Annotated in this window: 55 protein-coding genes (2 of these 55 running past the window's edge); 20 read left to right on the top strand and 35 right to left on the bottom strand. The window is 68.6% G+C overall.

The annotated features are described in order from the left end of the window. The 3 genes in view from wzm to glfT1 are tightly spaced (at most 3 nt apart) and all read left to right on the top strand, a layout consistent with a single transcriptional unit that may run on beyond the window. Positions 1-377, top strand: the 3' end of a protein-coding gene (wzm, locus tag H074_RS13635; RefSeq protein WP_007030632.1) for a galactan export ABC transporter permease subunit Wzm/RfbD. It extends 577 nt beyond the left edge of the window; 377 of the gene's 954 nt are visible here — the last part of the coding sequence; its start codon lies beyond the left edge, outside the window; its stop codon occupies positions 375-377. 3 nt (positions 378-380) lie between these two features. Beyond that, entirely contained in the window at positions 381-1205 is an 825-nt protein-coding gene (gene wzt, locus H074_RS13630) for a galactan export ABC transporter ATP-binding subunit Wzt/RfbE (RefSeq protein WP_007030631.1), read from the top strand. Then, entirely contained in the window at positions 1202-2110 is a 909-nt protein-coding gene (gene glfT1 / locus H074_RS13625; RefSeq protein WP_007030630.1) for a galactofuranosyltransferase GlfT1, read from the top strand. Before wzt ends, glfT1 begins: the two co-directional genes overlap by 4 nt. Before the next feature lie 51 nt (positions 2111-2161). On the opposite strand, the gene H074_RS13620 is transcribed toward glfT1, so the two are convergent. The 4 genes from H074_RS13620 to H074_RS13605 all read right to left on the bottom strand — a co-directional run bounded on the left by H074_RS13620 (position 2162) and on the right by H074_RS13605 (position 5580). Continuing rightward, positions 2162-3628 (bottom strand): hypothetical protein, encoded by a 1467-nt coding sequence (locus H074_RS13620; protein WP_007030629.1) that lies wholly within the window; start codon positions 3626-3628, stop codon positions 2162-2164. Between the two features lie 12 nt (positions 3629-3640). Continuing rightward, the gene (locus tag H074_RS13615; protein WP_007030628.1) at positions 3641-4189 is read right to left on the bottom strand and encodes a DUF3558 family protein; all 549 of its coding nucleotides are present in this window, start codon (positions 4187-4189) and stop codon (positions 3641-3643) included. 6 nt (positions 4190-4195) lie between these two features. Then, entirely contained in the window at positions 4196-4672 is a 477-nt protein-coding gene (locus H074_RS13610) for a hypothetical protein (RefSeq protein ID WP_007030627.1), read from the bottom strand. 143 nt (positions 4673-4815) lie between these two features. Then, complete coding sequence (locus tag H074_RS13605; RefSeq protein WP_039922532.1) at positions 4816-5580, bottom strand: ESX secretion-associated protein EspG; 765 nt, start codon at positions 5578-5580, stop codon at positions 4816-4818. A gap of 115 nt (positions 5581-5695) precedes the next feature. On the opposite strand from H074_RS13605, the gene H074_RS13600 reads away from it, so the two are divergent. Beyond that, on the top strand, positions 5696-5938 hold the full coding sequence (locus H074_RS13600) for a hypothetical protein (RefSeq protein WP_007030625.1): 243 nt from the start codon (positions 5696-5698) through the stop codon (positions 5936-5938). Positions 5939-6244: 306 nt separating this feature from the next. On the opposite strand, the gene H074_RS13595 is transcribed toward H074_RS13600, so the two are convergent. Further along, positions 6245-8170: a glycosyltransferase gene (locus tag H074_RS13595; protein ID WP_007030624.1), complete on the bottom strand. Its 1926-nt coding sequence runs from the start codon at positions 8168-8170 to the stop codon at positions 6245-6247. Positions 8171-8176: 6 nt separating this feature from the next. Further along, a complete protein-coding gene (locus tag H074_RS13590; RefSeq protein ID WP_007030623.1) occupies positions 8177-8659 on the bottom strand; it encodes a GtrA family protein in 483 nt (160 codons plus the stop codon). Positions 8660-8760: 101 nt separating this feature from the next. On the opposite strand from H074_RS13590, the gene H074_RS13585 reads away from it, so the two are divergent. From H074_RS13585 to H074_RS13560, 6 genes are all read left to right on the top strand, one after another. Further along, positions 8761-10131, top strand: a complete 1371-nt coding sequence (locus H074_RS13585) for a decaprenylphosphoryl-beta-D-ribose oxidase (protein ID WP_039922531.1) — start codon at positions 8761-8763, stop codon at positions 10129-10131. After that, a complete protein-coding gene (locus H074_RS13580; protein ID WP_007030620.1) occupies positions 10128-10883 on the top strand; it encodes a decaprenylphospho-beta-D-erythro-pentofuranosid-2-ulose 2-reductase in 756 nt (251 codons plus the stop codon). The genes H074_RS13585 and H074_RS13580 overlap by 4 nt, the downstream gene beginning before the upstream one ends. 72 nt (positions 10884-10955) lie before the next feature. Then, a complete protein-coding gene (locus tag H074_RS13575) occupies positions 10956-11438 on the top strand; it encodes a YbaB/EbfC family nucleoid-associated protein (RefSeq protein WP_007030619.1) in 483 nt (160 codons plus the stop codon). Next, the gene (locus H074_RS13570) at positions 11435-12925 is read left to right on the top strand and encodes a WXG100 family type VII secretion target (protein WP_007030618.1); all 1491 of its coding nucleotides are present in this window, start codon (positions 11435-11437) and stop codon (positions 12923-12925) included. Before H074_RS13575 ends, H074_RS13570 begins: the two co-directional genes overlap by 4 nt. Continuing rightward, positions 12922-13638: a hypothetical protein gene (locus tag H074_RS13565; protein WP_007030617.1), complete on the top strand. Its 717-nt coding sequence runs from the start codon at positions 12922-12924 to the stop codon at positions 13636-13638. The genes H074_RS13570 and H074_RS13565 overlap by 4 nt, the downstream gene beginning before the upstream one ends. After that, positions 13638-14231, top strand: a complete 594-nt coding sequence (locus tag H074_RS13560; protein ID WP_007030616.1) for a hypothetical protein — start codon at positions 13638-13640, stop codon at positions 14229-14231. The genes H074_RS13565 and H074_RS13560 overlap by 1 nt, the downstream gene beginning before the upstream one ends. Positions 14232-14315: 84 nt before the next feature. On the opposite strand, the gene H074_RS13555 is transcribed toward H074_RS13560, so the two are convergent. The 5 genes from H074_RS13555 to glf form a co-directional block, all read right to left on the bottom strand. Further along, positions 14316-15821, bottom strand: coding sequence for a hypothetical protein (locus H074_RS13555; RefSeq protein ID WP_039922529.1), 1506 nt, complete (start codon positions 15819-15821; stop codon positions 14316-14318). A gap of 38 nt (positions 15822-15859) precedes the next feature. Then, complete coding sequence (locus H074_RS13550) at positions 15860-16252, bottom strand: hypothetical protein (protein WP_007030614.1); 393 nt, start codon at positions 16250-16252, stop codon at positions 15860-15862. Positions 16253-16349: 97 nt separating this feature from the next. Continuing rightward, on the bottom strand, positions 16350-17309 hold the full coding sequence (locus H074_RS13545; RefSeq protein ID WP_007030613.1) for a decaprenyl-phosphate phosphoribosyltransferase: 960 nt from the start codon (positions 17307-17309) through the stop codon (positions 16350-16352). After that, positions 17306-17821 carry a phosphatase PAP2 family protein gene (locus tag H074_RS13540; protein WP_039922528.1) on the bottom strand — a complete coding sequence of 172 codons (516 nt, stop codon included), beginning with the start codon at positions 17819-17821 and terminating at the stop codon, positions 17306-17308. The genes H074_RS13545 and H074_RS13540 overlap by 4 nt, the downstream gene beginning before the upstream one ends. Next, a complete protein-coding gene (gene glf, locus H074_RS13535; protein WP_007030611.1) occupies positions 17814-19040 on the bottom strand; it encodes a UDP-galactopyranose mutase in 1227 nt (408 codons plus the stop codon). The genes H074_RS13540 and glf overlap by 8 nt, the downstream gene beginning before the upstream one ends. A gap of 81 nt (positions 19041-19121) precedes the next feature. On the opposite strand from glf, the gene H074_RS13530 reads away from it, so the two are divergent. Beyond that, positions 19122-21131, top strand: a complete 2010-nt coding sequence (locus H074_RS13530; protein WP_007030610.1) for a DUF6541 family protein — start codon at positions 19122-19124, stop codon at positions 21129-21131. Positions 21132-21200: 69 nt separating this feature from the next. On the opposite strand, the gene H074_RS13525 is transcribed toward H074_RS13530, so the two are convergent. After that, positions 21201-22094 (bottom strand): LLM class flavin-dependent oxidoreductase, encoded by an 894-nt coding sequence (locus H074_RS13525; protein WP_039922524.1) that lies wholly within the window; start codon positions 22092-22094, stop codon positions 21201-21203. Positions 22095-22176: 82 nt separating this feature from the next. Between H074_RS13525 and H074_RS13520 the strand changes: the two genes are divergently transcribed. Beyond that, the gene (locus tag H074_RS13520; RefSeq protein ID WP_039922523.1) at positions 22177-22977 is read left to right on the top strand and encodes a Cof-type HAD-IIB family hydrolase; all 801 of its coding nucleotides are present in this window, start codon (positions 22177-22179) and stop codon (positions 22975-22977) included. A 37-nt stretch (positions 22978-23014) separates the two neighbouring features. Here H074_RS13520 and H074_RS13515 read toward each other — a convergent pair whose 3' ends face one another. Continuing rightward, positions 23015-23749: a lysophospholipid acyltransferase family protein gene (locus H074_RS13515; protein WP_007030607.1), complete on the bottom strand. Its 735-nt coding sequence runs from the start codon at positions 23747-23749 to the stop codon at positions 23015-23017. Positions 23750-23850: 101 nt separating this feature from the next. Here H074_RS13515 and H074_RS13510 point away from each other — a divergent pair, with 101 nt between their 5' ends. Further along, positions 23851-25092, top strand: coding sequence for a hypothetical protein (locus tag H074_RS13510; RefSeq protein WP_007030606.1), 1242 nt, complete (start codon positions 23851-23853; stop codon positions 25090-25092). Here H074_RS13510 and wsfD read toward each other — a convergent pair. After that, the gene (wsfD, locus tag H074_RS13505) at positions 25062-26444 is read right to left on the bottom strand and encodes a glycan biosynthesis hexose transferase WsfD (protein ID WP_051071936.1); all 1383 of its coding nucleotides are present in this window, start codon (positions 26442-26444) and stop codon (positions 25062-25064) included. The genes H074_RS13510 and wsfD overlap by 31 nt on opposite strands. 86 nt (positions 26445-26530) lie before the next feature. Beyond that, a complete protein-coding gene (locus tag H074_RS13500; RefSeq protein WP_007030604.1) occupies positions 26531-28141 on the bottom strand; it encodes a hypothetical protein in 1611 nt (536 codons plus the stop codon). Positions 28142-28403: 262 nt separating this feature from the next. On the opposite strand from H074_RS13500, the gene H074_RS13495 reads away from it, so the two are divergent. After that, a complete protein-coding gene (locus H074_RS13495) occupies positions 28404-30344 on the top strand; it encodes a DUF6541 family protein (RefSeq protein ID WP_007030603.1) in 1941 nt (646 codons plus the stop codon). Between the two features lie 61 nt (positions 30345-30405). Here the strand turns inward: H074_RS13495 and H074_RS13490 are convergent, their stop codons facing one another. From H074_RS13490 to H074_RS13460, 7 genes are all read right to left on the bottom strand, one after another. After that, on the bottom strand, positions 30406-31389 hold the full coding sequence (locus tag H074_RS13490; protein WP_007030602.1) for a lysylphosphatidylglycerol synthase transmembrane domain-containing protein: 984 nt from the start codon (positions 31387-31389) through the stop codon (positions 30406-30408). 34 nt (positions 31390-31423) lie between these two features. Continuing rightward, positions 31424-32668 carry an acyl-CoA reductase gene (locus tag H074_RS13485; protein ID WP_007030601.1) on the bottom strand — a complete coding sequence of 415 codons (1245 nt, stop codon included), beginning with the start codon at positions 32666-32668 and terminating at the stop codon, positions 31424-31426. Beyond that, positions 32665-33717 (bottom strand): LuxE/PaaK family acyltransferase, encoded by a 1053-nt coding sequence (locus tag H074_RS13480; RefSeq protein ID WP_039922348.1) that lies wholly within the window; start codon positions 33715-33717, stop codon positions 32665-32667. Before H074_RS13480 ends, H074_RS13485 begins: the two co-directional genes overlap by 4 nt. Continuing rightward, positions 33714-35123 (bottom strand): AMP-binding protein, encoded by a 1410-nt coding sequence (locus H074_RS13475; RefSeq protein WP_007030599.1) that lies wholly within the window; start codon positions 35121-35123, stop codon positions 33714-33716. Before H074_RS13475 ends, H074_RS13480 begins: the two co-directional genes overlap by 4 nt. A gap of 145 nt (positions 35124-35268) precedes the next feature. Further along, positions 35269-36024 (bottom strand): SDR family NAD(P)-dependent oxidoreductase, encoded by a 756-nt coding sequence (locus H074_RS13470; protein WP_007030598.1) that lies wholly within the window; start codon positions 36022-36024, stop codon positions 35269-35271. After that, positions 36024-36263: an acyl carrier protein gene (locus H074_RS13465; RefSeq protein ID WP_007030597.1), complete on the bottom strand. Its 240-nt coding sequence runs from the start codon at positions 36261-36263 to the stop codon at positions 36024-36026. Before H074_RS13465 ends, H074_RS13470 begins: the two co-directional genes overlap by 1 nt. 161 nt (positions 36264-36424) lie before the next feature. Next, complete coding sequence (locus tag H074_RS13460) at positions 36425-37150, bottom strand: acyl-ACP--UDP-N-acetylglucosamine O-acyltransferase family protein (RefSeq protein WP_007030596.1); 726 nt, start codon at positions 37148-37150, stop codon at positions 36425-36427. 158 nt (positions 37151-37308) lie between these two features. Between H074_RS13460 and H074_RS13455 the strand changes: the two genes are divergently transcribed. Then, positions 37309-38415 (top strand): DegT/DnrJ/EryC1/StrS family aminotransferase, encoded by a 1107-nt coding sequence (locus tag H074_RS13455; RefSeq protein ID WP_039922345.1) that lies wholly within the window; start codon positions 37309-37311, stop codon positions 38413-38415. Continuing rightward, positions 38412-39371: a Gfo/Idh/MocA family protein gene (locus H074_RS13450; RefSeq protein WP_007030594.1), complete on the top strand. Its 960-nt coding sequence runs from the start codon at positions 38412-38414 to the stop codon at positions 39369-39371. Before H074_RS13455 ends, H074_RS13450 begins: the two co-directional genes overlap by 4 nt. A gap of 70 nt (positions 39372-39441) precedes the next feature. Here H074_RS13450 and H074_RS13445 read toward each other — a convergent pair whose 3' ends face one another. From H074_RS13445 to H074_RS13410, 8 genes are all read right to left on the bottom strand, one after another. Then, positions 39442-40188 carry a hypothetical protein gene (locus H074_RS13445; RefSeq protein WP_007030593.1) on the bottom strand — a complete coding sequence of 249 codons (747 nt, stop codon included), beginning with the start codon at positions 40186-40188 and terminating at the stop codon, positions 39442-39444. Next, a complete protein-coding gene (locus tag H074_RS13440; protein ID WP_007030592.1) occupies positions 40185-40694 on the bottom strand; it encodes a SigE family RNA polymerase sigma factor in 510 nt (169 codons plus the stop codon). The genes H074_RS13445 and H074_RS13440 overlap by 4 nt, the downstream gene beginning before the upstream one ends. 71 nt (positions 40695-40765) lie before the next feature. Then, positions 40766-41332 (bottom strand): copper resistance CopC family protein, encoded by a 567-nt coding sequence (locus H074_RS13435; RefSeq protein WP_007030591.1) that lies wholly within the window; start codon positions 41330-41332, stop codon positions 40766-40768. A gap of 120 nt (positions 41333-41452) precedes the next feature. Continuing rightward, positions 41453-41935 carry a Uma2 family endonuclease gene (locus H074_RS13430; protein ID WP_007030590.1) on the bottom strand — a complete coding sequence of 161 codons (483 nt, stop codon included), beginning with the start codon at positions 41933-41935 and terminating at the stop codon, positions 41453-41455. A gap of 165 nt (positions 41936-42100) precedes the next feature. Continuing rightward, positions 42101-42727: an acyltransferase gene (locus H074_RS13425; RefSeq protein ID WP_007030589.1), complete on the bottom strand. Its 627-nt coding sequence runs from the start codon at positions 42725-42727 to the stop codon at positions 42101-42103. Continuing rightward, a complete protein-coding gene (locus H074_RS13420; RefSeq protein WP_039922343.1) occupies positions 42714-43910 on the bottom strand; it encodes a glycosyltransferase family 4 protein in 1197 nt (398 codons plus the stop codon). The genes H074_RS13425 and H074_RS13420 overlap by 14 nt, the downstream gene beginning before the upstream one ends. A 26-nt stretch (positions 43911-43936) precedes the next feature. Continuing rightward, positions 43937-44866, bottom strand: a complete 930-nt coding sequence (locus H074_RS13415) for an NAD-dependent epimerase/dehydratase family protein (protein ID WP_007030587.1) — start codon at positions 44864-44866, stop codon at positions 43937-43939. Positions 44867-44873: 7 nt separating this feature from the next. Beyond that, positions 44874-46004: a DegT/DnrJ/EryC1/StrS family aminotransferase gene (locus H074_RS13410; RefSeq protein ID WP_007030586.1), complete on the bottom strand. Its 1131-nt coding sequence runs from the start codon at positions 46002-46004 to the stop codon at positions 44874-44876. 125 nt (positions 46005-46129) lie between these two features. Between H074_RS13410 and H074_RS13405 the strand changes: the two genes are divergently transcribed. Then, positions 46130-49270, top strand: a complete 3141-nt coding sequence (locus tag H074_RS13405; protein WP_007030585.1) for an AfsR/SARP family transcriptional regulator — start codon at positions 46130-46132, stop codon at positions 49268-49270. Here the strand turns inward: H074_RS13405 and H074_RS13400 are convergent. Continuing rightward, positions 49240-49935, bottom strand: coding sequence for a hypothetical protein (locus H074_RS13400; RefSeq protein WP_007030584.1), 696 nt, complete (start codon positions 49933-49935; stop codon positions 49240-49242). The two genes, H074_RS13405 and H074_RS13400, sit on opposite strands and share 31 nt — an antisense overlap. Before the next feature lie 206 nt (positions 49936-50141). Here H074_RS13400 and H074_RS13395 point away from each other — a divergent pair, with 206 nt between their 5' ends. Together H074_RS13395 and H074_RS13390 are read left to right on the top strand one after the other, a co-directional pair. Next, positions 50142-51239: a C45 family peptidase gene (locus tag H074_RS13395; RefSeq protein ID WP_007030583.1), complete on the top strand. Its 1098-nt coding sequence runs from the start codon at positions 50142-50144 to the stop codon at positions 51237-51239. After that, positions 51236-52777, top strand: coding sequence for an MFS transporter (locus H074_RS13390; RefSeq protein ID WP_007030582.1), 1542 nt, complete (start codon positions 51236-51238; stop codon positions 52775-52777). Before H074_RS13395 ends, H074_RS13390 begins: the two co-directional genes overlap by 4 nt. A 4-nt stretch (positions 52778-52781) precedes the next feature. On the opposite strand, the gene H074_RS13385 is transcribed toward H074_RS13390, so the two are convergent. Continuing rightward, positions 52782-53270 (bottom strand): nuclear transport factor 2 family protein, encoded by a 489-nt coding sequence (locus H074_RS13385; protein ID WP_007030581.1) that lies wholly within the window; start codon positions 53268-53270, stop codon positions 52782-52784. Further along, complete coding sequence (locus H074_RS13380) at positions 53267-53863, bottom strand: TetR/AcrR family transcriptional regulator (protein WP_007030580.1); 597 nt, start codon at positions 53861-53863, stop codon at positions 53267-53269. The genes H074_RS13385 and H074_RS13380 overlap by 4 nt, the downstream gene beginning before the upstream one ends. Before the next feature lie 8 nt (positions 53864-53871). Here H074_RS13380 and lhgO point away from each other — a divergent pair, with 8 nt between their 5' ends. After that, positions 53872-55128 (top strand): L-2-hydroxyglutarate oxidase, encoded by a 1257-nt coding sequence (gene lhgO, locus H074_RS13375; protein ID WP_338022474.1) that lies wholly within the window; start codon positions 53872-53874, stop codon positions 55126-55128. Positions 55129-55150: 22 nt separating this feature from the next. On the opposite strand, the gene H074_RS13370 is transcribed toward lhgO, so the two are convergent. Both H074_RS13370 and serS read right to left on the bottom strand, forming a co-directional pair. Next, positions 55151-56143 carry a DUF3558 family protein gene (locus tag H074_RS13370; RefSeq protein WP_007030578.1) on the bottom strand — a complete coding sequence of 331 codons (993 nt, stop codon included), beginning with the start codon at positions 56141-56143 and terminating at the stop codon, positions 55151-55153. A gap of 70 nt (positions 56144-56213) precedes the next feature. Then, positions 56214-56753, bottom strand: the end of a protein-coding gene (gene serS / locus H074_RS13365) for a serine--tRNA ligase (RefSeq protein ID WP_007030577.1). 729 nt of this gene lie beyond the right edge of the window; 540 of the gene's 1269 nt are visible here — the last part of the coding sequence; its start codon lies off the right edge, out of view; the stop codon is at positions 56214-56216.

Here is a 56753-nt window from a genome sequence, read left to right as displayed (position 1 = left end):
GCGCGATCCCCGGCTTCTTCATGCTCGCCTTGAACGCCGGCTGGGTCACCCTGCTACTGGGCATCATCTCGACCCGCTACCGCGACATCCCGCAGGTGATCAGTTCGGTCATCCAGCTGCTGTTCTACCTGACGCCGATCGTGTGGCCGATCGACCAGCTCATGGCGGGTGGCGCGCGGGTCGACTCCTCGTGGGCGCTGCCGTTCGTCCACGGGAACCCGTTGTTCCACTTCATCCAGATCGTGCGCGCACCGCTGATCGGACAGGCTGTCAGCATCAACAGCTGGTACGTGGTGCTCGGCTTCACCGTCATCGGATGGATCCTCGCGCTGGTCGCGATGCGCAATTACCGTTCCCGCGTCTCTTATTGGGTGTGACAGATGGTCAGCATTGATGTGCACAACGCCTACGTCGACTTCCCCATCTTCGACGCGAAGACCCGCTCCATGAAGAAGAAGGTGCTGGGCAAGGTCGGCGGAAAGATCGGCACCGAGACCAAGGTGCCGATCATCGAGGCCCTCCACGACGTGACGCTCCAGCTGAAGGAAGGCGACCGCGTCGGCCTCGTCGGCCACAACGGCGCCGGGAAGTCGACACTGCTGCGGCTGCTGTCCGGCATCTACGAGCCCACCCGCGGCTCGGCGAAGATCTCCGGCAAGATCGCGCCGGTCTTCGACCTCGGCATCGGGATGGACCCGGAGATCTCCGGGCTGGAGAACATCATCATCCGCGGCCTGTTCCTCGGGATGACCGCGAAGCAGATGGAAGCCCGCGTCGACGACATCGCGGAGTTCACCGAACTCGGCGACTACCTGCAGATGCCGCTGCGGACGTACTCGACCGGTATGCGGGTGCGCCTGGCCTTGGGCGTGGTCACCTCGATCGACCCTGAGATCCTGATCCTCGACGAGGGCATCGGCGCGGTCGACGCGGCGTTCCTCAACAAGGCGAAGGACCGGCTGAAAGCGCTGGTGAAGCGGTCGGGCATCCTGGTGTTCGCCAGCCACTCGGACGAGTTCCTCTTCGAGCTCTGCGACTCCGCCATCTGGATGGACGAGGGGCACGTCAAGCAGCGCGGTTCGCTGCGCGACGTGCTCACCGGCTACAAGGGGCGCGACCCGTTCGAGAACATGAGCAAGGAGACGCTGGAGCGGTTCGGTATCGAGCCCGAGCCGGTGGCGACGACGAACGGCGGTCAAGGATGACCAGCGAGACCCGGCAGTTGCCCGAAGGCGCCGTCGTCGGCGTCGTCGTCACACGCCATCGGCGGGAACTGCTCGCGGACTCGCTCAAGGTGATCGCCGCGCAGACGCGCCCGGTCGACCACCTCGTCGTGGTCGACAACGGGCCGGACAAGTCGGCGCGCGACATCGTCGAGAACTACCCGCTTCCGTTCACGTACCTGCCTTCGCACCGCAACCTCGGCGGCGCGGGCGGGTTCGCGCTCGGCATGCTGCACGCGCTCTCGCTGGGCGCGGACTGGATCTGGCTGGCCGACGACGACGGCCGTCCCGCCGACGAGAACGTCCTCGCGATCCTGCTGGACGAGGCCGAGAAGCGGGATCTGGCCGAGATCTCCCCCGTGGTTTCCAACATGGACGCGCCGGACAAGCTCGCGTTCCCGTTGCGGCGCGGTCTGACCTGGAAGCGTTCGTCGTCGGAACTGGGCGTCGACTTCCTGCCCGGCATCGCCTCGCTGATGAACGGCGCGTTGTTCCGCGCGTCCACTTTGGACGTCGTCGGCGTGCCGGACCTGCGGCTGTTCTTCCGCGGCGACGAGGTCGAACTGCACCGGCGCCTGGTGCGTTCCGGGCTGCCGTTCGGCACCTCGCTCAAGACCGCGTACCTGCACCCGGACGGCTCGGACGAGTTCAAGCCGATGCTGGGCGGCCGGTTCCACGCGCAGGACCCGGAGAACGAGGTCAAGCGCTACTACACCTATCGCAACCGCGGCTACCTGCTGTCCCAGCCGGGCATGCGCAAGATCGGCGCGCTCGAAGTGGTGCGGTTCGGGCTGTACTTCGTCGGTGTGAAGCGGGATCCGAAGGCGTTCCTGCAGTGGCTCAAGCTGGTTCGCCAGGGCCGCAAGGAGAAGTTCTACCGCTACTGAGATCCACGAAAAGGGGCCCCTCGCTCGCGCGAGGGGCCCCTTTTCGTTCGTCTATTCGCCGATGACCGGCGGCGCGGTGCGCATGTCGGTCCCGAAGACCTCGTCCGGGTCGCCCTCGACGAGGTACGTCGGACGCTGGTGCTCGGTGTCCTCGTCCCCGTCCGCGTGCTGACCGCGGCCACCCATGCCGCCGCCCATACCCGGCCCGCCGCGACCGGCGGCGCCACCGCCGAGACCGCCCATACCGCGACCTGCCGCCGCTTCGGCGGCGCCGATACCACCGGGACGGGCCGCGCCGGACGCGGACCCCGAACCCGGTGTGGAGCCCGAGCCGCCACCGGGGCCGAACCCGCTTCCGCCGCCGCCACGGCCGCTTCGGCTGTTGTACTCCGAGTCGCCCATGCCGCCGCCACCCATCATGGGCGCCATCGGCATGGGGCTCATCGGCATCGCCGTATTGTTGTTGGGGCCCGGCGTGCTGATCGGGGCCGGCCCGTTCTGGAAGCCGGACGGCGTCGTGCCCGACGGGATGCTGCCGGATCCCGTGCTACTGCCGGGGCCGGGCAGGTTGGGCGTGACGTAGCCGCCGCCACCTCCGCCTCCACCACCGCCGCCGTTACCCCCGCCGCCACTGCCGGGCGGGATGTAGGTGTTGCCGGGGTTGCCGGGGCCGGGCGTGTTCGAGTCGGGCGGAACCTGGTAGATACCGGCCCTACCGGTGTCCTCGCTGCCACCGCCCACGCCGAACTTCGGTGGCTCGGCGAACGCCGGCTGCTTCGACGCGGCCTCGTACAGGGCCTTGTCGTAGCTGTGCATGGCGGAGGCGGCCTCGGTGTGCGCCTCCTGGCTGTCCTTCTGCTTCTGGATGGACTTGTCGATGTTCTCGCCCAGGTTGAACGGGTTCGACGTCATCCACCCCCCGACCTCTTCCTTCCAGCTGAAGGGGATCGGTTTGGGCATCGTGTTCTTCACGGTGGACGCCGCGGTGCCCTGGTCGTAGATCGTTTCGGAGGCGAGCTTCGCGTTCTGGGAGTTCGCCTCGGACCACTTGCTGAGGCTCTTGAAGTAGCCCTGCGCGTTGCCCGCCGCGTCGCCTTCCCAGGTGCCCTGTGACGCGGTGACGGCCTTGTCCATGGTCTTCGAGAAGGTGTCGAAGGCCTTGTGCAGATCGTGGTACGCCGTGGAGACCTCGGTGACCTGCTCGACGTTCAGGTTCGTGTTGACGAACTGTTCGAGCTTCTCGTGGTCGTAGCCCTGGTAGTCCGCGTTCGACGGCTCCAGTCCCTCGACGTACTGGACGTCCTTGTTGCTGGTCAGCTGGTCGACGTTCTTGTCGCCGACCTCCTGGGACTGCTGGTGCGCCTTCCCAGAGGCGATGAACTGGTTGACCGCGCCGAACAGCCAGCCGTCACTGGGGTCGACGCCCTCTTGGGCCTTCTGCTGGAAATACGCGTCCCGTGCCGCGGGCGAAAGGTCGGAGACCTGCTGCTCGCTCAGGTTCGGTGTCTTCGTGGTCATCCTGATTCCCCCTTAGCCCTTCGGAAGCTTCGGTTCGACGATGTCGGCGACCTTCTCGGCGATCCCGCAGGCCTTCTCGGTGTCATCGGCGGCGATCAGGACGTCGACCCGCGCCGACGCGGTGAGTTCGAGCGCCATCAGGCATCCTCCCGGAGGCCTGGGTGCGAGTACCGCCTTCCGCCCGTTGACGTTCCCCGTGGTCTTGCCGTTGCCGGAGTCGCTCACCGAGTCGAGCCCCTGGGAGTCACGGACACCGACACCGACCGAGAGGGCTTCCGAGGACGCCTCCGCTTCCTTGGTCAGCGTGCAAAGACGGGCTCCGCCGGCCTCCTCGGACTTCGGGGGCTTGAACGTGCCATAGGACGCCAAGTCCGTCGCGCTGACGAGTGAACACGGGTCGATCGACGCGGTGTCCCCGCCGGACGTGGGTGCGGAACCGGAAGCGCTCGACTGCGCCGGAGGAGCCGACGGCGCGGGGCTGGCGCTTCCCGGCTTTTCGCTGGAGCACGCGGCCAGTACCAGGGCGGCCGCGGCGAGCGGCACCACGTAAAGCTTCTTCATCGTCCCTCAGGTCCGGATCTTGTTGGTGGCGTCGACCGCCCGGTCTTCGACGTCCTTGTACAGTCCGGCCGCCCTGGCCAGCGCCTCGTCGGCGTCCTTGACCACCTGCTCGAACTGCCCGATGATCGCGCTCGCGGAGTTGGCGGACTGGGCGGCGCCCTTGTGGTCGTGGGCGGCGACCGCCTTCGCATACGGGTGGCCACCCAACTGGGGGGCGTCGTTCAGCGCCATGGTCTTGATCTTCAGCGCGCTGAGCTCTTCGGACATGTTGGCGAGCGCTTCACGCAGCGGCTTGACGCCTTCGGCGCTGATCTTGAACCCACCGCTCTTCGCGGCCGCCACCAGCTTCTGGGTCTCCGCGCTTACTTTGGCGATCGCGGCCTGGTTCAGCCCGCCCGCCTCCACGTACTTGGCCGCCGCACCCATGGCGGAGCCCATCGAGAAGTCCGGTGCCGCCTGTCCGCCGTCCGCTTCGAAAGCCATCGCCCGCCCCACTGCATCGTCTGCTCGCCCGTGCGTACCGCCCGGCAGTCTACTAGCCGGGCACTCGGCGCAGCGGTGATTCTCCGATCACCGAAGATCTCCGGAACTGTGACGAAACGGGCGTCACCCCGGTTCCCGATGGTTCAGAACTGCCCTTCGAGCTGGGCATACAGCTGCTGCGCGATCCTGGCGTTGTCGGCGGGAGCGTAGGTCAGCCAGCTTTGCCCGTCGGCCGCCTGGCGCGAGGTCATCATGAACCGGCCCGCTTCGGTGTCGAACCACGCCAGCGGCGGGAAGACCTGGCCGCCGCGGATGAACACGCTGAACTGGCCCACCCGCGTCTTCGGCTTCTCGAAGATCCGCTCCACCTGCCGCTGCTGCGGGTTCGATCCGTGCGACCGGGGCCCGCTGACCTGGGCGAAGGGGTCGTACGCGTCGTCGTTACGAGGACGCTTCGGCGCGCTCACCGGCTTCGCGATGGTGACCGACTGGCCGGGACCCGCCGGGGTGAGCGGCAGCAGATCGACGATCGACGCGACGATCGCGGTCGGCCTGGTCTCCTCGAACACGAGCAGGTTCTCGTCCTGGCGCACGACGACCGCGAACTGCCCGTTCGTCGCCGCCCTCGCGAACAGCTGCTTGTCCTTGTCCATCTGCGCGACCGCCCAGACGGCGAGCTGCGGGTTGACGAACGTGGCGATCGCGAGCTCGACATCCGCGTCGAGCCTGCCGCCGCGCATCATGCCGCGGCCTTCCAGGTCGCGGAAAACGGCCTCACGCACCATCGCGCGCTGATCGGTCGTCGTGCCGATGTGCGGGACCTCGAACGGGACGGGCGCCGGCCCGAACCGGCCGTGTTCGAGCAGGATGTCCACCGCCGCCAGCGACAGCGAGAACGAATGCGGCATCGCCATTTCCCCCCGCGGGTGTCTTGTTCGTCGGGGTCGAACGTAGTCCACGCACCCGGTACGCCCGCAGCGAACCCGCTTGCCCGGCCGCGATCAAGGCTGGTGCCATGGATTCATGGCAGACCAGAAACCCGCGCTCGTCCTCCATCTCGCCGCCGGCGGCGAGCCGCTGCTCTTCGCGCTCACGGTGGAAGAAACCGAACGGCTGACCAAGGATCTCTCGCATTTCGTCCGCACCGGTTCGGTGCAGACGATCCAGACGAAGGACGGCTCCGAGGTGGCGATCAACTTCTCCCACGTCGCCGCCGCCTACATCGACGACCTCAACCGCAAGACGAGAGTGTTCGGCCTCCACTAGCGCCGGGAGAAGAGTTCCCTCGGCTCAGCCGGCCGGACTTGCTTCCCGGACGAGCCACTGGGGGTGTCGTCCGGAGAGTACCGACGTGCTGCCGTTGGCCGCGATCAGCGCGGCGACGATCCCAGCGGGTATCGGGCCAGTCTATGAAGGAATCAGGACACTCAACGCCCCAATTCCTTCATCGACACGACGTGGCGCCGGTCCCGGACCATGATCAACGGAGGATCCGGGACACTCAACGTCCCCGATCCTCCGTTGATCATGGCTGTGCCATTCACGACACCGGAAGCCGCCCCGAGCTACTGCTTACAGCTCGTAAAGCCGCTTCCAGTTGTCCCGCGAGGTCAGCTCGGGCATGGCGCGCTTGTACTGCTCCTGCACCGCCGCGCCTTCCTTGCGAAGCCGCTGGATCACCTTCGCGCCGCGGCGCGCCAGGTCGAACATCTTCGCGCGGTCGTACGAGCGGACCCGCACACCTTCCTGCGAAGCGTCGGTGACGACGGCGGTGTCGAAGGTCGCGACGTGCCACCAGTGGGCTTCGTCGATCGGGATCGCGCCGAGCGAGTGGCGGCTGCGGCCGAGCACCCGGTCGAGGATCCGCTTGATCAGCACCAGACGCTGCATGCTGGGCCGCGGCGCGCTGTTGATGATGCCGATGTCGTTCGACGCGATGCCCGGGACGTCGGTGGCCTTGTGCCGCTTGGTCTCGGGGTACTCGTCGCGGATCCGGCGGATCTCCTTCATCGCGGCGACGCCGCCGTCACGCAGGACCTCCGGCCCCTCGAGGAAGTCCTCGACGGCCTTGATCAGCGTGGCGGACAGGCCGTACTGCATGCCGAGCAGGTACCGGACCAGCTGCGCGATGAGCACGCGCGAGAGCAGGTTCAGGTTGAACGGCGAGTGCAGCGCGGCGGTGATGATCGAGTTCCGCAGGTTGAAGTAGCGGTGCCACTCGTCCCAGTCCTTCCAGTGGAAGTCGGCGTGCCAGACGCCGGCGCCCGGAAGGGTGACCGTGGGGAAGCCGTGCGCGCGGGCGCGGTAGCTGTACTCCGCGTCGTCCCACTGGAAGAAGAACGGCAGCGGGTAGCCCGTGGCCTTGACGACCTCGTACGGGATCAGGCACGACCACCAGCCGTTGTACCCGGCGTCGAGGCGGCGTTCCTGGCGGTTCGGCTTGAGGGTCTCCTCGTCGACGCCGAGCAGGTCGGCGGTCGAGAGCGAGTGCTGGACCGGCTGGCCGGGCTCCAGCGTGTTCAGCCGGGCGTACTCGGCGCCGACGTGCAGCTGGTTCGGGTGCAGCAGGTTCAGCATCTGCCCGCCGACGATGACCGGGTTGACCGTGCGGTTGGAGAACGCGGTCATCCGGATCACCAGATCCGGCTCCAGCAGCACGTCGTCGTCCATGAACAGGACGTTCGCGTGCTCGGTCTCGGTGTGCCCGGCGACCTCGTAGAGGCCGCGGGTGAACCCGCCGGCGCCGCCGAGGTTCGGCTGCTTGATGTAGTGCAGCTTGTCGCCGAGGTCCTTCGCGACCTGCTCGAAGCCGTCGCGCGACTCGACGAGGTCGGTGCCCTGGTCGGCGACGTAGATCGCGTCGAGCGTCTCCAGCGAGGAGACGTCGGCGGCGAGCGCCTGCAGGTTCGACAGGCAGTCGTCGGCCCGGTTCATCGTGCAGATGGTCACCGCGGTCGGGCGGATCTTCTCCGGCGCCTCGACCGTCCAGCGGACCTTCTCGACACGCAGCGACTGGCCGCCCTCGGTCTCGAGGTCCAGCCAGAGCGCGCCGCCGTCGTAGAACTTGTCGAGCTTCGCGGTGAGCGTCACCTTCTGCTGCTTCGCGCCCGCGACGACCTCGGCGGCGACCACGCGGGGGTCGCCCTCGATGTCGGAGGCGCCGACGGACAGCTGGCCGTCACCGGTGACGACGGCTTCGACCTGGACCTCGGTCACGTCGGTCCAGCGCTGCCAGTAGCTCGCGGGGAAGCGCCCGAAATAGGTGTTGCCGGACACCTTCGACGCCGGCTCGATGGCGATGCCCGCGCGCTCGCGCACGGCACTGCCCCATTCGAGCTCGGCGTAGAGGTCCTTGCTGACGATGGGGGCCGGGCCGGCGTAGAGCCCGCGCTGCGCGGTGAGACGGCCCTGCGGGGTGCGTTCCGCGAAGCGGGTGTCGTCGATAGTGCTCACCATGGCGCTCGGGGCCTCTCCGGTGACGGCGGCTTTACCGGGCATGAATCCTCAGTTCTCCTCTGTGCTGGTGGCGATGTCGCGGGGCTCACGGAAGACGACCCACTTGAGCATGACGAAGTTGATCACGGTCGCGGTTGCCTGCGAAACGACCCAGCCGAAGGTGGCCTTCCAGGCCGACTCCGGCAGGACGTGCAGCATCGTGCGGTTGACGCCGACGGCGACGAGGAACGTCACGGCGTACAGAAGTACGAAGCTACCGATCTGACGTGCGCCCTCCTGGCGTCCACCGGCGAAGGTGAACTTACGGTTCAGGAAGAAGGCGGTCGTGGTGCCCACGATGAAGCTGAGGGCGCGGGCGATGTCCACCCACGGCGTCGCGTCCATTCCGAGTGCGCGAAGCCCCTGGTAGACGCCGAAATCGACCAGGGCGCAAAAACCGCCGATGAGGCCGAAGCGGATGAGCTGCCCGAGCAGCCCAGGGGAGGACGGCGCTGCTGCCGTCACGCCGGCTTTCGGGTCGGTCGCCACCACTGCTCTACCTCATAAACTGCTGGGGCTGATGCGCAAAGTGTAGAAGCGAGCACTTCAGGGTCACGTTCCGGGCAGTGTTCGGCGTGGTTACCCTGGTCGGCGTGACCCAAGCACCCAAGACACAGCGACAGTCGCTCATGGGCTGGGCAAGGACGTCGCCGAGCATCGCGGACGTCCTGAGCACCCCCGACGTGGAAGCCATCGCCCGCGCGGTGACGCGGGCCGGGGAACGCGGGGTCATCGCGCGCGGTCTCGGCCGCTCCTACGGCGACCCGGCGCAGAACGCGGGCGGCCTGGTCGTCGACATGACCGCGCTGGACCGCATCCACTCGATCGACCCGGATTCCGGCATCGTCGACCTCGACGCCGGCGTCAGCCTCGACAAGCTGATGCGCGAGGGCCTGCCCTACGGCCTGTGGGTCCCGGTGCTGCCGGGCACGCGCCAGGTGACCATCGGCGGCGCGATCGCCAACGACATCCACGGCAAGAACCACCACTCGGCCGGCAGCTTCGGCAACCACGTGGTGTCGATGGACCTGGTCACCGCCGACGGGCAGGTGCGCACGCTCACGCCGGACGGCCCCGACGCGGAGCTGTTCTGGGCGACCGTGGCCGGCATCGGCCTGACCGGCATCATCGTCCGCGCCAAGATCCGGATGACGAAGACGGAGACGGCCTACTTCAAGGCCGACATCCAGCGCACGGCGAACCTCGACGAGACACTGGCGCTGGTCACCGACGGCTCCGAGGACAACTACACGTACTCGTCCGGCTGGTTCGACTCGATCTCCCGAGGCGCGAAGCTCGGCCGCGCGGCCTTCCAGCGCGGCTCGCTCGCGAAGCTGGACGAACTGCCGCCCAAGCTGCGGGCCGACCCGCTCAAGTTCAACCCGGGCACGCTGGCGACCCTGCCGGACGTGTTCCCGAACGGACTGGCGAACAAGCTGTCGTTCTCCGCGATCGGCGAGCTGTACTACCGCAAGACCGCGAAGAACGCGCGCGAGGTGATCCAGAGCCTGACCGCGTTCTACCACCCGCTCGACCTGTTCGGCGAGTGGAACCGCGCGTACGGCTCCAAGGGTTTCCTGCAGTACCAGTTCAGCACGCCGCTGAACGCGCACGAACCGCTGCGCCGGATCATCCAGAAGGTCGCGGACTCCGGACACGTGTCGTTCCTCAACGTGTTCAAGCAGATGGGCGAGGGCAACGCGGCGCCGCTGTCGTTCCCGCACCCCGGCTGGATGGTCTGCCTCGACTTCCCGATCAAGGACGGGCTGAGCCGGTTCTGCCAGGAACTCGACGAGGACGTGCTCGCGCTCGGCGGCCGCCTGTACACGGCGAAGGACTCGCGCACCTCCGCGGAGAACTTCGCGAAGATGTACCCGCGGCTCGAGGAATGGCGCAAGGTCCGCGCTTCCGTTGACCCCGAAGGCGTTTTCGCCTCTGACATGTCCCGAAGGTTGGAACTGTGATCGACGCTGTGGGCAACCCCCAGTCCCTGCTGCTGCTCGGCGGCACCTCCGACATCGCGCTCGCGATCGCGGAGAAGTACCTGTCCGAGAAGCCCCTCCGGGTCGTGCTGGCCGGACGTCGGTCGCCGCGGCTCGACGCGGCCGCGCAGCGCCTGAAGGACAAGGGCGCCGAAGTGTCCACCGTGGATTTCGACGCCAAGGCCATGGACACCCACCCCGCCGTACTGGACAAGGCGTTCGAGGGCGGCGACATCGACGTCACCGTCGTGGCGTTCGGCCTGCTCGGCGACCAGGAAGAGCTGTGGCAGGACCACGCGAAGGGTGTCGAAGCGGCGACCGTGAACTACACGGCCGCGGTGTCCGTGGGCGTCGCGCTGGCGAACAAGCTCAAGAAGCAGGGGCACGGCAAGGTCATCGCGCTGTCCTCGGTCGCCGGTGAGCGGGTCCGCCGCTCGAACTTCGTCTACGGCTCCTCCAAGGCCGGTTTCGACGGCTTCTACCTGGGTCTCGGCGAAGCGCTGGCGGAGTTCGGCGTGCGGATCACCGTCGTCCGCTCCGGCCAGGTCCGGACCAAGATGACCGAAGGCCTCAAGGACGCCCCGCTGACGGTGGACGCCGAGCAGGTCGCCGAAACCGCCGTCGCCGCCTCGCGCGCCGGCAAGGAACTGGTGTGGTCGCCCGCGCCGTTCCGCCTGGTCATGTCGGCCCTGCGGCACATCCCCCGGCCGATCTTCCGGAAACTGCCGATCTAGGGAACGAGCCCGCTGCTCCATTCGTCTCACCCGGGCACGGACGCCGATCCGTCCCCGGGTTGAGAGGAATAGATGGCTGACCAGGAAGCCAAGCTCGACGCGGCCATCCGGTCGTTTCAGGAGCAGGCCGCCAAAGCCGCGGAACTGAAGGACAAGATCGCCGGGCTGCGCGGATCCGCGCGCAACGCCGACGGCTCGGTGACGGTGACCGTCGCCCCGTCCGGTGCCCTGCTGGGACTCCAGCTGTCCCCCAAGGCGATGAACCGCACGCACACCGCGCTGCAGCAAGAGATCCTCACCGCGATCAGAGAAGCGACGCAGCAGGCGGCGGCCGCGATGCAGCAGACCGTCCAGCCGATCCTCGGCGACCGCGCGGAGCAGTTCAAAGAGGCGTTCAACGCCCACGTCGAACCGCTCGGGCCGAGCGCTCCCCCACCCGCGGAATCCCTCGCCGGACCGGCCGTCCAGCAGCCGGTCCGCACGCCGCGCCCGGCGCGTCCCGCTCCCGCCGACGATGACGACTTCGGCGGCCCGATCCTTCGGAGGGACTCGTGACCGGCTTCGGCGTACAGACGGAAGCGCTCACAGCACACGCGACGGGGTCCAAAGAGGCCTCGGGGAACTTCGGCAGCCTCGCGAGCCTGCTGGAGCAGGCCAGGGTCTCGGACGACTGTTTCGGCCCGCTCGGCGAGCTGATGGCGTTCAAGTACTTCGAGGGGCTGCAAGAGTGCCAGGACCTCGCCGAACAGGCGAGGTCCTTCATGGACCAGATCGCCGACAAGACCACCACCGCGGCGAAGACCTACCTCGACCACAACCAGGGCACCGCCGAGGTCATCACCGGTCTCGGCGCCGGGCTGGACGACGGCGGCAGCGGCCCCGGCAGCCTGAGCGATCTCAACAGCGCCGGCGACTCGGGCCGCAAGGGGTTCTGGGAGCAGAACGGCGGCTACGGCAGCTCGTGGATCAGCACGTCCTCCGACGTCGCCAGGGCGAGCAGCCCGCCGGACGTCGCGATCGCGGCCGTGCACGCGCGGATGGAACAGCTGCAGCTCGTGATGAGCCCCGGCCAGTCCTTTTTGGACAACGGACTCGGCTTCCTGATCGGGATCGTGATCAGCCCGCTGGTCGAGCTGGTGCTGGAGCCCGCGATCGGTGACCCCGAGCAGATGCGCAGCACCGCCAAGGGCTGGGAGCAGACGGCGAAGTGGCTCGACGGCGTCGCCGAGCATGAGCAGAAGCGGGCCGATGGCACCAAGGAGGCTTGGAAGGGCCAGGCCGGCGACGCCTTCCGCGGCCAGATGACCGAGTTCTCGGGTGGTGCCAAGGCGTTCGCGAACGACGTCCGCGGGCTGCAGCAGATCCTGGAGATCGCCGCCGACCTGTTCGACGCGTTCGTCGAGATCGTCATCGACATCATCCAGGAATTGGTGATGGGCCTGATCATCGAGTGGCTGGCCGCGCTGGCCGCCTCGTGGATCACGGCGGGCGCCTCGGTCGGCGCGGCGGGCGCGGCCACGGCCGGTCAGGTCGCGGTGACCGGCGGACGGCTCGGGATGAAGGTCAAGCAGCTGCTCGGCAAGCTCAAGCCGTTGATCGAGAAGCTCGAAGACATCCTGAAGACGCTCCGCAACGGGCCGCTCAAGAAGGTCGTCGAGCGCACCGAAGGCCTGCGCGATGGCAACTGGCTGCAGAAGCGGCTCGCCGACCAGATCGACAAGAACCCCCTCGCCAAGATCGTCACGAAGGCCAACCCGGCGACCGGGGCGTCCAAGACCGCCAACAAGTTCGCGAACCGGTACGGCGTCGGCGGCGAGGGCGCGGACGCGCTCACCACGAACCTCACCGAGGCCGGGCTGCGGGCGATGGGCATGAGCGGCACGACCAGCTTCGGCAAGGCCGCTTTCCGCGGCAGTGCCGGTAACCTGACGGAGCTGGGCGTCGAGCAGGGCGTCAAGTACGGCTACAACGAATCGCAGGATTCGTCGTCGGAAGAAGAGCGCCGCGCGGCGACCGACAGAGGGTTCACGATCGAAGAATGAATCTCGGCTACCCGCTCGGGGCCGCGTCGCAGGCCCTGCCTTCGCTGCACCCCGGCGAACGGTTGCTGTGGGCCGCGTACGGCCGGACGCTGAACTACGACGTGCGCGGCCTCGATCCCTGGGGTGTGCCGAAAAAGAGCGTGCTGGGCAAGATCGGCTCCGGCGCGGCGAACTTCGCCGGTGACATGATCGGCGCGGCATTGGGCGGCGGTGACGACAGCGGCGCGTCGAATCCGCCGTCACCGCAGGTCATCGTGCTCGGCGAGCAGGGCGGCATCGCGCACGCGGCGGTGCGGGAACTGTCCACCAGCGGTTCGCTCTCCCGGCTGTGGGCGCTGACCAGCGCGCGGCTGCTGGTGCTGGAGAAGTTCGTCCCGCCGCCGGAGCCGGAGAAGGCGGGCGAGAAGACGTTCATGTCGAAGGCGATCGGGTTCGGCAAGGGCGTGGTCAAGACCGGCAAGGAGATCGCCGCGATCATGACCACGAAGACGTATGGCGAGAACGCCGAGGGCGTCCCGATCGCGCGGCACGAGATGGTGCCGCGCGCCGAGATCCCGCGCGAGGCGATCGCCGGTTTCGCGGTGGCCGAACACGGCAAGAAGCGGCGCCCGTGTCTTCGCGCGTCCTTTGTGGACGGATCGGGGATGGATTTCCTGTTCGACTGCGACGATCCCCGGCAGTTCGCCTGGCTCCACTCGGTGACGGTGAGCTGATGGAGAACACGCTCCCGATGGCGAAGTCCGTCGACGAGATCGTCGAACGGGAACTGCATCAGTTCTGGCTCGCACCCGGCGAACGCCTGATCATCGGCTGCCCGCCGGCGCACGGCTACGTGGGTCTCCTGCTGGACGGCAAGCTCACGCTGCCCTATGCGCCGTCACGGGAAACCCCTGCGGCGACAGGGAAAACGCGCTGGCCGCTGCCCGCGTCCGACGTGCTCGAAGCCGACTGGACCGACGACCCGACGATCGCCTACTGGGTCGTCGCACGCGCCGCGGACCAGACCGCCGCACGGCTCGCGGACCACCTCGCCGGCGGCAAGGGCGAGGCGCGGCTGACGCTGTCCGATCGGCGGCTTGCCGTCGTGTACCCGGCGCGGATGCTGGAGGGCGAGGATCCCGCGCAGCCGTTCCGGACCTTCGAGGAGATGCCGTCGGGGGTGGTGCGTTCGGTGTCCGCGCTCTACCTGGGGCGGAGTTTCCCGGCACGGCCGGTGCTTCAGTTCGTCTTCGCCGACGGGTCCGTGGTCTACCAGCGGGACATGCTCGCCGTCACGAAAGCCGACCGCGCCCGCTCACGCCGCTGACCCCCGCAATTCGTCACCTACTTGCCGGGACGCATTCCGGCGCCTGAATACGGTCGGCGCAAGTAGGTGACGAATTGCGGGGGTCTAGCGGGCCGGGAGTAAGTAAAGGCTTTGGGTGCCCATCCAAGGCGAGTGGATCGTCCAGGTCGCCAAAGCGTTCGCGGGCGGCGTCTTGCCGGTGGTGGCCAGCACCAGATCCGGGGTCGCGGGCGGGACGCTGTGGTCGAAGAACCGGAAGTTCGCTTCCAGCAGTGCCTTGCCGAGGTCACTGCTGCGGTTCTTCGTCTCGACGATCGCCGGGTCGACCGAGCCGCGGTCGGAGAACTGGTCGACGATGTCGCAATCGCAGGAGTAGGCGAGCGCGCCGACCTCACCCGCGCTCTCCACCTTGCGTCCCTTGGTCAGTTCGCCCAGTTGTGAGCCGATCGCGCGGTACTCGTCCGACGCGGCATGGTTGCTGGTGATGGGCGCGAACCGGCGCGGCAACTCAGGAGCCGCGTAGGCGACAGCGCTCACGAGGACGAACGCACCCGCGAGGATTCCCGCGCCGAGCCGGGCCCGGCCGGGCACCGCGCAGGCTCCGGCGGCGAGGAAGACCGTCGCGCCGATGATGCTGGGCGCGTAGTACCAGTGGTACGGCGGGACATTCAGCCAGCAGTAGGCCAGATAGTGCGCCGCACCGGCGATGGCGAGGGTCGCGAACGGCAGCAGGCGCTTCGCCCGCTCCGCACCACGCCGGAAGTGGAACGTCCACAGTAGACCAGCGAACCCGCCGATCACGAGCGGCAGGAAGGAAAGTGTCGCCGCCACCGGGAAGTTGCGCCAGTACAGCAGCGGACCGTTGGTGAAGCTGAACGGTCCCCACGAACGCTGCATGATCTTGATGACCAGCGTGTCCGGCACCGCCGAACCCAGCACCAGCCAGCTGAACGCGAACCACGGCAGCATCACCGCGAGCGCGGCGAACGTCATCCGCCAGATGCCCACCCAGAATTCGCGGCGCCCGAGGAACAGGACGAACGCGATCAGCAGCAGATCGATGCGGATCAGCGCGATCAGGCCGATCACCGCGCCCGCGGCGACGGGGCGGCGTTCGTGCAGGAACACCATCAGCCAAACGACGGCCGTCGCGCCGAGCGCGACTTCGAGCCCGACCGACGACAGCAGCAGCGGATTCACCAGCAGCATGCCCAGCGCCAGCGGGGCGAACCAGCCGGAGAGGCCGGTCGCGGCGCCGATCCGGCGCAGGCCGAGGACGAGCGCCACCTGACTCGCGACGAAGACGATCCCGGCGGCGAAGACGGCGTCCCGCACGACGAAGGTGACGAGCGCCAGCACGAGGACGTTCAGCGGCGACGTCGCGGTGTTGGCGGTGCCTTCTTCGATCAAGCCCCAGTGGCCGTGGAAGGCGAGGTTCTTCGCATACGAGAGCGTGATGTACGTGTCGTCGATCAAATGCCCGCTGACCAGCACGAACACCAGGGCCGAAGCCACCGCGGCCCCGGCGGGGAGCACCCAGGGGCGGGTCAGGACGGCGGCTCCCGGCAGCGCACCGGGAGCCTGGGGCAGATCGGCGGAGGCGCTTCGCATCACGAACACCGTACACGGTGTCGTGATGCTTCCGTTATTTATCCGCCGTGGGACTGGTCACGCCAGCCGCGGTCGCCGGGGCCGTCACGGAAGTCCCGGTGCACGCCGGGACCGCCCGGACCACGGTGTTCGCGGGAGATACCGGGCCGCCGGTCGCCGTCGCGGGAGGCCAGGCCGACGGCGGTGCCGATGATCCCGCCACCGAGGATGAACCCGAGGGCGCCGACCGCGACCAGTTGCGTCGCGCGGTGCCCGGCGAACCGGCGGAAACCGCCCTTCTTGGGCGGAGCCTGCACCCAGCCGGGCGGCGGCCCGGCGGGGGCGGCGGCCGGAGTCTCGGGCTCGACGGGCTTCTTCGGGGTCTCGTTCCCTGCGGCGGGCTGTTCGACCGTCTTGTCCTCGTCTTCGGACGGCCGCTGCGGGTCGCTCATCTTTCGCTCCTCAGTCGATGGGGGCGGGCTCCGTGCCCGCCCCCATCACCGAGGATGCGTGCGCATCCTGTGGATGCGCTGTGTACCGGCTGTCGAATCAGAGATAGAACGACAGGAACAGCGTGACCACCCAGCTCGCGCCGAGCACCTGGAGCACGCGGTCCTTGAGCGCGATCTCCTCCGGCTCGCCCGCGTTGCCGCCGTCGACGTCGACGGCGTAGCGCAGGACGGCGACCACGAACGGGACCATCGAGACGACCGCCCAGACCGAGTCGTGCTCGACCTGGCGGATCTCGAACGCCCACAGGCAGTACGACATGATCAGGATCGCCGCGGACGTCGCCCAGACGAACCGCAGGTAGCTCGCCGAATACTTCTTGAGCGAAGACCGGATCTTCGCCCCCGTGCGCTCGAAGAGCATGATCTCGGCATAGCGCTTGCCCGCCACCATGAACAGCGAGCCGAACGCGGTGACCAGCAGGAACCACTGCGAAAGCGCGATGCCCGCGGCCACACCACCGGCGATCGAGCGCATCAGGAAGCCCGAGCCGACGATGGCCAGATCGACCACCGGCTGGTGCTTGAGCCCGAAGCAGTAGCCGAGCTGGACGGCCTCGTAGACCGCCAGCACGACCGCGAGCTGCCAGCTGGCGAAGAACGAGATACCCAGACCGAGGGCGAAGAACACCACCGCCGAGACGTAGGCCACCGGGACCGGCACGATCCCGGCCGCGATCGGCCGGTTTCGCTTGGTCGGGTGCGCCTTGTCGGCCTCGACGTCGATCGCGTCGTTGATGAGATAGACCGAGGAGGCCACCAGCGAGAACGCCGCGAAGGCGATCAGCGCGGCGATCAGCAGGCCGGTCCGGTCCGTCGACTTCGAAAAGGCGAAGAACGGTGCGGCGAACACCAGCACGTTCTTCACCCACTGGCGCGGGCGTGCCGTCTTGATGATGCCGCCGACGAGACCGCCGGCGACCTTCTTCGGTTCGGCGGCCTCGGCCACGGGTTCTACGTCGTCAGGCTTGGAATCGGCCTTCTCGGTCGTTTCACTCATCGTCGCTTCAGCTTCCTACGTATCAAGCCGCCGACTACGCCCCCTAGGGCCGCTCCGGCCAGAACGTCGGTCGGGTAATGGACGCCGAGCACGAGCCGGGAGGCCAGCATCGGCGGTACCAGGGCCGGGACCAGGTTACGCCCGGTCAATCCGGAGTAGAGCACCGCCGCCGCCGTCGTGGAGGTCGCGTGCGAGGACGGGAAGCTCAGCTTGCTCGGCGTGGAGACCAGGACCTCGACGCTCGGGTGGTCCGGTCGCGGCCGCCTGACCACGCGTTTCACCGCGATGGAGGCGGCGTGCGCGCCGACGACACCGGCCGCCGCGACCAGCCAGTCCTTACGGCGTTTCTTGTCCACCGCGGCCCCGAGGAGCCCCAGCGCGAACCATCCCGCGCTGTGCTCGCCGAAGTGCGAAAGACCCCGTGCCGCCTTCACCGTGACGTCGCTCTTCAGGACGCCCTGAGCCTTAGCGAGAACAGCCACCTCGCCGGTGGGAGCGCCCCTCTCAAGCATCGAGGGACCCGTCGAGAGGCGCGCCATCGGTCAGGTGCGGCGCGATCTTGTTGTCGAACACGGACAGCGCCGAGCCGATGGCCATGTGCATGTCGAGGTACTTGTAGGTACCGAGACGGCCGCCGAACAGCACGTTCTTGTTCTTGGCCTCGGCCTTCGCCAGCTCGCGGTAGGCCTCGAGCTTCTCGCGGTTCTCCGGGGTGTTGATCGGGTAGTACGGCTCGTCGGCCTCGCCGGCGAACCGGGAGTACTCGCGGAACACGACCGTCTTGTCGTTCGGGTAGTGCTTGCGCTCCGGGTGGAAGTGCCGGAACTCGATGATCCGGGTGTAGGGCACTTCTTCGTCGTTGTAGTTGACGACCGAGGCGCCCTGGAAGTCTCCCGTCTCGACGACCTCGGACTCGAAGTCCACCGTGCGCCAGGTGAACCGGCCCGCGGAGTAGTCGAAGTAGCGGTCCAGCGGCCCGGTGTAGACGGTCGGGGTGCCGGCGGGGATGTGCTCGCGGACGTCGAAGTAGTCGACGTTCAGCCGCACCTCGATGTTCTCGTGCTCCGCCATCTTCTCGAGCCACGCGGTGTAGCCGTCGACCGGCAGACCCTCGTAGGTGTCGTTGAAGTAGCGGTTGTCGAAGGTGTAGCGGACCGGGAGCCGGGTGATGATGTCGGCGCCGAGGTTCTTCGGGTCGTTCTCCCACTGCTTGGCCGTGTAGCCCCGGATGAACGCCTCGTAGAGCGGGCGGCCGATCAGCGAGATCGCCTTTTCCTCGAGGTTCTGCGCGTTCGCGGTCTCGAACTCCGACGCCTGCTTGGCGATCAGCTCGCGGGCCTCGTCCGGCGTGTGCGACTTGCCGAAGAACTGGTTGATCAGCGCCAGGTTCATCGGCAGCGGGTAGACCTGACCCTGGTACTTGCCGAACACGCGGTGCTGGTAGTTCGTGAACTCGGTGAAGCGGTTGACGTACTCCCACACACGCTTGTTGGAGGTGTGGAACAGGTGCGCACCGTAGCGGTGCACCTCGATCCCGGTCTCGGGCTCGGCTTCGGAGTAGGCGTTGCCACCGATGTGGTGGCGCCGCTCCAGCACGAGGACCTTCTTGCCGAGCTCGGCCGCGGCCCGTTCGGCGACGGTCAGCCCGAAGAATCCGGACCCGACCACGATGAGGTCGTAGCCGGTGAAATCGGCTTCAGTAATCTTGTCGGGGTTCGTGTGCGCGCTCACGGGCGTCGAGGGTACGCAGGTCACCTCCGTGCCCTGCACCGAGCACCGGTTTTCACCTTCGACAGACACATTTAGGAAGCAGTGCCTACTCCGGACACCTTCTGGTCGTACTTCGGTGCGACCATCACGTACCTGGCCGTGCTGGCCGTCCCCGGCGGACTCGTCGGCCGGGCCGCAGGCCTGCGCGGTTGGGCCCTGGCGGGGCTGGCCCCGCTGTTGTCCTACACGGTAACCGGGCTCGCCGGTCCGTGGCTGGCACTCGCTGGCGTGTCGTACAACCCGCTGACCGTGGCGGGCGTCACGGCCGTGCTCGCCGGGATCGGCTTCGGCCTGCGCAGGCTGGGCCGGGCACGCGGCTGGATCAAGCCTGGCGCCGAGGAGCCGCCGACGAAGTGGCACCCGCGCGCGCACTACGCCGTCGCGGCCTGCGTCGCGCTGGCCGTCGGCATCTCGATCCTCGTGGTGCTCTCGGCCCGCGGCGGCACGACGGCGGTGTTCCAGCGCTGGGACACCGTGTTCCACGCGAACGGCATCCGCTACATCGCCGAGACCGGCGACGGCTCGCTGACCGGCATGGGCACCATCAACTGGTACCCGGACGGCTCGTTCTACCCGAACGCGTATCACCTGGTCGGCTCGCTCGTGTACTCGATCTCGGGCACGACGATCCCGGTCACGCTGAACGCCATCACCATGCCGGTCGCCGGGATCTTCGCGCTGTCGATGGTCGCGCTGATCCGCCAGCTCGGCGGACGGGCGGTGTTCGCGGGCTGCACCGCCCTGGTGGCCGCCGCGGCCACCACCGGCGCGTACGAGTCGGTGTCCAGCGGACTGCTGCCGTTCGCGCTGGGGATCGTGCTGACGCCGCTGGCCGTGGTCGCGCTGGCCCGCTTCCTCGCGCGGCCCGGCCTCGACACCGGCTACGTGCTCGCGCTGACCGCGGTCGGCCTGCTGGCGGCGCACTCGTCGGCACTGTTCGGCGCGCTGCTGTTCGCCTTCCCGCTGGTGGTGCAGCGCTGGTACCGCGCGCTGCGGCACAAGCGGCTCGACGGGGTGCCGGAGGGCCGTGGCGGCCGGCGGGTCATTGTCGGCGACGTCGTCAAGATGGTGCCGGTGATGGTGGCGAGCGGGCTGCTCGCGGCGCCGCACATCCTGGGCGCCCTGAAATTCACTTCGGGTTCATACCCTTATTACGCGTGGGGCTCGCAGTTGCCGGTGCTGAAGTCGCTAGGGCTGCTGGTGACCTTCCGGCAGGTGCTGAGCGCCCCGCAGGTGTGGCTGACGGTGCTGCTGGTCATCGGCGTCCTGAGCCTGTTCCGGCTCGGCCGGATGCGCTGGGTGGGGCTTTCGGCGATCGGCTTCTCGGCGCTGTTCGTGCTGGTCGCCTCGTTCGGCGCCGAACCGTGGGTGATCTCGCTGTCGCGGCCGTGGTGGAACGACCGGTACCGCCTGATGGCGCTCGCGGCGATCCCGCTGTGCCTGCTGGCCGGGCACGGGATGGCGGAGCTGCAGCGCTGGTTCGCGAAGTGGGCGAGCGGGCGGTCCTGGGTGAAGAGCCGTCCCGCGCTGCCCGCCCGGCTCGGGCTGGCGACCGCCGTGTTCGTCGTGGCCGCGTCGGCCGTGCTGACCAAGGGCTTCTACACCGAGTCGAACGCGCACGCGGTGTCGTTCCTGTACTACAACGGGCCCGAGGGCGAGGTCACCCCGCCGGTCAGCGCCGACGAGCTGGCCGCGATGAACGAGCTGACCAAGATGAACATCGGACCGGACGAAAAGGTGCTCAACGAGCGCTTCGACGGGACGGCCTGGCTGTACGCGATCACCGGCATCCACCCCGTCGCCGGGCACTACGACCCGGGCGTGCCGCCGCCGGACGCGAAGTATCTGGCGCTGCACTTCCGGGACTACGACACCGACCCCGAGGTGCAGGCCGCGGTGAAGCGGCTGAACATCAAGCACGTGCTGATCGGGAGCACACCGATCAAGATCGGCGAGCCGCCGGCGCCGGGGCTGCGGGATCTGGACGGGCTGAACTTCCTGCGGAAGGACTTCGGCAACGCGGGCGCTTCGATCTACACCCTGACCCGCTGAAACTCGCTGACCGCCTCGTGAGTGGTAAGGACGGTTCTAACCGTCCTTACCACTCACGAGGTGGCAGGCCTAAGAGCTTCTTTCCTGGAGTACCGGGAGTACGTCGCCGGCGACCTCTTCGAGCGTCGACTCTCGGCCGACGTAGTAGTCGCCGGACCTCGGCCAGTGCGTGACGATGTCGGTGAACCCGAGTTCACCGGCCCGCCCGGCCGCGTCGGTGAACGCGCCCACGCTGGAGAGGGAGAACACCGGCGCGGCGTCGAGGCTCAGGAATCGCTGCACGCTCGCCTTGTCCCGGCCCACGGCCTCCAGCCGCTCGTCGAAGGTCTTCACGAGTTCCGCGACACCCTTCCACCACTCGTCCTGGGTGTCCGCCCTGACGCCGGTGGTGGCCCAGCCCGCGCCGAACCGCGCGGCGAGCGTCATCGTGCGCGGGCCGTTCGCGGCCACCAGGAACGGCAGCCGCGGCCGCCGCACGCAGCCCGGCAGGTTCCGCGCGCCCTTGGCCCGGTAGTACTCGCCCTCGAAGTCGAAGCCGTCGGTCATCAGCAGCCCGTCGAGCGCTTCGACGAACTCGGTGAAGCGATCCGTGCGCTGCTTGACCGACAGCTCGGGGCCATCGAGGACGACGGCGTCGTAGTTGGTGTTCGGAACGCCGGCGCCCACACCGAGGATGAAGCGGCCGTCAGAGATGTCGTCGAGGGTGGTCAGCTCGCGGGTGAACGGCACGGGGTGCCGCGCGACCGGCGAAGCCACGAAGGTGCCCAATCTGATCCGCGACGTCACCATCGCGGCCGCCGTCAACGTCGGCATCGCACTGAACCACGGGCCGTCGACGAGACTCCGCCAGCCGAGGTGGTCGTACGTCCAAGCGTGGTCGAAGCCGTACTCCTCGGCGGCCCGCCATTTCGGCTCGGCCGCCCACCAACGATCTTCCGGAAGGATCACGATGCCTACGCGCACACACCGGAAGGTAGCGGTGCCCGCCGGCACTTCGCCCGATGGGCGGATCTTCGGAGACAATGAGCCGGTGGAAAAGCCCCTCTTGATCGCCTCAGACGTCGACGGAACCCTGCTCGGCCCGCTGGAGGTCCTGACCGAACGCACGATCGACATCGTCCGGCGTGTCGCCGAGGACGGAGTGCCTTTCGTGCTGGCCAGCGGCCGTCCGCCGCGATGGATCGCCCCGATCGCGAACCCGCTGGGCCTGACCGGGTACGCGGTCTGCGCGAACGGCGCGGTGCTGTACGAGATCGGGACGGACCGGATCGTGGCGGTCCACGGCCTGCTGGAACCCCAGCTGCTGCAGGATGCAGTGAGTGCTCTTGATCACGCTCTTCCCGGCTGCCGGTACGCCGCGGAGCGGGTCGGCGAGTCAGCGCTGGATCCGCACACGCGCAATTTCGTGATCGAACCGGACTACCACAATCCGTGGGGCAACCACGAGGGTGCGGAGGCGCCGCGGGCCGAGGTGCTCGGGCATCCGGCGATCAAACTGCTGATCAGCAGGCGAGGGATGAGCTCCGACGAGATGGCGCGGGCGGCACGCGACGTGCTCGACGGCGCGGTCGACATCACCTACTCGACCAACACCGGCCTGATCGAGGTCGCCGCGCACGGCATCACGAAGGCGACAGGGCTGGCCGAGGTCGCCGAGCGGCTGGACGTCCCGGCCGAGCGGGTGATCGCGTTCGGGGACATGCCCAACGACGTCGAGATGCTCGACTGGGCCGGTCACGGCGTCGCGATGGCCAACGGGCACCCCTACGTCCTCGACGTCGCCGACGAGGTGACCGCGCCGAACTCCGAGGACGGCGTCGCGCAGGTGCTCGAGCGCTGGTTTTAACGAGGGAACGACGTTGGCGAAGGAGTCGTCCCGGCGTTCAGCGGCCTTCGCGGTCGAGCTTCGCGGCCTCTTCGGGCGTCGGCGCGGTACCGCCGAGATGGGCGGGCAGCCACCAGCGCTCGTCGTCGGAGGCCGGCTTCTCCGGGTAGTCGGCCTGGACACGATCCACGAGCGCGGACATCCGCACGCGAAGGTCCTTGGAAAGGACTTCGGCGTCCTCGTCTGCCTTCGGGTGCATCGGCTCGCCGACGAGGATCGAGATCGGCACGTGGCGTTTGGTGAGGTCCTTCGGGCGGCCCTTGGTCCACAGCCGCTGCGTGCCCCACAGCGCCATCGGCACGACCGGGACACCCGCCTCGGCTGCCATCCGGACGGCGCCGGACTTGATGTCCTTCACGGTGAACGATCGGCTGATCGTGGCTTCGGGGAACACCCCGACGACCTCTCCGGCCTTCAGTCGCTCGACGGCTTCCCGATACGACGCGAGACCCGCGCCGCGATCGACGGAGATATGGTGCATGCCGCGCATGAGCGGTCCGGCGACGCGGTTGCTGAAGATCTCCTTCTTCGCCATGAACCTGACCAGACGTTTCGCCGGCCGCGCGCCGAGCCCGCAGAAGATGAAGTCGAGATAGCTCACGTGGTTGCAGGCGATGACCGCCCCGCCGGTCGACGGGATGTGCTCGGTCCCCTCCACCCGGATGCGGTTGTCCAGCACCCGGAACATCAACTTCGCCGCCATGATGACGGGCGGGTAAACGAGCTCAGCCATTCGTTCAGGTTACGCTACCGTAGGGTAACCAACCTACGGTCGCGTAGGTCACACGCGGCCTTTTGCACTATCGTCCCAGGTCAATGCCCTAAAATGCACGGGTGACGCACGAAACGGCCGAAATCACCCTCATGCCGAGAGGCAGACCCGGTGCTCAGCGCCTCTGGGCTTATCTCGCGCTGAGCACGGTTTCCCTGATCAACCTGATTTCCTTCATGCCGAAGTTCCCCAAGCCGCACGAACAGGCCTGGGGCGACGCGGTGAACTACTACCGCATGTCCGAGCAGACCGGCGCGGCCGTCGAGAACCCGTTCGCGTTACGGATGCTGAGCCCGTGGATCGTCCACCGCGGCAACCTGCTGACCGGCCTCTCCCTCGATGTCCTCTGGGTCGCCTTCACCTTCGTGGTCACACTCGCCACGATCATCGTCTTCTTCGAGTTCCTGCGCTCGTATCTGAAACTGCAGCTGTTCACCTCTGTGCTCGCGTCCGTCGCGCTGGCCTGCACGTTCTGGTACGCGCCCTACGCCTTCAGCAACCCGTGGCTGGTCGACCCGCTCAACAACCTGCTCTACCTGCTCGCGATCTGGTTCATCCTCAAGCGGAGGCTGATCCCCTTCGCGATCGTCATCGTGCTCGGCGCGATCAACAAGGAGACGACGCTTCTCCTGGCCCCGCTGTACCCGCTGATGGCGTGGACGCGCGGCCGCAAGTTCCGCGATCGCGATGTCCTGGGGGGCATCGGGGTGTTCGTGGTCGCCATCAGCGTCTACATCGGCTACCGGATCTGGGCGCAGAACCTCATCGGCGGCGACTACGGCTTCGGCGCGGGCCAGTCCAACAGCGGCTTGCTCGACAACATCCGCTTCGCGCTCAACGCGAGCAAGGGCACCGGCCAGGTCGAACTGTTCACCACGTTCCACTTCTTCTGGCTGATCTTCGGTTACGGCCTCTACCAGCAGTATCGCCGCTACGGTCTGCGCGCGGAGCTCCTGATCTCCAGTGTCTGGCTGTTCGCCTGCTGCCTGGCCGGACGGCTCGTCGCGACCGACACACCGCGGGTGTTCGTGATGATGGCGCCGCTGATCGTCGCGCTCACCGCGGTCGTGCTCGACCAGCAGCGAGGTGAGGGACGGCGGCTCTGGGTCGGCGCGCTGATCTTCCTCTACATCGCGGTGAACCTGCGGATCGTCACGGGCGCGGCGGTGTTCTGGATCGACGCCGTCGCACTACTGATCTTCGCCGCTCTGGTTTCGTTTCCGAAGACGCCGCGACGGCTCCGAAGCAGTGATTTCAGCGGCTTCCGCCCCCATCAAGGGACATTGGACGTCAAGTCCTCCTGACGCGCGAAGGTCACCAGCGCCAGAACGACGCCGAGCACCGTGCAGTACAAGGCGATCACCTGGTGTTTGACGTTCTCCAAGCCGTCGCCCAGCGCCGCGAGCGCGAACTGTCCGGCGGCGACGGCGAGCAGGAAGCCCAGCGTGACGCCCACCGCGGCACGCCGGGTCTTCCAGCCACGCCAGGCGATCAGGGCCCATAGCGGCAGCAGAGCGAAGAAACCCAGTGGTGCCAGCAGTTTTGTCATGGTCGAAACGATCGGGACGCGGTATTCCTGTGTTTCCGGGGCGAAGCCGGCCGACTGGTCGAAGCTGCCGAGGTACGGCGGCCGCGCGGTGAGCAGATCGCCCGCCGCGCGGTCCAGGATTTCGACGGTGCGCAAGGGATGCGTCGCGAAGTACTCGACGACGTTGCGCCTGCTGATCTGTTCGCGGTACTTCGGGTACTCGGGGTCCAGCGTCGCGGGCTTCGGATGCCACCAGCCGTTGCCCGCGTACTGGCCGAACGAGGCGGGCAGTCCCAGCGCGGCGAGGTCGGCTCCGGTGTCGTGCCGACCGTCCACAATGGTCAAGAAGATCGTGTTGAACATGTTGATCTCACGCGAATCGTCGCCCGGCCGCGCGGCGAGCGAGCCGTCGGGCAGCTTCGCCGGTTCGATGGTCTGCTGCGCGTAGGCCGTGCCCCCGGCGAGCGCGGCGATGACGAACACCACGGGAAGCCAGCGCTTCGGGCCGCGGACGCCCGCCGGGCGGACGAGCAGCGCGGCGAGCGCGAGCAACGGCAGGATCATCAGCGTCTGGACCTTGGCGTTGACCGCGATCACGCCGCCGAAGAGCACCACGGCCAGACCCGCGTAGCGCCACCAGCCGGGCCTCGCGGCCACCAGCAGGCCACCGACGGCGAGCAGGAGGCCGAGGAACGCGGCACCTTCACCGAGCACCGAGGCGAAGTAACCGAAGAACGCGGAGTCCGCGACGACCAGCAGCAAACCCGCGGCCGCGAAACCGCGGATGCGGCGCGAGTACGGCAGTCCGACGACGATCAGCGCGACCGCCGCGGCGGCGAGAACGCTGGTGAGCACGCCGAGCACGACGAGGCTGAGCGTCGATTCGAGGCCGAGCAGCCCGCCGATCGACCGCGCGATCCGCGCGAACCAGCTCTGGGTCAGGAGATAGGTGGCGTCGCATTCACCGGCCGGGGCGGTGTAGGCGAGCTGGACGAATCCCTCCGGCTTGCCCTTCCACGGGATGCCCGCGCCGCACAGCACGCGGAAACCGTCACCGTTGTCGGACATCGCGACCGGCCGCGGCACGAGGAAGCGGACCAGGAGCACGGTGAGCGCGGCGGCGAACATGCCGAGGCCGAACAGGCGCGAGGGTGCCGGCACTGTCGGCCTGGTGGCCGTGACCGGCGACGCGAGAGGGCCGTGTTCGTCAACACTCACGAAGGGCACGGTACGTGGCGGAAATCGGGCGAGCGGTCGAGGGCCGACCTGACCGCCCGCTCGACGTCCGCCCGCAGGAAGACGGTGAGCCACGACGAGGTTCCTTCACGCGCGAAGGTCGCGACGCGGTACCTCGCCGCGTATGCCGGGTCGATCACGCAGGACTGCTTCGCCGAGTACCCGCTGTCGGTGATGACGGCGATCGTCGGATGCCGCCGGGAGACGACGACCTCGCCCGATTCCTCGGTCTGGCCCCGGACACCGACGATCTGCAGTTGCGTCCCGGCGTGGTACGACAGCACGCCGGGTGCGGAAGTGCTCACGACCGAGCCGGGCGGCAGGTAGGCGTCGAGCCAGCGGCCGATCTCCTCCATCTGCTCGCCGTGGTCGTGCCACGAGCGCACGCGGGACAGCATCTCCGGACTGAACACCGACACCAGGACCGCGAGCCCGGACAACGCCACCGCGGCGGCGGGCATGAGCCGCTGGACCTGCGGACGCGGCCGCGGGCTCGGCTTCGTGGCCGCGACGAGCACGCCGTAGACCGACACGGCCGCCACCGACAGCAGCGGCGGGATCGGCGCCAGCAGCCGCCATGCCGGTCCGGCGTCGCCGCCGAAGAAGACCACGAACCCGGTGAGCGCGACGGCGGTGACGAGCATCAGCCAGGTCAGCGATCTGGCCTCGGCCTCGTGCGGGGTCCGGCCGGTACGCCGCAGCGACAGGGCCACCACCGAAATCAGGCCGAGCAGCAGAAATCCTTGATGGACCACCGAAAAACCCGACAGGTACCGCCAACCGCGGTCGATCCGGGCCGCGATGTCGATGTCGAACGGGATGACGACCGACGTCGGCAGGACATGGTCGTAGTAGGTCACCCGCCACGCCGTCCACGGCGCGGTGAAGACGAGCCCGCCGAGTAGCCAGCCCACTGGCGACCACCAGGTGTAGCGGCCACGCAGGGCGGCGACGACCAGCCAGCTCCCGACCAGCACCGCGAGCAGGAACCCCGCCGGGCGCGTCATCATCGCGAAGGCGACGAGAACACCCGCGACCACCGGGCGCCGGGCCGCGAGCGAGGCGAAGACGCCGAACACGAGCAGCACGAACAACGGGGTCTCGGTGCCGGATCCGCCGTACGCGGCAAGGCCCCCGGCGCCCGCGACGAGCACCGCGGCGGCCACGCCGTAGGCGGGCCTCGGCTCGCCTACGGCCCGCGCGACCACCCGGTTGACCGTCACATGGGCGAGCAGGACCGCGCCGAGCGTGGCGAGGATGCCGAGCACGATCGCGGAGGTCTCGATATCGGCCCCGAAAGCGGCCTTCGGCAACGCGATCACGATCATCCAGAGGAAATTCGCGTAACCCTCGATCCGTTCACCGGGGTTGAACACCGGGCCATTGCCGTCGGCGATGTTCTGGGCATAACGGAAAGTGATGTACGCGTCTTCCGCGATGGTGGAAAACACCAGCTGGTGCACCAGTGAGAAACAGAGGGTCAGCGTCAGCGCCACGGCGCGCCAGCCCTTGCCGGTGCTGATCTCGGGCCAGGTCACCAATACGAAGACCGCGACCACGAACCAGGCGACGACAAGCGCGATCACCACCTGATCCCCCACCCTCCCGGGCCGAGCCACTCCCCTGACGAAAGACTACGGTCAAGTATCGAACACCGCGCCAAGGTGTTTCTTTCGGCGCAGCCAATTGACACGAATGGCCGAACAATGTGTGCGCGGAGTAGGCACCGTTCCGCCGTTTCCCCGTCGGGATGTGACTCCTTCGGGTAACGGCCCTGGACGGTTAATCTGGCTTCCCATTCGTTCCGCACCTCGGGGGTTCTGTGCGGATTCCCCACCCCCGAGGAAGCCCGTGCCCACCCAGACCTCCCTGTTGGCCGACGTCGTCACGGTGTGCGTCGCGCTGCTCGTCATCGGTCTCCCCGGTCTGCTCACCGGTCTCGCCGCCGGCCTCCGCGGCTGGGTGCTCGCGGGGATGACGCCGCTGCTGAGCTACGCCATCGGTGGTCTCGCCGGGCCATGGGCGGCGGCGCTCGGGCTGCCGTTCACCCCGGTGACGTACGCGGTGGCGACGGCCTTGTTCACCGGAGCCGCCTACGGCCTGCGGCGGCTCACCCTGCGCCGATGGCCGCCCGCGCCGGAGGAACCGCTGTGGGGACGGTCCGGGCACCTCGCCGTCGGGGCGTGCCTGCTGCTCGCGGCCGCCGTCGGAATGTACGCGGTGGTGCGCGGGATGGGCAGGCTGGACGCCATCCCGCAGGGGTTCGACGCCGTGTATCACGCCAACGGCGTCCGGCAGATCGCCGAAACCGGTGACGGCAGCCTGTTCGGCACCGGCGAGGTCAACTGGTACGGCGACGCGGCGCCGGTGTTCTACCCCAACGCGTACCACCTGCTCGCGTCCGTGATGTACCTGCTCAGCCCGGCGAGCATCCCGCTGACCCTGGACGTGAACACCGCACTGCTGCCCGCGCTGCTGGCGTTGTCGCTGGTCACGATGGTGCGTGTGTTCCGAGGACGCGCGGTGTTCGCCGGCGCGGTCGCGCTCGTCTCCATCGCGCCGGTGATGGGCCTGTACGAATCGATGAGCAGGGGACCTTTGCTCCCGTTCCTGCTCGGCCTCGCGCTGACCCCGCTGGCCGCCGTCGCGGTGAAGCGATACCTCGACCGGCCCGCTCCCGACACCGGCTTCGTGCTGCTGGCGAGCGCTGTCGGACTGCTGTGCGTGCACTCGTCCGCGTTGTTCGGCTCGATCCTGTTCGCCGGCCCGCTGCTGCTGCAACGCTGGATCGCACCTGGTGAACGGTGGCGACGGATGGGCCGGGACCTGCGCGCGCTGGCGATCGTCGGGGTGGTCGCGATCTTCGTGGCGTGGCTGCAACTGTTCGGCGCGATCGGGCTCGCGAACGGCGAAGTGCCCTACCGCAGCTGGCCGGTCGAATGGCGGGCGACGACGGCGCTCGGCGCGCTGCTGGGCTTCCAGCACCACGAGCCGTATCCGCAGATCTGGCTTTCGGCCGCGTTGCTGCTGGGCTTCATCTTCTTCTCGCGCGCGGGCGCGCTGCGCTGGATCGGCGTGACGGCGTTGCTCACCGGGCTCGCCTACATCGCGGTGACGTCGTCCGAGCAGCCACTCGTACTGGCGCTGTCGCGGCCGTGGTGGAACGACCCGTACCGGTTCATGTCGATGGCGGCGATCCCGCTGTCGATCATCGCGGCCCATGGCCTCGCCGAGACGCAGGCGTGGCTTCGGGACAGCGTGGCGCACCGGAAGGTGCCCGCGTTCGTCGTCGCGGTGGCGGTGTTCGGCGGTTTCGCCTTCCTGAGCAACGGTTTCTACGCACGGTCCAACGCGGACAAGGTCGCGCCCGGCTACGCGAACACGCCCGACGTCGACCAGCACAAACTGCCGGTGAGCCCGGACGAGGTCGTCGCGATGGAAAAGCTCGCCGAGTTCGTGAAACCCGGCGAACGCGCGCTGAACGACCGGTTGGACGGGACGGTGTGGACCTACGCGCTCTCCGGCGTCCGCACGACTTCCGGGCATTTCGACGAGACGCTGTCACCGTCGGACGCGCGGTTGCTGGAGTGGCATTTCCGCGAGTACCCGTCGAACGTGGAGGTGCGGGCGGCGGTGGCGCGGCTGAACGTGCGGTGGGTGATCCTCGGGCAGTACGGCTACCCGACGGGCGCCCCGCGCCAGGCCGGGCTACGCGATCTGGACGGGCTGAACTTCGTGACCGAGGTGTATCGCAACCAGGACGCCGTCATCTACCGGCTCAACCGCAATTAGTCACCTACTTGCGGTGGTCACGTGGGCGACCGACGCGAGCCTGTCGACCGCAAGTAGGTGACTAATTGCGGTGGGCGAGGCGGGCGGAGAGGGCGGCCGCGCCGGCGGTGATCAGGTCGGCGACGGTGAACATGACGCGCGAAGCGATGGCGAACGCCGTCGCCTGGACGACGGTGAGGCCCGACGCGGTCAGCACGGCGACCTGCGCGACCTCGCGGACACCGACCCCGCTGGGCAGGATGAACGCGAACGTCCCGACGGTCATCGCGACGGCCATCGCGCCGACGCACAGCACAAAGCCGCTGAACCCGGGCGTGCCGACCGAGTTCGCCAGCAGCCACAGGTGCACGCCCTGCAACGCCCACGCGGCCGTCGACGAGCCGAACACCTTCCCGACGACCGACCAGCTCAGCCGGTGGTCCAGCGGCGGGCGGCGCAGGATCCGCAGCACCAGCGACGTGCCCCAGGTGAGCACGCGCGGGTGCAGCATCGCCAGTCCGACCGGGATGAGCACGAACAGCCACAGCGCCCGCGGGCTGTTGCTGAACACCGCCGGCGCCGCGAGCAGTGAGACGACCAGCGCCGACACCACGCCGACGCCGAGCTGGATCAGCGAACCGGTGAAGATCCGGGCCCTGGCGAGTCCGGCCTTGCGGCCCAGTTCCATCTGCAGCAGGTACGCCCACACCGAACCCGGCACGTATTTGCCGAGCGAGCCGACGAGGCAGATCTGCGCGCCGCGGGCGTAGCCGATCGGCTTGCCGAGGTCGTCGACCATGACCTGCCAGCCGTAGGTCGACACCATGATCGCGGCGATGAGCGCGAGCAGGCTCAACGTGGAGGATTCCCACGCGACCTCGGACAGCGTCCGCCAGAATTCACCCCAATTGGTGACCAGTGTCTTCGCCGCGAAACCGACGACCAGCAGGATCGCGATCCAGCGGACGACGTCGAGGATCTTCGCCTTGGTGGATTTCGGCTGTGCAGCGGATAAAGAACCGCTTTTGTCTGATCCAGCCTCTTCGGGCGTTTCGACGGTCGTCACTGAACCTCCTCTGCTGTACCTCTGTCGCCGCAGGTCAGGCCTGTACGGTCACCAAGCGGCTGAACTCGGTCAGCAGATCGTAGCCGTCCCAAATCGCGGAGAACGTCAGGGCCGATCCGAACGGAACGACACGGTCGACGCCGCGGCCCGCCAATTCCGTCACGAATTGCGTCAATTCTTCTTTGGTGAAGCCGAATTGACCGACTGTTTGATCTTTGCGAAGCACGATCGGGACGAGGTCGGAAAGCGTGTCGACCCGCGCGTTGGCGAAAGTGCCCGCGCCGAGCCATTCGCGCGGAAGGACCGCGGCATTGGACAGCTCCAACATCGCAAGGCCGTTGCCCTGGAACTCGATGCCGTCGACGAGCCCGTCGACGGCCGCGCCGTACGCGGAAACCCGCTTCTGCACGGCCATGGCGGGCTCGGTGACGTGCTGTTTCGTCACCAGCACCTCGGCGAGCAGCTTCCGGAACTCCTGTCCCGCTTCCCGGGCGCCGTCTTCGTCACCGACCCAGAACACCGCGCGCGGCGACGAGCAGGCGGCCTGGTCGAACCAGTACGAGTCGTTGTAGAAACCCTCGGCCGCGCCGCGGCGCTCGGCCTCGGAAGCGTTCTGCCAGCCGCGCACGGACGCGACCGCGAACGACGAACGGTCCGGGAAGGTCAGGTCACGCGCGTGCGGCGCCAGCGGGTACTTGCGCAGCGCCGCGACCGAGGCGTCGCCGCCCCAGATGACCCGCAGGTCCGCGGCGACCGACAACGCACCGCTGATCGCGTCGCTGCGGTCGTAGGTGACCATGCGCTGCGTCGCGGTGATCGCGGAGGCGGTATCGGCGTCCACTTCGGACAGTGCGGCGTTCAGTGCCTCCAGCACAGTTTCGGCGGCACCGGCGGAACGCGAGGACACGCGGACGACGTTGTGGTTACCCGCCAGCGCCGAAAGCGCCCACGAGTACACGAAGATCGTGTCGACGTTGGCGGGCGGCACGTGGAAGACGAGTCCACGGGGGAAGCGCAGCGCGTCACCGGATGTTTCCAAAGTGGACAGTGCCTTGGCGATCTCTCCCTTGCGCAGGAAGAAACCGAGGGATGCCAGCTCCGGGAAGCGGCGGGCCGTCGCGGGAGCGAGCAGCTTGCGCGCGAACTTCGTCAGGAACTCGACGACCCGCGGGTCACCGACGCGAAGCCGTCCACCGACGGGCTCGGCCCGCAGCTCTTCGACCAACGAGGAGACCTCGATCGCGTCGCCGAGCGGGAAACGCTGGTTCACCGTGCTCATGCCGCCGCCCCCTGGAAGGTGTCCGAGCAACCGCGGGCTTCGGCCTTGGGCAGCCTGCCCATGACCGAGAAGTGCTTGCCCGGCCAGTCGCCGTCGTCGATCCCGTTGCAGACACCGAGGTCCTCGGTGAGCAGCACGTGGCCCGGGTATGAGTGCGGCAGCGTGCTGACGACCTCGATCACCCCCGGCTCGCCGACCGGCTGCTCTTCCCAGGTTTCCGGGTTCCGGATCACGACGTCCGCGAAATCGGGGCAGTACAACGAGTTCCCCGACGGTCCTTCGAGGAACACGGTGCCGATCTGCTCGATCATCCCGTAGTAGTTGTGGATCCGGGTGAGTCCGGTGTCCTCTTTGAACCGGCGGCGGAACTCGGTGTTGTCCACCGCGCGATCGATCAGCTTCTTCCAGCCGCCGGAGTGGATCAGGATCCCGTTGGACAGGTCCAGCTTGTGTTCGCGCGCGACCTCGTAGAGGTACTGCCACACCATGAAGGTGAAGCCGAAGATCAGGAACGGCTTGTCGCCGTAGTTCGCCAGGAACGTCTTGACCGCCTCGACGTCCGGCTGGTCGTTCTCGTCGAGCACGTAGGTGTGCTTGCGGCCGAAGTTCGCCATGCCCAGCACACCCGCGCCGCGCGCGGAGAACGAGCGACGGTTCTTGATGATGCCGATGGTGTCGACCATCAGCATCGGCAGCCGCTCGCCGCCGAGGACCTCCTGCAGCGTCGCGCCGAGTTGCTTGGTCTGCGCGCCCGCGGCGGCCTTGTCCAGGTAGATCCGGGACGCGCCCGCGCCGGTGGTGCCCGAGGAGGTCAGCGTCTTGAAGATCTCGGACTCGGGGATGCTGCGCAGGTCGTGCGTCTTGAACATCCGCACCGGCAGCCACGGCAGGTCCGCGATGGACGCGAACGACGCGTCCCGCGCGATGCCGAGCGACGACAGGATGCGGTCGTAGCCCTCGGAGTTCTCGCGGTGGTGCGTGGTCAGCTCGGCGAGCTGCGGAAGCAAGTGCTTCTCACGCTCGGCCTGAGACAATGTAAAGACGCTCATACCTGGGCCTCCAGCGACCGGTAGTCGATCTTGCCGCTGGCCAGCAGCGGCACGGTGTCGCATGCGCGGACGTCGAACCCGCTCGTGTGCAGGTGCAGCCGCTCGGACAGCGCCTTCGCGGCGTCCTTGCAGATCGCCTTGGCTCCGTCGCCCTCAGGCAACTCGGCGAACAGGACGACCTTGTCCCCGGCCGGGACGGCGGCCACGACGTCGATCGCAGGCGAAGCGGAACGCACGGCGTGCTCGAGATCATCCAGGTTGACGCGGTTGCCGAAGACCTTGCCGATCCGCTTGAGCCTTCCGGTGATGTAGAGGAACCCGTCCTCGTCGAGGTAACCGAGGTCGCCGGTGGCCAGCACGCCGCCGTATTCGTCGCCCGCGGCCAGTCCGGCCTCGTCCTCGGCGTAGCCCATCATCACGTTGGGCCCGCGGTAGACGACCTCACCGACGATCTTCGGGTGCGTGGTCTCGGAACCGTCTTCGCGCCGGATCGCGAACGAACCGCCGGGCAGCGCGGGCCCGGCCGAACCGAGCTTCTCGGCGAGCCGTTCCGCCGGGACGGTGGTCATCCGCGGTGCGGCCTCGGTCTGCCCGTACATCACGAACATCCGCCCGCCGACCTCGCGGATCTTGTCGTTGAACTGGGCGACGAGGTCGTCGCGGAGCTTGCCGCCCGCCTGGGTCAGCGTGCGCAGCGTCGGGTACTTCGCCGGGTCGAACTTGAGGCGCCGCAGCATCTCGTAGTGATACGGAACCCCGGCGAGCGACGTCACCTTGTGCTCGTTGACCGCGTCCCAGAATCCGCGTCCCAGCACCCCCGAGGGCTCGATGACCACGGTCGCGCCGCGGACGAGGTGTGAGTTCAGCACGGACAGGCCGTAGCTGTAGTGCAGCGGGAGGCTGGTCGGCGCGATCTCGTGGCGGTCGATCCCGAGCACCTCGGCGATCGCGTCGGCGTTGGCCAGCACCGCACCGCGCGAGAGCCGGACCAGCTTCGGGTTCCCGGTGGAACCGCTGGTCGGCAGCAGGACGGCGAGGTGCGGATGCGGCTCGACACCTTCGGCGGACTCACGGACCCAGTGGCCGTCGGAGACGCCGTAACCCTCGGGTGCGGGCGCGTCCGGCGCGGACAGCACGGCGGCCGGGCGGAACCGCTCGATGAGCCCCGCCAGGACGTCGGCGTCCAGCGCCGGGTCGATCAACGCGATCGCGCGGCCGGCCTCGAACGCGCCGAGGTAGTTCAGCACACTCTGGAGGTCCACCGACATCCGCGCGAACAGCGCGCCCGGCGGCAGCTGCCCCAGCGCGGCACCCACGCGGGTGACCTCGGTGTCGAGTTCCTCGCCCGCGAGCGTTTTGCCGCTCGTGACGTCGATCAGTCGCGCACCCACACCCAGAAGGGTCACAGTTCATTCCTCCGACCGATTTCCGACCGCGATCGGTCCGGCAGGGCGGTCGTGCGTTCACCCGCCGGATTCACCGACCGGCTGCCCTGCCACCCCCATAGCGGGGCCTTCGGCCAGCCGCGGGCAGCCGCACGTCGCGCCTTCATTAGAGAACTAATCCTCCATCGATACCCAGCACCTGGCCGGTGATGAACGAGGCGTCATCACTGACGAGGAACCGGATCGCGTTCGCCACGTCCTCGGGCGTCCCGAGCCGTCCGAGGGGGGTCTTGCCGATGTTCTCGGCCTTGGCCTCCTCGGTCAGGCCCGAGGTCAGGTCGGTGTCGATGACGCCGGGCGCCACCGCGTTGACCCGGATCCCGGACCGGCCGAGTTCCTTCGCGGCCGAACGGGCGATGTTCGCCACCGCCGCCTTCGAGGCCGCGTACACCGTCTGACCGGCGCTTCCGTGCTCGCCGACGATCGATGCGAGAACGACGATGGCGCCAGCGCTTGTGCCTCTATCGCCGGCGGGCGAGGCTTTCTTGCGCATCATCGCCCTGGCCGCGGCCTGGACGGTGTGCAGCGTGCCGGCGACGTTCGTGCTCAGCGTGGTGTCGACCAGTTCCTCGCGGATCATGCCGAGGAGCGCGTCCTCCATGATCCCGGCGTTGGCGACCACGATGTCGAGCTTGCCGTGCTCCTTGGCCACGCCGCGGACCAGCGTCGACACGGCCTTGGCGTCGGTGACGTCCAGTGCGAGCCCGCTCGCGGCCCCCGCCGCGGCCGCCGCTTCCTTGGCCTTGGCCTCGTCGCGGCCGGTCAGCACGACGGTGGCGCCCGCCCCGGCGAGCGCCCGCGCGGTGGCGAGCCCGATCCCTCGGGTCCCGCCGGTGACCAAGGCGACCTTGCCGTCCAGCATCACTTGTTCTGCAGGTCGGTCACCATGTCGACGGCGACCTTGAAGCTGGACATGTCGATCACCTGGTCGGTGTCGAATTCCACATCGAACTCGTCCTCGATGGCCGCGACGAGCGCCATGTGACCGACCGAGTCCCAGGCCTCGATGTCGCGGTACTTCAGGTTTTCGACGTCGACTTCGGCATCGAGGTCCAGCGCCTCGACGAAGACCTCACGCAGCTTGCCGGCGACTTCCGCCATCGTTCGACTCCTACCTCTCTCTGGAACGCGCGACCGCGACCAGGTGACCAGGGCTCTCGGTATGAAACTAACCGCGCCACCGCGACCGGGGAGCCCTGCTCCCCTGGTAGCGGGCCTTCGGCGAGGCGCGTTCAGGCATCTTCGAGCTCCCGCTCAAGTACTCACTCGCGCGGACGGGCGTCCCACGCCTTCACCAAGGTAGAGAGGTCGCCGGGCAGCCGGTCGGCCAGCCCGTCCTCAGGGAGACCGGCCTTACCCTTCAGCCACGGTCCCAGCGCCTCGATGGCGGCCTCGTCCAGGCCCCGCCGGGACAGTCCCACGGTGTTGACGCCGGTCACGCGCGCGGGGTTGCCGACGGCGATGGTGAACGCGCCCACCTCTTTGCGGACCGCCGAGCTCATCCCGACCATCGCGCCGGGGCCGACCACGACCCGCTGGTGCAGGATCGCGCCCATGCCCAGGTTCGCCCCGGACCAGATGTGGCAGTGGCCGCCGGTGATGACGTTCGAGGCGACCGTCACGGCGTCCTCGACCAGGCAGTCGTGGGCGATGTGGGAGCCGCGGAGGAAGTAGCCGCCGTCGCCGATGCTGGTCGTGCGCCAGGTGCCCTGGTGGACGCTGACGTATTCGCGGATCCGGTTCCGGCTGCCGATGACGACGCCGTGGCCGTCGTGATCGGGATCACCGTTCGGCGCGGCTTCCCAGGCGGCGGGGTGTTCGCGGCCACGGTCCTCGCCGGGGGTGCCGATGGTCACGTGCGGGCCGATCCAGTTGCCGTCCCCGATCCGGGTGGGGCCCACGATGACCGTGAACGGCCCGATGACGTTGTCGTCGCCGAGCTCGACACCCTCGCCGATGACTGCTGTCGGGTGGATGCGGTTCACCACGTGAAGATCCGTTCGTCGTGGCTGGAGGCAGCCTGGGGTATTGGGCGCTTCGGCGGTCCCGGTAACGTGTGGCCCGCGCCAGAGCGGGCGGCCGGGCGCAGAACCGGCGGCTCACTGTACCGGACGCACCAGAACGCCCAGTCGAGAGAGACTTGCAGATGATCCCCATTACCGTGGTCGACGTCCGTGACGCGGAGGACCTCGTCGTCGAGGTGCTGCGATCCGGCGCCATCGCACAGGGACCGATGGTCAAGCGCTTCGAGGACGCGTTCGCGAGCGTTTCCGGCACGAAGCACGCGATCGCCGTCAACAACGGCACCACCGCGCTGGTCGCCGCCATCCAGGCGCTCGACCTGCAGCCGGGCGACGAGGTCATCACCTCGCCGTTCACCTTCGTGGCGACGCTGAACGCGATCCTGGAAGCCGGCGCGACCGTCCGCTTCGCCGACATCCGGCGCGACGATTTCGCGATCGACCCGGACGCCGTCGCCGCCGCGATCACCGACCGCACCAAGGTCCTCATGCCCGTCCACCTCTACGGGCAGACCGCGGACATGGGCAAGCTCGCGCCGCTGGCCGCCGAGCACGGCCTCAAGGTCATCGAGGACTCCGCGCAGGCCGTCGGCGCCTCGTTCCAGGGCAAGCGGGCCGGCTCCTTCGGTATCGGCTGCTTCTCCTTGTACGCCACCAAGAACGTGACCACCGCCGAGGGCGGCGTGATCACCACGGACGACGACCAGCTGGCCGACAGCCTGCGTGTGCTGCGCAACCAGGGCATGCGCGCCCGCTACCAGTACGAGGTCGCCGGGCACAACTACCGGATGACCGACCTGCACGCCGCCGTCGGCATCCCGCAGCTGGAGAAGCTGGACCAGCTCACCGCCGCCCGCCAGGCCAACGCGAAGCGCCTTTCCGAGGGCCTCGCCGGCACGCCCGGTCTCGACGTCCCGCAGGTCCTGCCGGGCCGCGAGCACGTGTGGCACCAGTACACCGTGCTGGTCGGCCCGCACGCGATGCTCTCGCGCGACGAGTTCGCCGCCGCGCTGACCGAAAAGGGCATCGGCAACGGGATCTACTACCCGAAGATCGTCTTCGACTACGACTGCTACCGGAACCACCCGCTCATCCCCGACGCCAAGGTCGAGGACTTCCCGGTGGCCGCTTCCGTCGCCGCGCAGGCGCTTTCCCTGCCGGTGCACCCGCACCTTTCCGAGTCCGACCTGGACACCATCATCGAAACGGTTCGCGAGGTACTCGGCGCATGACCACCCACAAGATCGCCCTCATCGGCACCGGGAACATGGGCTCGCTGCACGCCCGTGTCCTCGCCGCGAACGAGCGCGTGGACCTCGTCCGCGTGATCGACCCGCGCGAAGAGGCCGGACGCAAGGTCGCCGAACGCTACGAAACCCAGTGGACGCCCGAAATCGGCTCACTGTCCGATGTGGACGCCGTCGTGCTCGCCTCGGCCACCGAGGCGCATTACGAGCTGGCGCAGGAGATCGTGGGCCAGGGCAAGCCGATGCTGGTCGAGAAGCCGGTGTGCAACAGCCTCGAGTTCTCCCAGGAGATCGTCGGGCTGTCGGCGAAGAAGGACGTCCCGCTGATGTGCGGGCTCCTGGAGCGCTACAACCCGGCCGTGATGACCGCGCGGGCGCTGGTCAACGAGCCGATTCACCTGATGGCCCGCCGCCACGGCCCGTACGCGCCGCGCATCAAGACCGGTGTCGCGTGGGACCTTCTGGTGCACGACGTCGACCTGGCGATCCAGTTCTTCGGCGGCGCGACCCCGCAGCGGGTCGCCTCCGGCGCGGGTTACTTCCACCCGAGCTCGGTCGAAGGCGCCGAGGACACCATCGAAACGGTGCTGTCGTTCGAGTCCGGGCTCGCCACGGTCTCGGCGTCCCGCCTCGGCCAGCGCAAGGTCCGCTCGCTCTGGGTGTCGGAACTGGACCGCATGATCGAGATCGACCTGCTCCGCCGCGACGTCACCATCTACCGGCACGTCTCGCACGACTCGGTCACCCCGGACGGCCTCGGCTACCGGCAGCAGACCGTCATCGAGATCCCGGAACTGGTCACCGCGCGCGAGCCGCTCGCGACCCAGCTGGACCGGTTCGTCGATCTCCTTGAAGGCAAGGTCGACGCCGACACCGAGCGGGACCTGATCCTGCCGTCGCACGCCGTCGTCGACCAGGTGCTGACCCAGGCCGCGGCCTGACCTTCTCGCAATTCGGCACCTGGTTGCGATTCTTGCGTGTGCAAGGATCGCAACCAGGTGCCGAATTGCGTTATTTGGTGAGGCGCTGGCCCCTCGCGTCGTAAGCGACGAGGGGGGTCAGCACACCCGCCGACTCCACCTGGGAACCGTCGAACCAGAAGATGGAGACCGTCGGGTCTTCGCTCCAGGGCACCACCTTCGCCTCGACCGGCTTTCCCCGGACCGTGCTGGTGATCCGCGTCGCCGAGCCGGCGAAGTAGCCGAACACGGGGACGAACGTGCCCCGGATCACGTCCCCGCCGTCCACCGCGTGGAAGCCGAACGACCGGTCGGATTTCTTGTACTCGTTGCTGATCATCAGGTCGTCGTACGAACCGTCGTCGTTCCGGTACGCGACCCGCAAGCCGAACTCGACGCCCGGCAGGTCGGGCTCGTCGAGCGCGGAAGCGTAGAGCACCATCTCCCGGCCGCCCTCGCTCTTGGTTTCGAGGGAGATGATGTTGCCCAGCGGCACCGAGGTCGACGGAGCCTTGGTGATCGTCGGCTGCGGTGCGGGCGGCAGCGCCGACGAAGACGGGGCGCTCGCGGCGGGCGGGAGCGGCTGCTGGGCGGGCGGCGGTGGTTTCTTCAGCGCGACCGCGCCGACGATGACCAGCACCGTCACCACGGTGGCGGCGACGCCGCCCGCGCCGGTCGCGAGACGGCGACGGCGGCGGATGCGCCTGCCCTTGGTCATGATCGCGCCGAGGTCGGGCTCGGCGAACCCCTCGGCAGGCGGTTCCCGCAAAGCCGAGCGCAGCGTCTCGAGGTCGGTCATCGTCCCAGCCCGCCGATCAGTTCCGTTCCGTCCTCCGCGGTGATCCGCAGTTTGGTCAGGGCGCGGGAGTTGGTGCTCTTCACGGTGCCCACCGAGACACCCAGCTCACCGGCCACATCGGATTCCTTCAAGTCGAAGAAGTGCCTGAGCACTACGACGGCTCTCTCCCGGTCTGTGAGGGTACGCAACGCGTCAAGGAGCCATTTCCGCTGGACAACGGCACCGGCGACGTCCATGCCGCTCGGCCGCTCGGGGATCTCCTCGGTGGCGTTCTCGCGGATCGGGCGCCGCCAGCCGTCGATGACGTGGTTGACGAGGACCTGCCGCGCGTACGCGTAGGCGTCCTTGCGGCGTACCCGCGACCAGGCCGCATACGTCTTGGCGAGCGCCGTCTGAGCGGCGTCCTCGGCTTGATGACGGTCGCTGGTGAGCAGGTAGGCCGCATGCTGAAGACGGGTCGCCGAGTTCCGCACGAACTCGACGAACTCGTCATCGCCGCGAGCCACCCTGGTCCTCATCTCCGTTCGACGGTTGACCACCTGAAAGGTTGCCTCGACCGCTGTCGTTCCGTGAAGGCTCAGTCCTTCCGGCGAGTGAACCGGAGCGCGACGACGACGCCGGCCGCGACCACGGCCACCGCGAGGACGATCCACACCCAGGTCGGCAGGAGGCCTTCGGGAGTGGCCTCGCCGGCCTGCGGCGCCGGGGCCGCGCTGTTCTCCGGGGCCTGAGCTTGGCTGGTTGCCGGGCTCTGGCTGCTCGGGGTGGCTACTGGGGCGGAGAGGTTGAACTTCACCGAGCCGCTCGCGGCGTGCGAGTCTTCGAAGGTCACCTTGTAGCGGAGGGTGTACTCGCCCGCGGGTCCGACGGCCTGGACCGGCGCCGTGACCACCGCTCCGGCGACCTCCGCGCGGCCGACCGTCCACGACGCGTTCTCCGGTCCGGTGATCTGGATCGGGTTGTCGTCGGCGAGAGTGACCGGCCCCGAGAAGGTCAGCTTGATCTGCGTCGGCGGCGTCGCCAGCGAAGCACCCCTCGCCGGATCACTGCTCTTCAGCTCCGAGTGGGCCATCGCCGGGGACGCGGCGCCCAGCAGGGCCAACCCGGTGACCAGCAACGACGCGCCGAACCGCTTGAACCTCATCTGACACCCTCCTCGCCAGGGAACTCCCCGTCGAGCCTAGTAGTCGGGCTCGGGAAGGCGTTGGTTCCGGCTCGTGAGTGGTAAGGACGGTTAGAACCGTCCTTACCACTCACGAGGCGTTCAGGGACGCTGGGCGTGGCGGGTGGTCAGTGCGTCGAGGTCCAAGGTGAGCGGGGTGCCGTCGAAGTCGAGGCTCACCTTGCCGGTGTGCTCGCCGAAGTTCTCGTACTCGCCGTCGATCAGGCGATAGGTGGTCATACTCGCCGGGGCGTCGAGGTCGACGATCCAGTAGTGCTCGATACCGACTTCGGCGTACTCGGAGAACTTCGTGACCCGGTCGGTGCGGACGGTTCCCTCGGACAGGACCTCGATGACGAGCCGCACGTCCGCCGGCCAGGCCCTGCGGACATTCAGCTCGGTCAAGTCCGTGACGAGAACGTCCGGTACTCGAATGGTCAACGGTTCCTCGGCGAGCAACAATTCGACCGCGGGGATGGTGGCCAGTTCCGTGAGCCGCTCGTCCAGCCAGTACGCGAGCCGGGTCACCGCCAGTTGGTGCCGGGTGTCTTGGACCGGCGCCGCGACCAGGACACCGCACGTCACTTCGGCCCGTTCCGGGGCATGGCCGCCCAGTCGGTGAAGGCGCCCTTGCCTACCCCGAGATCACCATCTTCAGCCGATATTGAGAGGCGTGTCGCGAAAGCCACTTTCGCGACGTCTGGTGTCCCGAAAGTGGCTTTCGCGTCACAGTCGCCAGGCGGTCGTGAGCTACTCCGTGAAGTCGCCCGCCGGGGCGCCCCAAGCCCCCAGGGCGTCACCGCGCTCCTCGGCCAGCGCGCGCCGCCGCGCGTTCTCGCCGCGCACACGCTCCACTTCGGACTGGATGTACTCCTCGTCGTACTTCTGGAACACGCGCGCGGGGTTGCCCGCCACGAGGGTGCGCGGTGGGACGTCCTTGGCGACCACGGAATTCGGCTGCACGGTGGCGAAATCGCCGATCGTGACGCCCGCCATGATCACCACGAGGCCGCCGATGAAGCAGCCTTTGCCGATCTTCACGGGTTTGCGTTCGATGAGGTCGCTGCCGGAGTGGTTCTGCAGCGTCATGTTCGCGAGCCAGCTGGAATGCGTGAAGATCAGGGTGTTCAGGCCGATGCTGGTGTGTTCGCCGATCTCCAGCCCGCCGCTCGCGTCGAGCGCGGCGCCTTCGCCGATCCAGCAGTGTTCGCCGATCTTCAGATTCTCCGGGCTGATGATCTTGACCCGCTCACGGACCCTCGTCGACTCCGGCAATCCGTAGAAACGAGCGCGCTCGGCGTCGTTCATGTACTGCGAGACGAGTTCGGTCAGGATCTGCGGGCGCAGCCGGTTGCTGCGCTCGTCATCGAAGAACATCGGCCTCGATCACCAGTTTCTCGAAGGTACGCAGGTGTTCTTCGGCGACGACGTCGAGGCCGAAGTTGGCCCGCACCATCGCGCTTTCCCGCTGTGCCACCAAAGCCCGCTTCTGGGGGTCGTCGAGCAGTTCGATGACGGTGCTCGCCACCGCCTCGCTGTCGTCCGGCCGCACCAGCAGGATGTTCTCGCCGTTGCGCAGTTCGATGCCGGGGTAGTTGTCCTCGGTGACCGACGCGATGGTCGCGGTGCCCGAGAGCATCGCCTCCAGCGACGCGGTGCCGCAGCCCCCGTTGAGGTCGTGCGTGACGATGTCGGCGGCGGCGAAGTACGCGGGGACGTCCGCCTTCGGCACGGCGCCGGTGACGATGATGGCGTCCGCGACGCCGAGTTCTTCCGCGCGCTTCAGGAAGACGTCGTGGTAGACGCGGCCGACGACGACCACCTTCACGCCGGGGTGCTTGTCCAAAATGGACGGCAGGGCCTCGACCAGCGGGAGCCGGTTGCGCAGCGGGATCACGTGCCCGAGCGAGACGATCACCGGACCGTCGCCCAGCTTGTGCTCCGCACGCACATCGAGAGTGAGCGGCTTCTCGAAGTTCCCGGTGTCGACGGCGATCGGGAAGTAGTCCGAGTTCGCGTCGCTCGTGCCGTAGCGCTCGACGCAGTAGTCGACCCCGAGCTTGTCGAGGATGACGAACCGCGGCTTGAGGTAGCGCAGGATCGGGTTCACCAGCACGCTGTCCAGGAACCGGAACACGCCGCCGTACAGCTTGTTGTCACTGATCAGCAGGGTGTGGATGGTCAGCAGCATCGGCAGCTTGTGTCGCCGCGCGTACAACCCGGCCAGCCACGACAGGTCGAAGAACTGCCCGTGCAGGTGGATCGCGTCAGGCTTGAACTCGTCCAGCAGCTTCCACAGCCGCCGCCAGTTCCCCGGCCGCAGCGAGGCGAAACTCATGTCGAAGTCGATCGACAGGCCCAGCTGCGGCATCTTCACCGCGGGCAGGCGGACGACGCGGTAGCCGTCCTTCGTCTCGTCGGCCGGGGCGTCCGCGTAGGCCGCGGTGATCGCGAGCACCTCGTGCCCGCGCGCCGCGTACTGCTCGGCCAGGGACGCCGCCATGTGCGCGCTTCCGCCCACCCTCGGCGGGAAGAAGTTGTTGACGACAGCAATGCGCATGGGGCGGCTCTCCCCTGGCCCGGCACTCATTCCGAGGCCTTCACCAGTTCGTACATGCCCTCTTCCACGGAGATCTTCGGCTCCCAGCCGAGGACCTCGCGGGCACGGGTGATGTCCGCGGCACGCCGCGAAACCAGCACGTCGCGCTCGTTGAACAGCGGCTCGACGTTGACGCCGACCGCGTCGATGAGGATCTTCGCCAGCGTCGCGATGGAGGTGTCGATCCCGGTGCCGATGTTGATCGGCAGGTTCGCCTGCTCCGACTCGAGCGCCGCGACGACGGCGCGGGCCAGGTCCGTGACGTGCACGAAGTCCATCGACTGGTCGCCGCGGCCGTCGATGATCGGCGGCTGGCCGGCGCGCAGGCGCTGGATGAAGTGGTTGATCACCGACGTGTAGTAGGCCTCGATCTTCTGGCCGGGGCCGTACACGTTGAAGAACCGCAGCGCGTTCCAGGACAGGCCCTTGGTGCGCTCGTAGAAGCCGAGCATGTCCTCGCCCGCGCGCTTCGAGATGCAGTACGGCGTGAGCGGCTTGAGCTCGTCGTCCTCGTGCATCGGCAGCCGCTTCGGGTCGCCGTAGACGGACGCGGTCGAGGCGAACACGAGCCGCTCGACACCCTCGTCCGCCGCGGCGGCGAAGACGTTGTGGTTGCCGACCATGTTGATGTCGATGGACTCGTGCGGGTCCGCGACCGACTTGTTGATCGACACGGTGGCGAAGTGGATGACGTGCGTGCAGCCGCGCATGGCCTCACGCACCGCGCCGCCGTAGCGCACGTCCTTCTCGACCAGCTCGACCTTGCCGGTGGCGACGAACTCGTTGATCCTGGCGCGGTCGCCGCGCGTCATGTTGTCGAAGACGCGGACGGTGTAGCCGCCCTCGATCAGCATCGGGATGACGTGCGCGGCGATGAAGCCGCCGCCCCCGGTGAAGAGGACCTTCTTGTCGGGCATTTCTCTCCTAGCTCGCCCACGCGGCGCTGACGGTCGCGATGACCCGGTCTACGTGAGTATCGGTGAGGTTGGCGTGCATCGGGATGGCGAGGTGACGGGCGAAGAGGTCCGCCGATACCGGCAAGGTCTGCTTCTTGCCGTAGATGGGCTGGAGGTGCGAGGCGTAGGTGCCGAAGTTGCACTGCACGCCCTGTTCGCGGATCCGCAGCGCGAGCGCGTCGCGGTCGATCTCCGGGGCCACGGTGAGGATGTAGGCCTGCCACGGGTGCTCGCGGTCCGGCAGTTCCACCGGGACGTCGAGACCGGGCAGGTTCTCGAACGCCTCGTGGTAGCGCTTGGCCACCGAACGGCGGGCCGAAAGCAGGTCAGGGAGGCGGTCCAGCTGGACGTTCATGATCGCGGCCTGCACGTCCGAAAGCCGGAAGTTGTAGCCCAGCTCGTGGAACTCCGGGATCGGCAACGCGCCGGAACCCTCACGGGTGATGGCGGGTTCGATGCCGTAGGTGTGCAGCTTGCGCGCGTGCGCGATGAGGTCTTCGCGGTCCGAGACCAGCGCGCCGCCTTCGCCCGCGGTGATGCCCTTGCGGCCGTGGAAGGAGAACGCGGCCAGGTCGGCGAGGCTGCCCGCCGGGCGGGTCTTGTAGGTGGCGCCCGCGGCGCAGGCGGCGTCCTCGAAGAGCCACAGGCCGTGCTTGTCGGCGATGGCGCGGTACTCGTCGAAGTCTCCGGGCTGCCCGGCGACGTCGACGGCGAGGATGCCGACCGTGCGCGGGGTGATCAGCGCTTCGATCGACGCCGGGTCGGCGCTCCAGACGTCCGGGCGGATGTCCGCGAACACCGGCGTCGCACCGGCCTGGAGCACGGCGTGGCCGGTGGCGGGGAACGTGTAGTCGCCGACGATGACCTCATCGCCCGGCTTCACGCCGAGCACACGCAGCCCGAGGAAGAGTGCCGAGCCACAGTTGCTGGTGGTCAGGGCGTGCGCGGTGCCGACGGTCTTCGCGAAGCGTTCCTCGAAACGGCGGCAAGCGGGGCCCGCACCGGCCAGCCAGCCGGACCGGAACACCTCCGCCACCGCGGCGAGTTCTTCGTCGCCGACGGTCGGCTGACCGAGGACCACAGGTTCCTGGTTGGACATTCCTGCTTACCCTCTCCCGTAGCCCTCTCCCATTGCGTGGGGACCCGGCGAAGTGTATAGACGCCATTCGGCCGATCTCGGGCGGGCTGGATCCTCCCAGGTCAATGACGCTCTAGGGTTGCGTCATGCGATTCGGCGTTCTGGGGGCGACGGAGGTGCGCCGCGAGGACGGCATCGCCGTTCCGATCGGCGGGCCCAGGGTCCGGACGCTGTTCGCGTTGCTCGTGCTGGAGGCGGGCCGGGTCGTCCCGGCGGAGCGGCTCATCGGCGGCCTCTACGGCGATCAGCCACCTGATGGTGTGGCGAACGCGCTGCAATCGCAGGTCTCGCGGCTGCGCGGTGCGCTGAAGGACCTCGCGCCCGTCGAGTTCAGCCCGGCGGGCTACCGGCTCGCCGCGGATCCCGGCGACGTCGACGTGCATCGATTCGAGTTGCTCGCCGACGAAGGTCGGCGCACTCTCGCGGCGGGAGACGCCGCGAAGGCGGCCGAACTGCTTCGCGACGCTCTCGGTCTCTGGCGCGGCCCGGCGTTCGCGGACATCACCGACGCGCCGTTCCGCGCTCCACAGGTCACCAGGCTGAACGAGCTGAAGACGTCGGCGATCGAGGACAGCGTCGAAGCCGAACTCAAGCTGGGAAGACACGAAGACGTCCTCGCCGAGCTTCGCGCGGTCATCGACGATCAACCGCTGCGAGAGCGGCCACGCGCGCTGCTGATCCGCGCGTTGCACGCAGCGGGACGGCAGGCCGACGCGCTCACCGCGTTCGAGAACGCCCGCCGTGTCCTCGCCGACGAACTCGGCACGGACCCCGGACCGGAGCTCGCCGCCGCGCATCTGGCCGTGCTGCGCGGTGAGACGCCGCCCGTCAAGGCCACGACCGCGCCGCTCCCCGCCCAGCTCACCAGCTTCATCGGCCGTGAAGGCGATCTCCGGCACGTGCTCGGCCGCTTGGGCAGCTCACGGCTGGTGACACTGACCGGCCCCGGTGGGGCGGGCAAGACCCGGCTGGCCATCGAGACAGCGACCGCGATGGACCTCCCGGCAGTCTTCGTCGAACTCGCGCCGTACACCGAGGACGTCAGGGACTTCACTGTCGCCCACGCCGTGCTGACCGCGCTCGGCCTGCGGACGGTCCCACTCGGGACGGTCACCGCGCCAGTGGAGAACGCGCCGCTGGAGCGGCTGATCGACGCGCTGGCCGAACGGGCGGTCCTGCTGGTGCTCGACAACTGCGAGCACCTGGTCGAAGCCGCCGCGAAGCTGGTCGCCCGGCTGCTCGGCGCCGCCCCCGCGCTGCGGGTGCTCGCCACGAGCCGCGAACCGCTGGGCATCACCGGCGAGGTCGTCTCCCCCGTGCCGCGGCTCGCCGTGCCGCCGCCGGGCACGCCGCCCGCCCGGTCGCTGGAGTTCGCCGCGGTCCGGTTGTTCGCCGACCGCGCGCGGGCGGGCGATCCGGGCTTCGCCGTCGATGACGGCACCGCGGGTGACGTCCAGCGGATCTGCGCCGCGCTCGACGGGCTGCCGCTGGCCATCGAGCTCGCCGCCTCGCGCGTGCGGACGCTGCCGGTCGGCGAAATCGCCGCGAGGCTGGACGACCGGTTCCGCCTGCTCTCACGGGGAAGCCGGGGCGCCGAAAGCCGTCATCGCACGCTGCGCGCCGTCGTCGATTGGAGCTGGGATCTGCTCGACGAGGACGAACGCCTGCTCGGCAGGCGGCTGACCGTCTTCGCGGGCGGCACGACCCTGGCCGACGCCGAAGCGGTCTGCGCCGTGCCGGACATCGCGGATCTGCTTCCGTCCCTTGTGGACAGATCGCTGGTCGAACGCACCGGCGACCGGTATCGGATGCTCGAAACCATCCGGGCGTTCTTCGCCGAGAAGCTCGCCGAAACCGGCGAGACCGAGCGGATGCGGCGCGCGCACGCCGAGCACTTCCTCGACCTCGCCGAGGAGGCCGACCCGCTTCTGCGCACCGGCGACCAGCTGGTCTGGCTCGACCGTCTCGACGCCGCCTACGACGATCTCCTGGCCGCGCTGCGCTGGGCCGCCGAGGCCGACGTGCGGATCGCGCTCCGGCTTTCGGCCGCGCTGGTGACGTACTGGTGGATGCGCGGTCGCCGGTTCGAAGGTTCGACGCTGTGCCTGGAAGTGGTCAAGAACCTCGGCCCTCGCCCGCCGGACGGCCTCGACGAGGAGTACCAGCTCTGTGTGCTCGCCGCCGCGGTGGGACTCCGCGGCCACGAGGCGCTCGACCGGCACATGCCCGCGGTGCACGACCTCGTGCGGGATCTGGCCAAGGCACCCCGGAATCCGGCGCTGCTGCTGTTGATGGGGGTCGTGACCGGTCCGCCCGGTGACGGCGACGAGCTGCTGAAGCGCGGTCGGGCCCTGCTGGCGTACAGCGACGCCTGGAGTCTCGCGCTCGCGCCGACCGGTTACGGGCTCCGTGCGCTGATGCGGGGCGAACTCGAAGCCGCGGAAAGTTTCCTGCGCGAGGGGGCGGCGGCGTTCCGGAAGATCGGTGAGCGCTGGGGTCTTTCGATGGCCCTCGACCATCTGTCACAGATCCTGGTCTGGACGAACCGCCAGGCCGAAGCGCTCGAAATGATGAACGAGGCGCTCCGGCTGATGCGGGAACTCGGCGCGTCCGACGACAACGCGGACCTGCTGTGCCGTCGCGGCGGTAGCAAACTGCTCCACGGTGACACGGCGGGGGCGCGGGCGGATTTCGAACTCGCCATCGAGATCGCGCGCCGCGCCGGGATGCCGGAAAGCCGGGCGGCCGGGTACATCGGGCTCGCGTTCCTCGCCCGGCACGAGGGCGATCTGGCCGCGGCACGCGCGCTGAGCGAACTCGCGCTCGCGGAGTGTCCCGGCGGTTCGTTCGCGGCCGAAGGGGTCCGTGCCGGTGCGAAGATCTCGCTCGGCTGGATCTTGGCCGCCGAGGGCGACGCCGACGGGGCCGAGGAACTGCACGGGCTCGCCCTCATGTCGGCGGACAGCTGGCACGACAACACCACCGTGGCCTGCGCCGTCGAAGGCCTCGCCGGGGTCGCGCTGCTGCGGGGCGACGCCGAGCGGGCGGCGGTCCTGATCGGCGCCGCGGTGACCATCCGGGGCACCCCGTTCGCCGTCGATCCGGACGCCGCCCTGCTCCGCACGACCGTGCGGGAGCGGCTCGGTGACGATTTCGACCGGGCCTATCGCCGAGGGCTCGGCGTGCGCGGCGCCGCTCAACTGGCCGGGTTGCCCAGGGAGTCCTGAGCGCGGGTCAGCCGGGTTCCCTGCGGCGCGAAGCGGACGACGGCGTCGGCGAGGAGCCGCTGGTCGAGTTCGGTGTCCTGGACCGCGACGTACAGCGGCGCCGCGTCGACTCCGACCGCGCCGAGCCGGGTCATCCCGGGGCCGACCGGGTCGGTGGTGAGCCGGGTGATGTCACGCCAGGGCACGACCGTCCGCTCGACCCGGACGCCCACCGCGTCCAGTTCGAAGAGCACCCACTGCTGGTCGTGCTGCGACTTCACGTAGGCGATGGTGCCGACGCCGCCGGCGATCAGGACGATCCGCAGCGGCCCGGGCGCCCCGATGGATCCGAGCAGGGCGGCGATCCCGAAGAAGGCCACCAGGAGCCCCGTCAGCTTCGCGGCGCCGACCAGGCCCGCGTTCGGTTTGTGCACCCGGAACCGCACGTTGCGCATCAGGTGCTTGGTGAGCACGCCGCCACCGACCGCCGCGGCCAGCGCGATCAGCGTCACCACCAGCGAAACCGGGGAGAAGTCCACGAGGACCTGATAGCCGGCGACCAGTGCGGCGAATCCGCCCGCGACGGTCAGGAGCAGGGCGAGCTTGCCCTTGCGCACCTCCCGGTCACGGCGTTCGAGCGCGGCCTGGTCCGGCGCGGCGAGGAAACCGCCGTCGATGTTCCTCATCGGGCGTCACGCTGCGCTTCGGCGGCCGCGCGGCGGTCGAAGACGTACACCTTGTTGCTGAGCACGGAATCCCTCGCTTGTCGTTGCCTTGGTGAGAGAACCTTCGCGCGGGGCACATGACATTCCGATGACAAGCACCGACAAGCACCGACAAGCCGTCAGCGCGTGGTGCGCGGATGGTCAGCGGCGGCGGACACCCTCCGGGCATGACCTACCTAGCCGGATCTCCCGAAGACTTCCTCGCCGTGCGGCATCTGACGTTGCGCGGCACCCAAGCCGAAATCGGCCGTGCCCTCGGCGCCGAAACGCAGGCGCGTTCGGACTGGTCCCCGCCGCCGATCGAGCCGATGGTGGCCAAGGCGCGGCGTACCTGGTTCGCGCGGAACTGGCCGCAATACGCCGAACGCACAGCCGGGTTCGCCGAGGCCTACGGGCTCCCGGCCGATGCGGCGGTCTCCTTCGACGACGCGAGCGCCCTGCCCGCCGGGTCGGGCTGTTCGGCGCTGTGGACGGGCAGCACGCTCGGCCGGAACTACGACTTCTTCACCTTGAGCTGGAGTCAACTGGGCGCGGTGATGGCGGGCGCGGAACCCGTCGACGATGGGACCGTGCCGATGGCGTCACGGCCCTACGTCCTGACGATCATCCCCGACGACGGCATCGCCTCGACCTCGCTGACCATGTCCACAATGGACGGTGCGATGGAGGGCGTCAACGAGGCCGGGCTCGTCGTCGCGCTGCTGATGGCCGACATCGAAGCGGCCGCGCCGCTTGAGAACGTTCCCGGTCCGCAGGCGGGTCTTTCGGTCGTGCAGGTGTGCCGATATCTGCTGGACACCTGCGAAAACGTCGACGAGGCCAAGGAAGCCCTGATGCTCGCGAAGCAGTACGCGCACGGCGCGCCCTGCCACTACATCGTCGCCGACGCCTCCGGCCGTGGCTTCGTGTACGAACGCGGAGCGCACGACATCGAGCACTTCGTCGAGGTCGCGGATGGGCCGCTGTGCGTCACGAACCACCTGCTGCACCGCCATCCGGATCTCGGCGCGCTGCCCGAGGACACCCCGGACAGCTTCCTCACCTACCAGCGGCTGCGCACTCTTACCGAGAAGGCGGGGGCAGGGCCGCGTGACGCGCTCGACGCGGTGTCCGTCGCGATCGAGCCCGGCGCGCCGTGGCGGACGCTGTGGCGCAGCGTCCTCGATCCGGCGGCCCGCACCCTGAGCACCCGGTTCTACCTGGGTGACGGCGAGAACGGCACCGCGCGGCACACGCCGGAACTCACCTTCGGGGTTTCGCGGTGAGCATCGGCAAAGGCCGCAAGATCGGCACCGTCGCGGTCTGCGTGCTGGCGCAACTGCTGATCGCGATCGATCTGACCGTGCTGCATCTGGTGCTGCCGTCGCTTTCGGAGCAGATGCACCCGTCGACGACGGAACTGCTGTGGATCGCCGACGCGTACGGCTTCGCGCTCGCCGGGCTGCTGATCACGATGGGGAACATCGGCGACCGCGTCGGCCGGAAGAAGCTGCTGCTGATCGGGGCGTCGCTGTTCGGTGTCGCTTCGGTGATCACGGCGTACGCGCCGACGGCGGAACTCCTGATCGCCGCCCGCGCGCTGCTCGGGATCGCCGCCGCGACGCTGATGCCGTCGACGCTGTCGATCGTGCGGAACGTGTTCACCGGCAAGGAACGCGCGGCCGTGATCGGGGTTTCGAGCGGGCTGACGATTCTCGGTTTCGGTATGGGCCCGCTCGTCGGCGGGGTCCTGCTCGACCATTTCTGGTGGGGTTCGGTGTTCCTGGTCAACGTGCCGGTGGTGGTGGTCATGGTGATCGCGGGCGCGCTGATCCTGCCCGAATCGAAGAACCCCGCACCGGGCAGGATCGACGTCCTCAGCGTGCTGTCGTCGATCGTCGGCATGGTCGGGATCGTCTACACGATCAAGGAAGTCGCGTACAAGGGCTGGGGGCACTGGGACATCGCGGTCGCCGCCGTGCTCGGCCTCGGCTGCCTGCTCGCGTTCGTCCTGCGGCAACCGCGGCTGGCCGAACCGCTGATGGATCTGAAGCTCTTCGCCCAGCGAGCGTTCTCGGCGACCGTCGGCACCACGATCCTGGCGATGTTCGCGCAGCTCGCGGTCTCGCTGATGTTCGCGCAGTACCTGCAGCTGGTGGCGGGATGGTCACCGCTGAAGTCCGGACTCGCCGGGCTGCCGGGGATGGGCGGCGCGATCCTCGGCGGTGTGCTCGCGCCGCTGGGGATCAAGGTCTTCGGCCGCGCGGCCACCATCGGGCTCGGCTGTGCCCTGTCGGCGGCCGGTTTCGCGTTGTACTCGGGTGTCGGCGTGACGATCGTCTACACGGACCTGCTCGCCGCGATGATCGTCTTCGGTGTCGGGTTGTCGCTGATCCTCTCCGTCGCGACGGACACGGTGCTCGGTGTCGTACCGAAGGCCAGGGCGGGTGCGGCGTCGGCGATCTCCGAGACGGCGACCGAACTCGGCGGTGCGCTGGGGATCGCCGTCCTCGGCAGCGCGCTCGGCGCGCTGTACCGGAGCGAACTCGTCATCCCGGCGGGCGTGCCGTCGGAGACTTCAGCGGCGATCTCGGACACCCTCGGCGGGGCCGTTCAGGTCGCGGCGCGGCTGCCGCCCGAGCAAGGAGCACTGGTTCTGGCCGGCGCGAAGTCGGCGTTCGTCGACGGGTTGCAGCTGACGATGCTGTGCTCGGCGGGATTGATGGCGGTGCTGGCGGTCAGCGTGTTGTTCACGTTGAGAGGGGTGCCGAAGGTCCTTGAAGACCCCGAAGAGGAGCCTGTGCCGGTGGCCGCGGCCGCGTGAAGTGTCAGCGGGGACCGGCGAGCGGCACGGCTCGCCGGTCACCCGCCCGCACCATGGCCAGCAACGGTTTCGCGGCCACCGCGAGCAACCGGGCCGCGAAGGTCCGGCCGTTGCGGCGCGCGATGTCCGGGCCGAAAGCGTCCATCAGCGCGACGAGCCCCGGCAGTGGCCGCACGAACAACGTCACTTCGGCGATGAGCCCGTCGTCACCGAGTTTCAGCACCGCCGCCTCTTCGATCTCCTCACCGCCGATACGCGCGGTGTAGACGACCACCCGCGTCGGCCCGTCACCCGTGTCGGTGTGGAACCGGACGTCGCGCAGATGCGAGTAGGCGACCTCCAGCAGCGGCCTGAGTTCCTCGTGCCCGCTGAACCGGACCCGGCTGGTCAGCGGCGAGTGCACGACCGCGTCCGGCGCGAAGGCGCTCAGCGCGAGTTCCACGTCCCGGGTCTCAAGGGCCCGGCGGTACCGCTCGGTGGTGTCGATGCTCATGTGTCCTCCTGGATCAGGGCTCCCAGACCGCGCCACAACAGATCCGTCGTGAGCGCGACGACTTGCTCCCGCGGGATGTCGCGATTGCTCCACCACCAGGTGGCGATGGCGTTCAGTGCGCTCTTCGCCGCTTCGGCGAGCGCTTCGTTCGCGCGGTCGCGCGGCAGGTCCGCGGTCAGCGCCAGGCCGGGGACCTGGGCGAACACCTCGGTCAGCTGCCCGGTGGCCCTGGCCTGTCCGCGCCGGTGCACCTCCGCCACCCCCTCGTCGGACGGTGTCTCGGCGAAGATCATCCGCCAGCCGCGTTCGTTCGCCTCCATCCAGGCGAAGATCGCCGCCACCCGGCCGCGCAGCAGGTCCTCGGCGGTGTCCGACGGTGGCAGCGCGGCCCAGCCGGCCAGCAGACTGTCCACTTCGGACTCCAGCAGCCCGGCGTACAGCGCAGCTTTGGACGGGAAATGGTCGTAGAGCACGGGCGTGCTGATCCCGGCCGCCGTCGCGACCTCCCGCATCCCCGCCGCGTCGTAGCCGGACGCGGCGAACACCCGCGCCGCCGCGGCCAGGATCCGCTCCCGGCGTTCTTCCCTGCTCAACCGCTTACCTGACATCGGTTAGGTACGCTACCACCGAACCTGACAGGTGTCAGGTAGCGCTCCGGGTAACCTGGTCGATCGTGCGCACAGTCGTAGTCATCGGGGGCGGGATCGTCGGTCTCGCCACAGCCTGGGAGCTGACCAAACGGGGTCTGGACGTCACGGTGCTCGAGAAGGAGGACCGCTGGGCCGCCCACCAGACCGGGCACAACTCGAACGTCGTGCACGCGGGGCTCTACTACAAGCCGGGTTCCTTCAAGGCCAGGATGTCCACCGCGGGCAATAGGTCCATTGTGGACTTCGCTGGGCAGTACGGGGTGCCGGTCCAGGTCTGCGGCAAACTGGTCGTCGCCACCTCCGAAGCGGAGCTTCCGGCGCTCAAGGTGCTCGCCGAACGCGCCGAGGCCAACGGTGTCCCGGCCAAGCTGATCACCCCGAGCGAGGCTCGCGAGTACGAACCCGAGGTCTCGTGCGTGGCCGCGCTGCGCGTGGAGTCCACCGGCATCATCGACTTCCCCGCCGTCTGCGCCGCGCTGGTGCGGCTGCTCGACGAAGCCGGCGCCGACCTGCGCCTCGGCACGCCCGCGCTGGGGATCCGCCCCGGCCGCACCGGCGGCGTCGAGGTGGCGACCGGTGACGACGTGCTCCACGCGGACGCCCTCGTCAACTGCGCGGGCCTGCACGCCGACCGTGTCGCGCGGCTCGCCGGGCTCACCCCGGGCGCGCGGATCGTGCCGTTCCGCGGCGAGTACTACGAACTGAAGCCGGAACGCCGCCACCTGGTGCGCGGCCTGATCTACCCGGTCCCGGACGCGTCACTGCCGTTCCTCGGCGTGCACCTGACCCGCATGCTCGACGGCAGCGTGCACGCCGGCCCCAACGCCGTGCTCGCGCTGCGCCGCGAGGGCTACACCTGGCGCGACGTCTCCGCGAAGGACCTCGCCGAAGTCGCCCGCTTCCCCGGCGTCTGGCGGCTCGCGCGCAAATACGCGTACCCCACCGGGCTCGACGAGGTCCGCCGGTCGTTCTCCCGCCGCCGCTTCGCCGAAAGCCTCGCGCGGCTCGTGCCCGCCGTCACCGAGGACGACATCGTGCGGCACGGCTCCGGCGTCCGCGCGCAGGCGCTGCGCCCGGACGGCGCGCTCGTCGACGACTTCCTGATCGAGACCGCGCGGAACCAGGTGCACGTCCTCAACGCGCCCTCACCGGCGGCGACCAGCGCACTGGAGATCGCGAAGCACATCGCTGACGAGGTGACCGCCTAGTGGGCAAGGGGATCACTCGGCGCTAGGACGCGGGCAGGTTCGCGGTCACCAGCGGCATCACGGCTTGCGGGATTTCGCAGGCCTTGGCGTTGTCGCTGAGGTCACCGGTGTCGAGCTTGACCGAGGAGGTCTCCGTGACCGGCAGCATCGCGACACAGATCGGGCTGTCCGGGCTCGAGTAGACGACCCACTTCTTGCCTGCCACCATCTGCTCGACCGGGGTGCCTTCGAGACCGGGAACGTCCTCGAGTTTCGTAGCCGTGTAGATCCACAGGTCGAGCGCCTTCTTGCCCTCGTCGCCGTCGTTGTCGTCCCATTGGCAGCCGTTCTTGGGATCCCTCGACGAACCGTTCATCGGCCGCGCGGCCGCGAGGTTGAACGGCGCCACCTGATCCGGCTTGAGCAGGGAACACGGATCGACGGTCACGAGCGGTCCGGAAGCTTCGATCGGCTTCTGTCCCGGGGGCGCGGTGAGCGGCGGGCTCGGCTGTCCGCCGGGGAGGTGGGAAGCGACCGCGGGAGCCGCGGCCTTCGCCAGGTCGCAGGCCTTGCTGTTGTCGTCGCCGGGAGCATCACTCGTGATCTCGACGAAGGTCTTCGGGTCCAGTTCGGTGATCAGCGAGCAGTAGCTCGGACCGAGGATGGTCGCGTACCGCGTCCAGGTGAACCCGCCGATGCCGAACTTCTCCCCGGGGAGAGCACCGTTGAGGTAATCGCCCTGCGAGAGGTCGAAGCTTCGCGAAACCTCCAGCGCGACCCCGTCCGGCGCGTCTTCCAGCTCCGGGTACCGGCAGGTCGCGGGGATCTTCCGCGCCTTGTCCGCCGGGCGCTCCTTGCCGGGGTAGGTGACCCCGAGGGCCTCCGCCTGCTCCTGCGTGATCAATTCGCACGGCTCGGCCTTCGTGACGACCGGTCCCTGTCCGGGCACGGGCGAGGCCGTACCGGCGATCGTCGACGTGCAGCCGGCGAGCGTCAGCGCCGCCAGCCCGATCGCGAACGAATTCCGAAACCGCATGCGTCCCCTCCTCATCGGCTCGCACACTACTTGTGCGCGACCACCGAGGCCGCGCTCCTCGGCGCGGACCCTACTTCGATGCCGGAGTGAGCACCTCGGTTCCACCGAGGAAGGGACGCAGCGCCTCCGGCACCCGGACCGAACCGTCTTCGAGCTGGTGGTTCTCCAGGATCGCGACGATCCACCTGGTGGTGGCGAGCGTGCCGTTCAGCGTGGCGACGGTCTGCGGACGGCCGTCGTCGTCGCGGTAACGGATGCCCAGGCGGCGAGCCTGGAACGTCGTGCAGTTCGACGTCGAGGTCAGCTCGCGGTAGGTCTGCTGCGACGGCACCCACGCCTCGCAGTCGAACTTCCGGTACGCGGACGTGCCGAGGTCGCCGGTCGCGGTGTCGATCACCCGGTACGGGACCTCGATCTTGGCGAGCATCTGCTCTTCCCAGTCCAGCAGGCGCGCGTGCTCGGCCTCGGCGTCCTCGGGACGCGTGTAGACGAACATCTCGACCTTGTCGAACTGGTGGACACGGATGATGCCGCGGGTGTCCTTGCCGTACGAACCGGCCTCGCGGCGGTAGCAGGACGACCAGCCCGCGTACCGCTTCGGGCCGTCACC

Source organism: Amycolatopsis decaplanina DSM 44594, assembly GCF_000342005.1.
In the GTDB taxonomy this organism is placed as follows: domain Bacteria; phylum Actinomycetota; class Actinomycetes; order Mycobacteriales; family Pseudonocardiaceae; genus Amycolatopsis; species Amycolatopsis decaplanina.
Note: the sequence above shows the minus strand (reverse complement) of the source record. Positions and strands in the feature narration are given on the sequence as shown.

Bases quoted from the DNA above. Each gene is read 5' to 3' on its own strand.
- wzt (WP_007030631.1), top strand. From the start codon at position 381: ATGGTCAGCATTGATGTGCACAACGCCTACGTCGACTTCCCCATCTTC.
- glfT1 (WP_007030630.1), top strand. From the start codon at position 1,202: ATGACCAGCGAGACCCGGCAGTTGCCCGAAGGCGCCGTCGTCGGCGTC.
- H074_RS13620 (WP_007030629.1), bottom strand. From the start codon at position 3,628: ATGACCACGAAGACACCGAACCTGAGCGAGCAGCAGGTCTCCGACCTT.
- H074_RS13615 (WP_007030628.1), bottom strand. From the start codon at position 4,189: ATGAAGAAGCTTTACGTGGTGCCGCTCGCCGCGGCCGCCCTGGTACTG.
- H074_RS13610 (WP_007030627.1), bottom strand. From the start codon at position 4,672: ATGGCTTTCGAAGCGGACGGCGGACAGGCGGCACCGGACTTCTCGATG.
- H074_RS13605 (WP_039922532.1), bottom strand. From the start codon at position 5,580: ATGCCGCATTCGTTCTCGCTGTCGCTGGCGGCGGTGGACATCCTGCTC.
- H074_RS13600 (WP_007030625.1), top strand. From the start codon at position 5,696: ATGGCAGACCAGAAACCCGCGCTCGTCCTCCATCTCGCCGCCGGCGGC.
- H074_RS13595 (WP_007030624.1), bottom strand. From the start codon at position 8,170: ATGCCCGGTAAAGCCGCCGTCACCGGAGAGGCCCCGAGCGCCATGGTG.
- H074_RS13575 (WP_007030619.1), top strand. From the start codon at position 10,956: ATGGCTGACCAGGAAGCCAAGCTCGACGCGGCCATCCGGTCGTTTCAG.
- H074_RS13565 (WP_007030617.1), top strand. From the start codon at position 12,922: ATGAATCTCGGCTACCCGCTCGGGGCCGCGTCGCAGGCCCTGCCTTCG.
- H074_RS13560 (WP_007030616.1), top strand. From the start codon at position 13,638: ATGGAGAACACGCTCCCGATGGCGAAGTCCGTCGACGAGATCGTCGAA.
- H074_RS13555 (WP_039922529.1), bottom strand. From the start codon at position 15,821: ATGCGAAGCGCCTCCGCCGATCTGCCCCAGGCTCCCGGTGCGCTGCCG.
- H074_RS13550 (WP_007030614.1), bottom strand. From the start codon at position 16,252: ATGAGCGACCCGCAGCGGCCGTCCGAAGACGAGGACAAGACGGTCGAA.
- H074_RS13545 (WP_007030613.1), bottom strand. From the start codon at position 17,309: ATGAGTGAAACGACCGAGAAGGCCGATTCCAAGCCTGACGACGTAGAA.
- H074_RS13540 (WP_039922528.1), bottom strand. From the start codon at position 17,821: ATGCTTGAGAGGGGCGCTCCCACCGGCGAGGTGGCTGTTCTCGCTAAG.
- H074_RS13515 (WP_007030607.1), bottom strand. From the start codon at position 23,749: ATGGCTGAGCTCGTTTACCCGCCCGTCATCATGGCGGCGAAGTTGATG.
- wsfD (WP_051071936.1), bottom strand. From the start codon at position 26,444: ATGTTCGCCGCCGCGCTCACCGTGCTCCTGGTCCGCTTCCTCGTGCCG.
- H074_RS13485 (WP_007030601.1), bottom strand. From the start codon at position 32,668: ATGAGCACGGTGAACCAGCGTTTCCCGCTCGGCGACGCGATCGAGGTC.
- H074_RS13480 (WP_039922348.1), bottom strand. From the start codon at position 33,717: ATGAGCGTCTTTACATTGTCTCAGGCCGAGCGTGAGAAGCACTTGCTT.
- H074_RS13470 (WP_007030598.1), bottom strand. From the start codon at position 36,024: ATGCTGGACGGCAAGGTCGCCTTGGTCACCGGCGGGACCCGAGGGATC.
- H074_RS13465 (WP_007030597.1), bottom strand. From the start codon at position 36,263: ATGGCGGAAGTCGCCGGCAAGCTGCGTGAGGTCTTCGTCGAGGCGCTG.
- H074_RS13455 (WP_039922345.1), top strand. From the start codon at position 37,309: ATGATCCCCATTACCGTGGTCGACGTCCGTGACGCGGAGGACCTCGTC.
- H074_RS13450 (WP_007030594.1), top strand. From the start codon at position 38,412: ATGACCACCCACAAGATCGCCCTCATCGGCACCGGGAACATGGGCTCG.
- H074_RS13445 (WP_007030593.1), bottom strand. From the start codon at position 40,188: ATGACCGACCTCGAGACGCTGCGCTCGGCTTTGCGGGAACCGCCTGCC.
- H074_RS13435 (WP_007030591.1), bottom strand. From the start codon at position 41,332: ATGAGGTTCAAGCGGTTCGGCGCGTCGTTGCTGGTCACCGGGTTGGCC.
- H074_RS13425 (WP_007030589.1), bottom strand. From the start codon at position 42,727: ATGTTCTTCGATGACGAGCGCAGCAACCGGCTGCGCCCGCAGATCCTG.
- H074_RS13420 (WP_039922343.1), bottom strand. From the start codon at position 43,910: ATGCGCATTGCTGTCGTCAACAACTTCTTCCCGCCGAGGGTGGGCGGA.
- H074_RS13415 (WP_007030587.1), bottom strand. From the start codon at position 44,866: ATGCCCGACAAGAAGGTCCTCTTCACCGGGGGCGGCGGCTTCATCGCC.
- H074_RS13410 (WP_007030586.1), bottom strand. From the start codon at position 46,004: ATGTCCAACCAGGAACCTGTGGTCCTCGGTCAGCCGACCGTCGGCGAC.
- H074_RS13405 (WP_007030585.1), top strand. From the start codon at position 46,130: ATGCGATTCGGCGTTCTGGGGGCGACGGAGGTGCGCCGCGAGGACGGC.
- H074_RS13400 (WP_007030584.1), bottom strand. From the start codon at position 49,935: ATGAGGAACATCGACGGCGGTTTCCTCGCCGCGCCGGACCAGGCCGCG.
- H074_RS13395 (WP_007030583.1), top strand. From the start codon at position 50,142: ATGACCTACCTAGCCGGATCTCCCGAAGACTTCCTCGCCGTGCGGCAT.
- H074_RS13385 (WP_007030581.1), bottom strand. From the start codon at position 53,270: ATGAGCATCGACACCACCGAGCGGTACCGCCGGGCCCTTGAGACCCGG.
- H074_RS13370 (WP_007030578.1), bottom strand. From the start codon at position 56,143: ATGCGGTTTCGGAATTCGTTCGCGATCGGGCTGGCGGCGCTGACGCTC.